This is a genomic window from Streptomyces sp. NPDC087844 (assembly GCF_044742785.1).
In the GTDB taxonomy this organism is placed as follows: Bacteria; Actinomycetota; Actinomycetes; order Streptomycetales; family Streptomycetaceae; genus Streptomyces.
Window position 1 is genome coordinate 1 of record NZ_JBIUVD010000015.1, and the last position, 56,417, is coordinate 56,417.

The 56,417-nt window shown below is 69.0% G+C and carries 49 protein-coding genes, 2 tRNA genes and 2 pseudogenes (1 of these 53 running past the window's edge); 28 read left to right on the forward strand and 25 right to left on the reverse strand.

The features are described from left to right. Positions 1-133: 133 nt before the first annotated feature. Entirely contained in the window at positions 134-2,701 is a 2,568-nt protein-coding gene (locus ACIOKD_RS26405; RefSeq protein WP_402088761.1) for a transglycosylase domain-containing protein, read from the reverse strand. A gap of 198 nt (positions 2,702-2,899) precedes the next feature. On the opposite strand from ACIOKD_RS26405, the gene ACIOKD_RS26410 reads away from it, so the two are divergent. The 4 genes from ACIOKD_RS26410 to ACIOKD_RS26425 are packed head-to-tail and all read left to right on the forward strand — an operon-like array spanning position 2,900 to position 6,342. Continuing rightward, positions 2,900-3,709 carry an ABC transporter permease gene (locus tag ACIOKD_RS26410; protein WP_402088764.1) on the forward strand — a complete coding sequence of 270 codons (810 nt, stop codon included), beginning with the start codon at positions 2,900-2,902 and terminating at the stop codon, positions 3,707-3,709. Next, positions 3,702-4,616, forward strand: a complete 915-nt coding sequence (locus tag ACIOKD_RS26415) for an ABC transporter permease (RefSeq protein ID WP_402088767.1) — start codon at positions 3,702-3,704, stop codon at positions 4,614-4,616. Before ACIOKD_RS26410 ends, ACIOKD_RS26415 begins: the two co-directional genes overlap by 8 nt. Positions 4,617-4,622: 6 nt before the next feature. After that, on the forward strand, positions 4,623-5,624 hold the full coding sequence (locus ACIOKD_RS26420) for an ATP-binding cassette domain-containing protein (RefSeq protein ID WP_402088770.1): 1,002 nt from the start codon (positions 4,623-4,625) through the stop codon (positions 5,622-5,624). Positions 5,625-5,634: 10 nt separating this feature from the next. Next, entirely contained in the window at positions 5,635-6,342 is a 708-nt protein-coding gene (locus ACIOKD_RS26425) for a DUF1707 domain-containing protein (RefSeq protein WP_402088772.1), read from the forward strand. 171 nt (positions 6,343-6,513) lie between these two features. On the opposite strand, the gene ACIOKD_RS26430 is transcribed toward ACIOKD_RS26425, so the two are convergent. Further along, entirely contained in the window at positions 6,514-7,836 is a 1,323-nt protein-coding gene (locus ACIOKD_RS26430) for an SGNH/GDSL hydrolase family protein (RefSeq protein ID WP_402088775.1), read from the reverse strand. A gap of 207 nt (positions 7,837-8,043) precedes the next feature. On the opposite strand from ACIOKD_RS26430, the gene ACIOKD_RS26435 reads away from it, so the two are divergent. The 3 genes from ACIOKD_RS26435 to ACIOKD_RS26445 all read left to right on the forward strand — a co-directional run bounded on the left by ACIOKD_RS26435 (position 8,044) and on the right by ACIOKD_RS26445 (position 11,830). Next, positions 8,044-9,459 (forward strand): DUF445 domain-containing protein, encoded by a 1,416-nt coding sequence (locus ACIOKD_RS26435; protein ID WP_402088778.1) that lies wholly within the window; start codon positions 8,044-8,046, stop codon positions 9,457-9,459. 195 nt (positions 9,460-9,654) lie between these two features. Then, a complete protein-coding gene (locus ACIOKD_RS26440) occupies positions 9,655-11,121 on the forward strand; it encodes an MFS transporter (protein ID WP_402088781.1) in 1,467 nt (488 codons plus the stop codon). 139 nt (positions 11,122-11,260) lie between these two features. Then, positions 11,261-11,830, forward strand: coding sequence for a hypothetical protein (locus ACIOKD_RS26445; protein ID WP_402088787.1), 570 nt, complete (start codon positions 11,261-11,263; stop codon positions 11,828-11,830). Positions 11,831-11,833: 3 nt separating this feature from the next. Here the strand turns inward: ACIOKD_RS26445 and ACIOKD_RS26450 are convergent, their stop codons facing one another. Next, positions 11,834-12,352: a protease gene (locus tag ACIOKD_RS26450; protein ID WP_402088792.1), complete on the reverse strand. Its 519-nt coding sequence runs from the start codon at positions 12,350-12,352 to the stop codon at positions 11,834-11,836. A gap of 166 nt (positions 12,353-12,518) precedes the next feature. Here ACIOKD_RS26450 and ACIOKD_RS26455 point away from each other — a divergent pair, with 166 nt between their 5' ends. Together ACIOKD_RS26455 and ACIOKD_RS26460 are read left to right on the forward strand one after the other, a co-directional pair. Further along, positions 12,519-13,517, forward strand: coding sequence for a GlxA family transcriptional regulator (locus tag ACIOKD_RS26455; RefSeq protein ID WP_402088795.1), 999 nt, complete (start codon positions 12,519-12,521; stop codon positions 13,515-13,517). A 170-nt stretch (positions 13,518-13,687) separates the two neighbouring features. Then, positions 13,688-15,262 (forward strand): FG-GAP repeat protein, encoded by a 1,575-nt coding sequence (locus tag ACIOKD_RS26460; RefSeq protein WP_402088798.1) that lies wholly within the window; start codon positions 13,688-13,690, stop codon positions 15,260-15,262. Between the two features lie 209 nt (positions 15,263-15,471). Here ACIOKD_RS26460 and ACIOKD_RS26465 read toward each other — a convergent pair whose 3' ends face one another. The 7 genes and pseudogenes from ACIOKD_RS26465 to ACIOKD_RS26495 form a co-directional block, all read right to left on the reverse strand. Continuing rightward, positions 15,472-15,774 carry a hypothetical protein gene (locus ACIOKD_RS26465; RefSeq protein WP_402088801.1) on the reverse strand — a complete coding sequence of 101 codons (303 nt, stop codon included), beginning with the start codon at positions 15,772-15,774 and terminating at the stop codon, positions 15,472-15,474. Positions 15,775-15,892: 118 nt separating this feature from the next. Continuing rightward, on the reverse strand, positions 15,893-16,729 hold the full coding sequence (locus ACIOKD_RS26470) for a rhamnogalacturonan acetylesterase (protein WP_402088803.1): 837 nt from the start codon (positions 16,727-16,729) through the stop codon (positions 15,893-15,895). 88 nt (positions 16,730-16,817) lie between these two features. Next, positions 16,818-17,534: a hypothetical protein gene (locus ACIOKD_RS26475; protein ID WP_402088805.1), complete on the reverse strand. Its 717-nt coding sequence runs from the start codon at positions 17,532-17,534 to the stop codon at positions 16,818-16,820. A gap of 416 nt (positions 17,535-17,950) precedes the next feature. Continuing rightward, positions 17,951-18,157: pseudogene (locus tag ACIOKD_RS26480) on the reverse strand (sigma factor); the annotation flags it as partial. A 549-nt stretch (positions 18,158-18,706) separates the two neighbouring features. Beyond that, entirely contained in the window at positions 18,707-19,243 is a 537-nt protein-coding gene (locus ACIOKD_RS26485; RefSeq protein ID WP_402088808.1) for a hypothetical protein, read from the reverse strand. 219 nt (positions 19,244-19,462) lie between these two features. Continuing rightward, positions 19,463-19,642, reverse strand: a complete 180-nt coding sequence (locus ACIOKD_RS26490) for a DUF397 domain-containing protein (protein WP_402088810.1) — start codon at positions 19,640-19,642, stop codon at positions 19,463-19,465. After that, the gene (locus ACIOKD_RS26495; protein ID WP_402089278.1) at positions 19,642-20,487 is read right to left on the reverse strand and encodes a helix-turn-helix domain-containing protein; all 846 of its coding nucleotides are present in this window, start codon (positions 20,485-20,487) and stop codon (positions 19,642-19,644) included. The genes ACIOKD_RS26490 and ACIOKD_RS26495 overlap by 1 nt, the downstream gene beginning before the upstream one ends. Positions 20,488-20,690: 203 nt before the next feature. Between ACIOKD_RS26495 and ACIOKD_RS26500 the strand changes: the two genes are divergently transcribed. Then, a complete protein-coding gene (locus ACIOKD_RS26500; RefSeq protein ID WP_402088813.1) occupies positions 20,691-21,368 on the forward strand; it encodes an ATP-binding protein in 678 nt (225 codons plus the stop codon). Positions 21,369-21,411: 43 nt separating this feature from the next. On the opposite strand, the gene ACIOKD_RS26505 is transcribed toward ACIOKD_RS26500, so the two are convergent. From ACIOKD_RS26505 to ACIOKD_RS26520, 4 genes are read right to left on the reverse strand one after another with little or no spacing between them, the layout of a single operon-like run. Continuing rightward, complete coding sequence (locus ACIOKD_RS26505) at positions 21,412-22,356, reverse strand: hypothetical protein (RefSeq protein ID WP_402088815.1); 945 nt, start codon at positions 22,354-22,356, stop codon at positions 21,412-21,414. A gap of 1 nt (position 22,357) precedes the next feature. Next, the gene (locus ACIOKD_RS26510) at positions 22,358-23,344 is read right to left on the reverse strand and encodes a hypothetical protein (RefSeq protein ID WP_402088817.1); all 987 of its coding nucleotides are present in this window, start codon (positions 23,342-23,344) and stop codon (positions 22,358-22,360) included. Between the two features lie 52 nt (positions 23,345-23,396). After that, on the reverse strand, positions 23,397-26,537 hold the full coding sequence (locus ACIOKD_RS26515) for a DUF3427 domain-containing protein (protein WP_402089281.1): 3,141 nt from the start codon (positions 26,535-26,537) through the stop codon (positions 23,397-23,399). A 46-nt stretch (positions 26,538-26,583) separates the two neighbouring features. Further along, on the reverse strand, positions 26,584-27,600 hold the full coding sequence (locus tag ACIOKD_RS26520; RefSeq protein ID WP_402088820.1) for an SEC-C domain-containing protein: 1,017 nt from the start codon (positions 27,598-27,600) through the stop codon (positions 26,584-26,586). Positions 27,601-27,780: 180 nt separating this feature from the next. Here ACIOKD_RS26520 and ACIOKD_RS26525 point away from each other — a divergent pair, with 180 nt between their 5' ends. From ACIOKD_RS26525 to ACIOKD_RS26550, 6 genes and pseudogenes are all read left to right on the forward strand, one after another. Continuing rightward, positions 27,781-28,590: a class E sortase gene (locus ACIOKD_RS26525; RefSeq protein WP_402088822.1), complete on the forward strand. Its 810-nt coding sequence runs from the start codon at positions 27,781-27,783 to the stop codon at positions 28,588-28,590. A 121-nt stretch (positions 28,591-28,711) separates the two neighbouring features. Then, positions 28,712-29,026, forward strand: coding sequence for a DUF6412 domain-containing protein (locus ACIOKD_RS26530; protein WP_402088824.1), 315 nt, complete (start codon positions 28,712-28,714; stop codon positions 29,024-29,026). Positions 29,027-29,260: 234 nt separating this feature from the next. After that, positions 29,261-30,046, forward strand: coding sequence for a YidC/Oxa1 family membrane protein insertase (locus ACIOKD_RS26535; protein WP_402089284.1), 786 nt, complete (start codon positions 29,261-29,263; stop codon positions 30,044-30,046). A 138-nt stretch (positions 30,047-30,184) separates the two neighbouring features. Further along, positions 30,185-31,042 carry a fumarylacetoacetate hydrolase family protein gene (locus ACIOKD_RS26540; protein ID WP_402088827.1) on the forward strand — a complete coding sequence of 286 codons (858 nt, stop codon included), beginning with the start codon at positions 30,185-30,187 and terminating at the stop codon, positions 31,040-31,042. Between the two features lie 367 nt (positions 31,043-31,409). Then, positions 31,410-33,143, forward strand: a complete 1,734-nt coding sequence (locus ACIOKD_RS26545) for a SpoIIE family protein phosphatase (RefSeq protein ID WP_402088830.1) — start codon at positions 31,410-31,412, stop codon at positions 33,141-33,143. A 186-nt stretch (positions 33,144-33,329) separates the two neighbouring features. After that, positions 33,330-33,503: pseudogene (locus ACIOKD_RS26550) on the forward strand (transposase); the annotation flags it as partial. 104 nt (positions 33,504-33,607) lie between these two features. Here the strand turns inward: ACIOKD_RS26550 and ACIOKD_RS26555 are convergent. Together ACIOKD_RS26555 and ACIOKD_RS26560 are read right to left on the reverse strand one after the other, a co-directional pair. After that, a complete protein-coding gene (locus tag ACIOKD_RS26555; protein ID WP_402088833.1) occupies positions 33,608-34,096 on the reverse strand; it encodes a heme-degrading domain-containing protein in 489 nt (162 codons plus the stop codon). Continuing rightward, a complete protein-coding gene (locus ACIOKD_RS26560) occupies positions 34,093-35,214 on the reverse strand; it encodes a Gfo/Idh/MocA family oxidoreductase (RefSeq protein WP_402088836.1) in 1,122 nt (373 codons plus the stop codon). Before ACIOKD_RS26560 ends, ACIOKD_RS26555 begins: the two co-directional genes overlap by 4 nt. A 152-nt stretch (positions 35,215-35,366) precedes the next feature. Here ACIOKD_RS26560 and ACIOKD_RS26565 point away from each other — a divergent pair, with 152 nt between their 5' ends. The 7 genes from ACIOKD_RS26565 to ACIOKD_RS26595 all read left to right on the forward strand — a co-directional run bounded on the left by ACIOKD_RS26565 (position 35,367) and on the right by ACIOKD_RS26595 (position 41,656). Beyond that, a complete protein-coding gene (locus tag ACIOKD_RS26565; RefSeq protein ID WP_402088838.1) occupies positions 35,367-36,599 on the forward strand; it encodes an ROK family protein in 1,233 nt (410 codons plus the stop codon). Between the two features lie 243 nt (positions 36,600-36,842). Further along, positions 36,843-37,721 (forward strand): hypothetical protein, encoded by an 879-nt coding sequence (locus ACIOKD_RS26570; RefSeq protein ID WP_402088841.1) that lies wholly within the window; start codon positions 36,843-36,845, stop codon positions 37,719-37,721. Positions 37,722-37,909: 188 nt separating this feature from the next. Beyond that, a complete protein-coding gene (locus tag ACIOKD_RS26575; protein WP_402088843.1) occupies positions 37,910-38,689 on the forward strand; it encodes an HAD-IIA family hydrolase in 780 nt (259 codons plus the stop codon). Positions 38,690-38,821: 132 nt separating this feature from the next. Further along, the gene (locus ACIOKD_RS26580; RefSeq protein WP_402088846.1) at positions 38,822-39,469 is read left to right on the forward strand and encodes a hypothetical protein; all 648 of its coding nucleotides are present in this window, start codon (positions 38,822-38,824) and stop codon (positions 39,467-39,469) included. A gap of 6 nt (positions 39,470-39,475) precedes the next feature. Beyond that, the gene (locus ACIOKD_RS26585; RefSeq protein ID WP_402088848.1) at positions 39,476-40,171 is read left to right on the forward strand and encodes a class F sortase; all 696 of its coding nucleotides are present in this window, start codon (positions 39,476-39,478) and stop codon (positions 40,169-40,171) included. A 30-nt stretch (positions 40,172-40,201) separates the two neighbouring features. Then, a complete protein-coding gene (locus ACIOKD_RS26590; RefSeq protein ID WP_402088850.1) occupies positions 40,202-40,393 on the forward strand; it encodes a hypothetical protein in 192 nt (63 codons plus the stop codon). Positions 40,394-40,636: 243 nt separating this feature from the next. Further along, positions 40,637-41,656 carry a glycoside hydrolase family 6 protein gene (locus ACIOKD_RS26595; protein ID WP_402088853.1) on the forward strand — a complete coding sequence of 340 codons (1,020 nt, stop codon included), beginning with the start codon at positions 40,637-40,639 and terminating at the stop codon, positions 41,654-41,656. Positions 41,657-41,792: 136 nt separating this feature from the next. Here the strand turns inward: ACIOKD_RS26595 and ACIOKD_RS26600 are convergent, their stop codons facing one another. The 4 genes from ACIOKD_RS26600 to ACIOKD_RS26615 all read right to left on the reverse strand — a co-directional run bounded on the left by ACIOKD_RS26600 (position 41,793) and on the right by ACIOKD_RS26615 (position 47,077). Continuing rightward, positions 41,793-43,730 carry a galactose oxidase-like domain-containing protein gene (locus ACIOKD_RS26600; protein ID WP_402088855.1) on the reverse strand — a complete coding sequence of 646 codons (1,938 nt, stop codon included), beginning with the start codon at positions 43,728-43,730 and terminating at the stop codon, positions 41,793-41,795. A gap of 100 nt (positions 43,731-43,830) precedes the next feature. Continuing rightward, complete coding sequence (locus ACIOKD_RS26605; RefSeq protein WP_402088858.1) at positions 43,831-45,846, reverse strand: glycosyltransferase family 2 protein; 2,016 nt, start codon at positions 45,844-45,846, stop codon at positions 43,831-43,833. 312 nt (positions 45,847-46,158) lie between these two features. After that, positions 46,159-46,869: a FadR/GntR family transcriptional regulator gene (locus tag ACIOKD_RS26610; RefSeq protein WP_402088861.1), complete on the reverse strand. Its 711-nt coding sequence runs from the start codon at positions 46,867-46,869 to the stop codon at positions 46,159-46,161. Positions 46,870-47,003: 134 nt separating this feature from the next. Next, positions 47,004-47,077: transfer RNA gene (locus ACIOKD_RS26615), tRNA-Lys, on the reverse strand. Between the two features lie 179 nt (positions 47,078-47,256). Here ACIOKD_RS26615 and ACIOKD_RS26620 point away from each other — a divergent pair. From ACIOKD_RS26620 to ACIOKD_RS26640, 5 genes are all read left to right on the forward strand, one after another. Further along, positions 47,257-48,642, forward strand: coding sequence for a peptidoglycan-binding protein (locus ACIOKD_RS26620; RefSeq protein ID WP_402089287.1), 1,386 nt, complete (start codon positions 47,257-47,259; stop codon positions 48,640-48,642). Between the two features lie 64 nt (positions 48,643-48,706). Further along, on the forward strand, positions 48,707-49,915 hold the full coding sequence (locus ACIOKD_RS26625; RefSeq protein WP_402088863.1) for an SPFH domain-containing protein: 1,209 nt from the start codon (positions 48,707-48,709) through the stop codon (positions 49,913-49,915). Next, positions 49,902-50,555 carry a nucleoside/nucleotide kinase family protein gene (locus tag ACIOKD_RS26630; RefSeq protein WP_402088866.1) on the forward strand — a complete coding sequence of 218 codons (654 nt, stop codon included), beginning with the start codon at positions 49,902-49,904 and terminating at the stop codon, positions 50,553-50,555. The genes ACIOKD_RS26625 and ACIOKD_RS26630 overlap by 14 nt, the downstream gene beginning before the upstream one ends. Before the next feature lie 147 nt (positions 50,556-50,702). Further along, positions 50,703-51,323, forward strand: a complete 621-nt coding sequence (locus ACIOKD_RS26635; protein ID WP_402088868.1) for a lytic polysaccharide monooxygenase — start codon at positions 50,703-50,705, stop codon at positions 51,321-51,323. A gap of 125 nt (positions 51,324-51,448) precedes the next feature. Continuing rightward, positions 51,449-53,125, forward strand: a complete 1,677-nt coding sequence (locus tag ACIOKD_RS26640) for an AMP-binding protein (protein ID WP_402088870.1) — start codon at positions 51,449-51,451, stop codon at positions 53,123-53,125. 56 nt (positions 53,126-53,181) lie between these two features. Here the strand turns inward: ACIOKD_RS26640 and ACIOKD_RS26645 are convergent. The 5 genes from ACIOKD_RS26645 to ehuC all read right to left on the reverse strand — a co-directional run. Beyond that, positions 53,182-53,255 (reverse strand) — tRNA-Lys (locus tag ACIOKD_RS26645). A 98-nt stretch (positions 53,256-53,353) separates the two neighbouring features. Further along, positions 53,354-54,112 carry an IclR family transcriptional regulator gene (locus ACIOKD_RS26650; protein WP_402088872.1) on the reverse strand — a complete coding sequence of 253 codons (759 nt, stop codon included), beginning with the start codon at positions 54,110-54,112 and terminating at the stop codon, positions 53,354-53,356. Between the two features lie 253 nt (positions 54,113-54,365). Beyond that, positions 54,366-55,136, reverse strand: a complete 771-nt coding sequence (ehuA, locus tag ACIOKD_RS26655) for an ectoine/hydroxyectoine ABC transporter ATP-binding protein EhuA (RefSeq protein WP_402089290.1) — start codon at positions 55,134-55,136, stop codon at positions 54,366-54,368. Between the two features lie 49 nt (positions 55,137-55,185). Further along, a complete protein-coding gene (ehuD, locus tag ACIOKD_RS26660; RefSeq protein WP_402088875.1) occupies positions 55,186-55,836 on the reverse strand; it encodes an ectoine/hydroxyectoine ABC transporter permease subunit EhuD in 651 nt (216 codons plus the stop codon). Further along, positions 55,833-56,417 carry the 3' portion of an ectoine/hydroxyectoine ABC transporter permease subunit EhuC gene (gene ehuC / locus ACIOKD_RS26665; RefSeq protein ID WP_402088878.1) on the reverse strand. It continues 135 nt past the right edge of the window, so 585 of the gene's 720 nt are visible here — the last part of the coding sequence; the start codon falls outside the window, past its right edge; the stop codon is at positions 55,833-55,835. The genes ehuD and ehuC overlap by 4 nt, the downstream gene beginning before the upstream one ends.

Consider the following 56,417-nt stretch of genomic DNA (forward strand, 5'->3'; position numbering starts at 1 on the left):
CTGCGGACGTTGAACTCGCCGCATGACCCCAGCAAGCCTGAATCACCCCAAACCCGACAGGGGTGCCTTGACGAAGGACATAGAGGCACCCCCCCATGGGGCGCCCCGACGCCGGGGCGCCGGGGCGTCGGGGCTACGGGAAGGCTCCGAACGTCGTCCCCGTGCTTCCGTCCGTGCCGCCGTCCGTGGTCGTCCCGCCGTCCGTCGTGGTGCCGCCGTCCCCGGTGGTGCCGTCCGTGCCGCCGTCCGTGGTCGTGCCACCGTCGGTCGTCGTGCCGCCGGTGTCGGTGGTGCCGCCGTCCGTGGTCGTGGCGCCGCCGTCGGTCGTCGTGCCGCCGGTGTCGGTGGTGCCCCCGTCGGTGGTGGTGCCGCCGTTGTCCTGGCCCTGGGTGTCCGGGGTCTCCTCGCCTCCGGTGGTCGTGCCGCCGTCGGTGGTGGTGCCGCCCGTGGCGGTCGCGTCCTCGTCGGGGTCGGCCGACGGGAGTTCCTGCTCCTCGGCGCCGTCCTGGAGGTTCAGGTCGAAGTCCTGGACCTTGACGCCCTTCAGCGCGGCCTTCGTGTACTGGGCCCAGATCTGCGCCGGGTACCCGCCGCCGTTGATACGTGCCTGTCCGAGAGCCCCGTACAGCGGCTTGTGTGCGCCGGTGTCGGGGTCCTGGCCCATGACGGCCACCACCGTGGCGAGGTTCGGGGTGTAGCCCGCGAACCAGGCCGCCTTGTCGTCCTCCGCGGTGCCCGTCTTGCCCGCCACCGGACGCCCGGCGGCCTGCGCGGCCGTACCGGTGCCGCCCTCGACGACGCTCTGCAGGATCGAGGTCGTCGTGTCGGCGGACTCCCGGCTGACGGCCTGCTCGGTCTTCTCGTCCGGCAGCTTCACGTCCTGCGAGCCGCCCTTGGTGACCTTCTCGATCATCGTGTACGTGCCGTGCTTGCCGTGGTTGGCGAGTGTCGCGTACGCCTCCGCCATGTCGAGGACACTCGCGGTGGCGGTGCCGAGCGCGATGGACGGGGACGCGTTCAGGTCGGGGGTGTCGGCCGGGATCCCGAGGTCGATCGCGGTCTGCTCGACCTTCGCGGAGCCGACGTCCACGGCCAGCTGCGCGTACACGGAGTTCACGGACTTGTCGGTGGCGGTGCGGACCGGGATCTGGCCGTACGAGACCTGGTCCTCGTTCTCCGGGGCGTACGTGCCGCCGTCCCAGCCCTGCACCGGGCGCTTGTTCGTGCCGTCGTAGACGGTGTTCGGGGTGATCGTGCGGCCGTCCTGGGTGACCGAGTCGTTCTGCACGGCCGAGGTGAACACGAACGGCTTGAAGATGGAGCCGACCTGGTAGTCCCGGCGCGTGGCGTTGTTGTAGTACTGCTTCGTGTAGTCGATGCCGCCGTACATCGCCAGGACCTTGCCGGTCTTCGGGTCGATGGAGGCGCCGCCCGCGCGCACGTAGTTGTCGACCTTGCGGTTCTTCTTGTCGAGTTCGTCCATCACCTGGTCGTCGACGGCCTTCACGAAGGCGTCCTGCTTGGGCTTCTGCAGGGTGGTCGTGATGCGGTAGCCGCCCGCGTTCAGCGCGTCCTCGTCGAGGATCTTGTTGTCGGCGAGGTAGTCGTTGACGGCCTTCACGATGTAGCCGCGCTGGCCCGACATCCCGGCCGCGACCACCGTCTCCTTGGGCGCCGGGAACTCGACGCCGGCCCGCGCCGACTCGCTGATCCACTTCTTCTTGACCATGCCGTCGAGAACGTAGTTCCAGCGGGCCAGCGCGGCCGGCTTGTTCTCGGGGTGCGCGACCACGTCGTACTCGCTCGGCGCGTTCAGGAGCGCCGCCAGGTAGGCGCCCTGGCCTGCCGTCAGGTCCTTGGCGTCGACGCCGTAGTAGGCCTGGGCGGCGGCCTGGAACCCGTACGCGTTGCGGCCGAAGTAGCTGGTGTTGAGGTAGCCCTCAAGGATGTCGTCCTTGCTCTTCTCACGGTCCAGCTTGATCGAGATGAAGAACTCCTTCACCTTCCGCGTGACCGTCTGCTCCTGAGCCAGGTAGTAGTTCTTCACGTACTGCTGGGTGATCGTCGAGCCGGACTGCTTGCCCTTGCCGGTGGCGGTGTTCCAGCCGGCGCGGATCATCGCCTTGGGGTCGACCGCCGACTCGGTGTAGAAGTCGCGGTCCTCGGCGGCGAGCACCGCGTGCTGGGCGTCCTTGGAGATCAGGGACAGGTCCACGTTCTCGCGGTTCACCTCGCCGTCGCGGGCGAGCTGGCTGCCGTCCGCGTACAGGTAGACGTTGCTCTGCTTGATCGCGGTCGCGTTCGCCGACGGGATCTTCACCAGGTAGTAGCCGAGCGCGAACGCGCCGACGAGCAGCAGGATCACGCCGACGAACGTGCCGAGCACCATCCGCCAGGTCGGGATCAGCCGCTTCCAGCCGGTGCGCCTGGGCCGCTTGGCCTTCTCGGGCTTCTCGGGTTTCTCGGGTTTCTCACCGGGTGCGGCTTCCGCGTCGACGGACGCGGCCGTCAACGCGACGGTCGCGTCGTCCCGCGCGTCCGGACCGTCCGGACCGTCCGGCGCCCTGCCCGGCACCTCCGGTGCGTCCGGTGCCGTACCCGATGCCTTGCCGGGTGTGCCCGACGCGCCCGCCGGGGCGGAGTCGGGGTCTCTCGGTGCCCAGCCCTCGCTCGGCTGCTGCGGCTGCGGCTGGTCGTTCATCTTCTGCCGTGCTCCCGTTTCACGTCGTACGTCTGGTACGCCCTCGTACGCCTGCTGCGCCCTCCCTTGAAGACTGTCCCACCCGGCGAATCGTTCCCAGCGCGTGGCACGCGTCGCAGGAGAAAATGCCTGGCACGCGGTACCGCCCGGGGACTAGGCTCCAGCGCTTTGGCTCCGAACGGCTGGAGAGGGTTCCTGGTGCGGGCTTGGAGGTTGTACGCGGCCGTCGCGGCGGGCGGGTTCCGGCGGTACGCGACCTATCGGGTGGCCACCGCCGCGGGCGTGTTCACCAACACCGTCTTCGGGCTGATCCTGGCGTACACGTACATCGCGCTGTGGGACGAGCGGCCGGGGCTCGGCGGGTACGACCAGGCGCAGGCGGTGACGTACGTGTGGGTGGGGCAGGGGCTGCTGTCGGTGGTCGCGGTGATGGGCGGCGGCTTCGAGGACGAGATGATCGAGAGGATCCGTACGGGTGACATCGCCATCGACCTCTACCGGCCCGTGGACCTCCAGGCGTGGTGGCTGGCGGCGGACGCGGGGCGGGCCGCGTTCCAGTTGCTGGGGCGCGGTGTGGTGCCGATGGTGTTCGGCGGGCTCGTCTTCCACCTCGCGCTGCCGGCGGACGCCGGGACCTGGCTGGCGTTCCTCGTCGCCGTGGTGCTGGGGGTCCTGGTGAGTTTCGCGATCCGCTATCTCGTGGCGCTGGCGGCGTTCTGGTTCATGGACGGGGCGGGCGTGCAGCAACTGGCCGTCCTCGCGGGACTGTTCTTCTCCGGGATGACCCTGCCGCTGAACGTCTTCCCGGGCGCGCTCGGCGAGCTGGCCCGCGTACTGCCCTGGTCGGCGCTGATGCAGGCCCCGGCGGACGTGCTGCTGGGGGAGCGCACGGGCTTCGCACTGCTGCGTACGTACGCCTTCCAGGCCGCCTGGGCCGTCGGGCTGCTGGCGGTGGGCCGTCTGGTCCAGTCGGCGGCGACGCGCAGGGTGGTGGTCCAGGGTGGCTGACCTGCGGGAGAAACCCGGCCCCGGCCCTGACAGCGGCCCCGGCAGCGGCTTCGATACCGGCTCCGACACCAGCTCCGGTTTCGCTCCGGTGGGCGGATCGCGGCTGGTGGACGGGCTGAGGGCCTACCGGCTGATCGCCTGGATGTGGATCCGCTCGACGATGGCGTACCGCGCGTCCTTCGCGATGACCCTCTTCGGCAACTTCGCGGGGACCGTGCTCGACTTCGTCGCGATCCTGCTGATGTTCTCGCGGGTCGACGAGCTCGGCGGCTACTCGCTCGGTGAGGTGGCGTTCCTGTACGGGCTGTCCAGCGCTGCGTTCGGCGTCGCCGATCTGACACTCGGTTCGATGGACCGGCTCGGGCAGCGGGTGCGGGACGGCACGCTCGACACCCTGCTCGTACGCCCCGCGCCGGTGCTCGCGCAGGTCGCCGCGGACCGGTTCGCGCTGCGGCGCCTCGGCCGGATCACCCAGGGGCTGCTGGTCCTCGGATACGCGCTCGTCGTGGTCGACATCGACTGGACTCCGGTGAAGGTGCTGCTGATGCCGGTGATGGTGGTCAGCGGGGCCGCCATCTTCGCGTCGGTGTTCGTGGCGGGCGGGGCCTTCCAGTTCGTGGCGCAGGACGCGTCCCAGGTGCAGAACTCGTTCACGTACGGCGGCACCACCATGCTGCAGTATCCGCCGACCGTCTTCGCGAAGGACCTGGTGCGCGGGGTGACCTTCGTACTGCCGCTGGCCTTCGTCAACTGGCTGCCCGCGCTGTACGTGCTCGGGCTGCCGTATCCGCTCGACCTGCCGGAGTGGGTCGCGTTCCTGTCGCCACTCGTGGCCGTCGTCTGCTGCGGGCTCTCGGGTCTCGCGTGGCGGGCGGGCCTTCGTTCCTACCGCAGCACGGGGAGCTAGCCGCACATGGATCACACGCACGCGCACACGCACCACACCGACGTGGACACCGGCTTCATCCGCCTCGACGGCGTGGAGAAGGTCTTCGACGTACGCAAGAAGACCGGCTTCCTGCGCAGTGAGCGGCGGGAGGTGCGGGCGGTCGACTCGATCTCCTTCACCGTGTCGCGCGGCGAGATGGTCGGCTACATCGGGCCGAACGGCGCGGGGAAGTCCACCACCATCAAGATGCTCACCGGCATCCTCACGCCCAGCGGCGGGCGCCTGCGCGTCGCGGGCATCGACCCCTCCCGTGAACGCACCCGGCTCGCGCGGCGCATCGGCGTGGTGTTCGGACAGCGGACCACCCTGTGGTGGGATCTCCCGCTCATCGACTCGTACCGGCTGATGCACCGCATGTACCGGATCCCGGACGCGCGGTACGCGGAGAACCTCGACCGGTGTGTCGAACTCCTCGAACTGGGCGAGCTGCTGGACGTGCCCGTACGGCAGCTCTCGCTCGGGCAGCGGATGCGCGGGGACATCGCGGCGGCGCTGCTGCACGACCCCGAGGTGCTGTATCTGGACGAGCCGACGATCGGGCTCGATGTGATCAGCAAGGCGAGGGTGCGGGAGTTCCTGCGGGACCTCAACGCGGAGCGCGGCACGACCGTGCTCCTGACGACCCACGACCTCTCCGACATCGAGCAGCTGTGCCGGCGGGTGATGGTCATCGACCACGGGCGCCTGATGTACGACGGTCCGCTGACCGGGCTGCACGAGATCGGGGAGAGCGAGCGGACGCTGATCGTGGACCTGGAGCGCGAACTTCCGCCCATCGAGGTGGAGTCGGCGCGAGTGGTGAAGGTCGAGGGACCCAGGCAGTGGCTCGCCTTTCCGGCGGCGCGGTCGGCGGCGCCGCTTGTGGCGCGGATCGCGGCGGAGTATCCGCTGGTCGACCTGTCGGTACGGGAACCCGACATCGAGGCGGTCATCAGCCGCATGTACGCGGAGAAGGCGACCTCGTAGGCTTCTGCCCATGACGGACGAACACCCGGCCGAACGCTCAGGCGAACTTCCCGGCGGACTCCCCGAGTTGCGCGCCTCCGATGCCGACCGCGAACAGGTCGCCGAAGTGCTGAGGGACGCCCTCGCCGAGGGCCGCCTGGACATGGCGGAGTTCGAGGAGCGGCTGGAGGACACGTACAAGGCGCGTACGTACGGGGAGTTGGAGCCGATCACGCGGGATCTGCCCGCGGCGGGTGCCCTGGCCCCCGCCCCAGCCGTGTCGATGGTCAAGCGGCCCGCGGGCGCCGCCGGCGCGGGGGGTTGGGCCGGCCGGATCGTCGGCGGTGAGGGTTCGTCCCGGTGGGGCGTCGCGGTCATGTCGGGGTTCGAGCGCAGGGGGCACTGGACCGTGCCGAAGCGGTTCAACTGCTTCGCGTTCTGGGGCGGTGGTGTCGTGGACCTGCGCGAGGCGAACTTCGCGGACGGCGAGGTCGTGGTCAACTGCTTCGCCGTGATGGGCGGGTTGAACGTGGTGGTGCCGCCGGGGGTCGAGGTCGTCGTCCGCGGGGTCGGGATCATGGGTGGGTTCGACCACGGTCAGGAGGGTGTGCCGCGGGAGCCGGGTGCTCCGCGCGTCGTCGTGACGGGGTTCGCCTTCTGGGGCGGGGTCGGGGTGGAGCGGAAGATCTCGAAGGGGGAGCGGCTCCGCCTGCGGAAGGAGCTGGAGGGGCTCGACTGAGGGGTGCCCCCTGGGGGTTGCGTTCCCGCGAGAGACCCGCGAGAGACCCGCGAGAGAAAAAAGACAAAAGACTGCGCCGTTCCCCGCGCCCCTAGGGTTCAGGGGCGCGGGGAACTGCGCGACCAGCCCTCACCGGGCCGCGGCCGAAGGAGAAGCCCCCGCCCGGCAGGGCTACAGCTGGGCCGGGGCCGAGCCCTTCAGGGTGTTGACGTCGAAGATCTCCGCCATGCGCTGGTAGCCCTTGTCGCTCGGGTGGAGATGGTCCCCCGAGTCGTAGTCGGACCGCAGGCGCCGCGGGTCGTACGGATCGCGGAGCGCCTTGTCGAAGTCGGCGTAGTCGTCGAAGACCTTGCCGGCCCGGATCCGCGCGTTGACGGCCTGGCGGGTGTCCTCCAGGTGGGGCAGGTAGCCGCGGTGACCCTTGAAGGGCATCAGTGTGGCGCCGACGACCCGCAGCCCACGGGCGTGGGCCAGCCGCTTCAGCTCGCGCAGCCCGGCGGTGATCCGGTTCGCGTCCGTCTGGTGGGGCGTCCGCAGGATGTCGTTGACGCCGAGGGCGATCACGACCGCCTTGACGTTGGTGCGGCCGAGCACGTCACGGTCGAAGCGGATCAGCCCGCTCGGGTTCTCGGCGGGCCGGCCGAGCCCGCTGGCCAGGACGCGGTTGCCGCTGATGCCCTGGTTGACCACGCTGTACCGGGGCCCGTCCGAGCCGGCCGCGTGCAGCCGCTCGCCGAGGACGTCCGTCCAGCGCCGGTTCTCGCCCACGGTCGAGGTCACGCCGTCGGTGAGCGAGTCGCCGATGACGACGACCGTGCCCTGCGACTCGTTGCTCAATACGTCCAGCGCGGTCAGATACCGCCAGTAGGGCGTCTGCCCGGTGTAAGCGACACCGCTGACGTCCTCCGTGCGGTCGCCCTCCGCGGTGTACGAGATCTGCCGCGCCTGCGGGTGGTAGGTGACGGGCCCCGACGGGGTCGGCGAGTACGTCGTCACCAGCACGTCGCTGTCGTGCGGGACCAGCAGTCGTACGGCGTCGCTGACGACCTGCTGTCCGGCGGGCACCACCACCGAGGGACGGCCGCCGAAGGTGAGGCGCCGCATCGTGTCGGTGGCCGCGGCGGCGTCGTTCGCGGTGGCCGCGACGGCGACCGAGGCGTGCGTGATGCTGAGCGGCTGCTGCCCGTACAGGTTGGACAGGGTGATCCGGGCCGCGGTGCCGCCGACGCCGACGTGCACCACGTTGCGTACCGAACGGCCCGCCATGCCGTTCGTCTCGGTGCCCGGCTCCGAGCCGGCGGGGGACGCCGACCAGGCGCCCACCCAGGTGCCGACGGACGCGGGGGCCGCCGAGTTGTGCGGGGTCCGGCCGCCGACCACGGCCGTGGTCTCTCCGCCGTCGTCGGCGGCGACTCCGACGTATATGGCGGTCGAAATGGCGACGATCACTGCGACGATCGCGGCCAGCAAGGCATAACCGTGACGCTTGGTCATGCGGTGCGTATCTCCTCGGAAAAATGGGAGCCCGGAGCTCCGGTGTGATGACCCCATGATGAGGCATGGCGCGGGAAGAACCCCACAAGACCCCTGGGCCCCGGTGAAATCCCCCGCCCGGACAGACGCGGGGAACTCCTGTTCCGTTCCAGGAGTCGGTCAGGTTGGAACAATGCGTTATTGGGGGACCGGGAACGGATGGAGCGGATGGAACGAACGAAAGAGGACGAAGCAGGGGAAACGGGCCCGGAAGGGCAGTCTTCCCGCCTCGGCGGTGTGGCGAACCCCACGAGCGCCGTCAGGGCCGAGGGGGCGGCCACGGGAGCCACGGGGACCGACCGCCCCGCGCCGAACCGGGCCATGAACTCGTTCAGCCCCGCCGACGAGGAGAAGTTCCGCGGTGTCCGCCGCATGAAGCTCATGGCGACCGGACTGCTGCTGTTCGTCGCCGTCGTCTACGTACTCGCCAAATGGGCCGGGAACTCCGGCGCGGGCGCCTGGACGGGTTACGTGGCCGCCGCCGCCGAGGCCGGCATGGTCGGCGCGCTGGCCGACTGGTTCGCCGTCACCGCCCTGTTCCGGCGGCCGATGGGCCTGCCCATCCCGCACACCGCGATCATCCCGACGAAGAAGGACCAGCTCGGTGTGTCGCTGGGCGAGTTCGTCGGCGAGAACTTCCTGTCGCAGGACGTCGTACGGCAGCGGCTGCGCGCGGTCGGCATCGGCAGTCGTCTCGGCACCTGGCTGGCCCTGCCCGAGCACGCCGACCGGGTGACCGACGAACTGGCCACCGCGCTCAGGGGAGCCCTCGCGGTGCTCCGCGACTCCGACGTGCAGGCCGTCGTCGGCGAGGCCATCAACCGGCGGGCCGACGCCCAGGAGATCGCCCCCGGCATAGGGAAGACGCTGGAGAAGGTCGTCGCGGACGGCGGCCACCGGCGGGTCGTCGACCTGATCTGCGTACGCGCCCACGACTGGCTCGTCCTCCACAACGAGCAGGTGATGGACGCCGTACAGGGCGGCGCCCCCGGCTGGACCCCGCGGTTCGTCGACAAGCGGGTCGGCGAGCGCGTCTACAAGGAGCTGCTGCGCTTCGTCACCGAGATGCGCGACATGCCCGCCCACCCGGCCCGTGGCGCCCTCGACCGTTTCCTCACCGACTTCGCCTCCGACCTGCAGTCCGACACCGACACCCGGGCGCGGGTGGAGAACCTCAAGCGCGAGGTCCTCGGCCGCGGCGAGGTCCAGGACCTGATCGCGTCCGCCTGGTCCTCCGTACGGCAGATGATCGTGTCCGCCGCGGAGGACGAGCGCAGCGAGCTGCGGCTGCGCGTGCGGGCGTCGCTGCTGTCCCTCGGGACGCGGATGGCCACCGACGCGCGGCTGCAGGGCAAGGTCGACGGGTGGGTCGAGGGGGCCGCGGTGTACGTCGTGACGACCTACCGGGACGAGATCACCTCGCTCATCACCGAGACCGTCGCGGGGTGGGACGCGGAGCATACGTCTCGGAAGATCGAGGCGCATATCGGGCGTGATCTGCAGTTCATCCGGATCAACGGCACGGTTGTCGGTTCGCTGGCGGGCCTTCTCATCTATGCGGTGTCCAAGGCGTTGGGGGCGTAGCCCCTGGCCGGGGTTCGCGGGTGTCCGCGGGTGCGTCGTGGCTGGTCGCGCCGTTCCCCGCGCCCCTTGAGGGCTGCGCCCCCTAAAAGCGACTGTGCCGTTCCCCGTGTCTCTTTGGCGCAGCGAAAGCGGCAGGTGAGAGCCAGGGTTATCGGGGAACTCGGGGGTGTGTTCACCGAGCCGCAGGAGGGTGCCATGGCCGTCACCGATGCCGGGTCCGCAGGGACCGGAGCCGTCACCACCGCCGTGCCCGCCCGACTGGACCGGCTGCCCTGGTCGCGCTGGCACTGGACCATCGTCGTCGGGCTCGGCACGGTCTGGATCCTGGACGGTCTCGAAGTCACCGTCGTCGGCAACATCGCCGGCCGGCTCTCCGAGTCCGGCAGCGGACTGCCCATCTCGGCCGCGCAGGTCACCGGTATCGCCGCCGCCCTGTACGTGGCCGGAGCCTGCTCGGGCGCCCTGTTCTTCGGTCGGCTGACCGACATCTTCGGCCGCCGCAAGCTGTTCATGGTCACGCTGGCCGTCTATCTCGCGGCCACCGCCATGACGGCCCTCTCCTTCTCCACCTGGTGGTTCTTCCTCTTCCGCTTCCTCACCGGCTTCGGCATCGGCGGCGAGTACGCGGCCATCAACTCGGCGATCGACGAACTGATCCCCTCGAAGTACCGCGGGCGCGTCGACCTGATCATCAACGGCAGCTTCTGGCTGGGCGCGATCGCCGGTTCGCTCCTGTCGGTCGTCGCGCTGAACACGGACCTGTTCGCGATGAACGTCGGCTGGCGCCTCACCTTCGTCCTCGGTGTCGTCCTCGGCCTGGTGATCCTGCTCGTACGCCGCAACGTCCCCGAGAGCCCGAGGTGGCTGTTCATCCACGGCAAGGGGGAGGAGGCGGAACGCCTGGTCACCGAGGCGGAACAACAGATCGAGGAGGAGACCGGCCGCGAACTCCCCCCACCCGCCGGGGAGATCACCATCCACCAGCGCAAGAGCATCGGCTTCGGCATGATCGCCCGCACGGTCTTCACGACGTACCGCAAGCGCGCCGTCCTCGGCCTCTCCCTCTTCATCGGGCAGGCGTTCCTCTACAACGCGATCACCTTCGGCTTCGGCGCGATCCTCACCAAGTTCTTCGACGTACCGACCGGCAGCACCGGTTACTACTTCGCCGTCATCGCGGTCGGCAACTTCCTCGGCCCGCTGTTCCTCGGCAAGTTCTTCGACACCGTGGGCCGCCGGATCATGATCTCGTCCACCTATCTGCTCTCCGGCATCCTGCTCTTCGGCACGGCCTGGCTCTTCGACCGGGGCTCGCTGAACGCGACCACCCTGACCGCCTGCTGGTGCGTGGTCCTGTTCTTCGCCTCGGCGGGCGCGAGCAGCGCGTATCTGACGGTCTCCGAGATCTTCCCGATGGAGACCCGCGCGATGGCCATCGCCTTCTTCTACGCCGTCGGCACGGCGGCCGGCGGCATCAGCGGCCCGCTGATCTTCTCGAAGCTGACCAGCACGGGTGTCGTCGGCGACACGGTCCTCGCCTTCCAGATCGGCGCCGCCCTGATGTGCGCGGCGGGACTCGTCGCGGCGGCGCTCGCGGTACGGGCGGAGGGGCGTTCCCTGGAGGACATCGCCAGCCCTCTGTCAACGGCGGAAACCTCCTAGCCGCCGGGGGCGGCCGCTCCAGGGGCGGTAGTACGCCTCAAAGGAACGGCACGCAAAGGAACGGCGCTCGGAGGAACCGGCGGGAACTGAGTACGCGTACTCTGTCGGCCTTGCGTACGGCAGAGGGACCTTTGTTCCCATGACCGAGAAGCTGCTGGGCCCGCTGTCGAAGCGCCCCTGGACGGAACGCTGGCCGACCCGCCTGCTGGGTGCCGCCCTCTCCTCGGCGGCGTACCTCCTCTGCCTCCCCCGGGACCTGCACGACCACCCCGCGTCACCCGGTTCGACCACGGAGGCGACGCCGGTGACCGTCCTCGGAGTCACGGCCCTGGCCGTGCTGCTGCTCCTGCTGGCCGTCTACTTCGGCCACCGTGACGCCCTCGCCTGGCCCCTGCTGCTGGTGGCGGCGCCCCCGGCCGCGCTGATGTATCTCTCGTTCCACACGCACCGCGAGCCGTCCGGGGCGCCCGGGGTGCCCGGGTGGCCCTGGCAGCTGATCTGGGCGTCCTCCACACTCGTCATCGCCGCGGGCGTCCTCGTCGCGACGTCCGTGGGCCGGCGGTTCAGAGAGGACGCGGAGGATTCGCTGGACGGATTGGTGTTCGCTCATCAGCCCCAGCCCCAGCCCCAGCCCCAGTCCCAGCCCCGGGCCCGGCAACAGCCCCTGTCCCAGTCTCAGCCCCAGCCCCTGCGTCAGCAGCGGGTGTGAGTTTCAGGCGCCCGTCGTGGAACCGGGCCGCACGATCATCAGGATCGTGACGGTGGCCCAGAGCAGGTTGAAGATGCCGGTGAACATGGCGAGTTGAACGGTCACCCGGGGATTCACGGCGACTGTGGCGGACTCGGGTGTGCCCGCCGCCGCAGGGGCCTCCGGTGCCTTCGCCGTCCCCGCCTCCACCGCTTCGATGATCTCCTCCTGGCGCGGCAGCACCAGCGCCAGCAGGACGGCCGCCGCGATCCCGGTCAGGACCATCGAGACGATCAGCCAGGTGTCGTTGAGCACACCCATGCTGAGAGCCGTGGCCATGCCGAGTACGGGAACGGCGATGCCCAGGGCCGCGTACACCCGGCAGATCCGGTGCAGCAGACGCACGGTCTCCGTGGCCCGCGGGTTGTCCGGATCGGCGAGGGCCCGCCGGGCGCTGGGCGGGAACATGCTGGCCGCGACGGTGACGGGACCGACGGCGACGATCGCGACGAGGACGTGGAGAACGAGAAGGAACTTGGTCACGAGGGGGACGGTAGGCGGCGTACCGGATCTTCCGGAAGTGGCGCTATCGCCAGCCTTCAACGGATTCTCGCCAGCCGCGACAGAGCGCCGGGTGCTCTATGAAAGAGGCTCAGAACCAGATGGGGACCCGCTTGGCCGGAACCCGTGGCCTGCCTATGCTTTTGCCATGCACACCGTGGCCGTACTGGCGCTCGACCAGGTCATCCCGTTCGATCTCGCCGCCCCGATCGACACCTTCAACTGGGCCCGGCTGCCCGACGGCCGCGCGCCCTACCGGATCAAGGTCTGCTCGCCGACCGAGGAGGTGAGCGCGGGGGCGTTCACCGTGCGGGCGCCGTACGGACTTGAGGCGCTGGCCGAGGCGGACACGATCATCGTGCCCGGCACCACGGACCCGACCGTCCCGCTGCCGCCCGGGGTGGCCGAGGCCCTGCGCGCGGCGGCCGCGAACGGAACGCGTATCGCCTCGATCTGCGTCGGCGCGTTCATCTTCGCCGCCACCGGACTGCTGGACGGACAGCGGGCGACCACGCACTGGATCGCCGCCGCGGACCTGGCGGTCATGCACCCAGCGGTGACGGTCGACCCGAACGTCCTCTACGTCGACAACGGCCAGTTCCTCACCTCGGCGGGCGCCGCCGCGGCGATGGACATGTGCCTGCACATGATCCGCAAGGACTACGGCTCGGCCGTCGCGGCCCACACCGCCCGGATGTCCGTCATGCCGCTCGAACGGGAGGGCGGACAGGCCCAGTTCATCGTCCACACCCAGCCCCCGGCCCCGGCGGGTACGACGATGGAACCCCTGCTGGACTGGCTGGAGGAGAACGCCGGCCGCGACCTGACGCTGGAGGACATCGCCGCCCGCGCCGGCACCAGCGCCCGTACGCTCAACCGGCGTTTTCGCGAGCAGACCGGTACGACACCCCTGCAGTGGCTGCACCGGGCGCGGGTGCGCAGGGCCCAGCACCTCCTGGAGAACACGTCCCACCCCGTCGAACGGATCGCCGTACAGGCGGGGTTCGGCTCGCCGACCGCCTTCCGGGACCGGTTCAAGAGGGTGGTGGGGACGAGCCCGCAGGCCTACCGGAGGGCGTTCAGGGGAGCGCCGGAGGGCGCGGACTTCGACGCCGACCGCGAAGTCCGCGTACCGCAACAGACGTAACCGCCGCGTCACGACCCCCTCCAGTGCCACAACTCTTCCGGCACGACTCGTGTCGAAGGGGGCGTGAGTGAAAGCAACTTGGCTTAACCGGCGTAATCCGCCCATGCGGCGCGTTCTCGCACAAGCCAGGCTCGACCTCACATGACACTTCATCAACGGGGGAACAGATTATGACCAGCAAGCAGCGCAGCGCCGCTACCGCTATCGCCACAAGCACCACAGCCGTCACCACCAGACGTTCCCGTGGCAAGGCCGCCTCGGCAGCCGTTGCCGCGACTTCCTTCCTGCTGCTGGCCGGCCTCGGTATCGCCGCCGCACCCGCCGCCTTCGCGGGCACCCCCGGAGGGACCGCCGCGCACGACCGCAACTCCGACTTCGACGGCGACGGTTACGACGACGTCCTGATCGGAGCACCCAGCGGCAAGGTGGACGGCAAGGCGGGCGCCGGATTCGTCACCGTCCAGTACGGGGCCGCCAACGGCATCGGCAAGAACGACAGCGTTCCCGGGGCTCGTACCGCGGTCTTCAGCCAGTCCACCGCCGATGTCCCGGGCACCTCGCAGACGTACGACGCCTTCGGCTCGGCCGTCGCCACGGGTGACATCGACGCCGACGGATACGACGACGCGGTGATCGGGGCGCCCGGCGAGGAGGTCGGTTCGCTGGAGAACGCCGGGCAGGTGACCGTCCTGTACGGCTCCAAGAAGGGGCTGGGTGCCGCCCGCAGCGTCACCGTCGCGTCCGCGAACCCGGTCGCCGGTGACCGCTTCGGCTCCACGGCCACCGCGGCACGGCTGACCGGGGCGACCCCGGGCGACGTCGTCGCCGTGGCCGACCGACGCGGCGTGCAGCTGTTCACGTACAGCGCGGGAGCCCTGCGGCACACGGGCACGCTCGACACGACCGCGCACCCCGTCGGGCGTGCCATCGCACCGGCCTATCTGACCACCGGGAACTACGACGCGGACGGCTACGCGGATCTGGTGATCTCGGGATACAGCCCCGACGACGACTACGAGCAGGGCTGGTCGTCGGTCTACACGGGCGGCGAGAGCGGTGTGACCCACCAGCGTGACCTGCGCGGCGGCATCTCCACCGCGTCGGGCGACATCAACCACGACGGGTACGACGACCTCGTCACCGGCCAGAACAGCAGCCCCGACCACGAGGCGGAGGGCATGACCGGGGGTCTGATCGGCGTCTACTACGGCGGCGACGACGGCCTCGATGCGCAGGAGGAGCAGGAGGGTCCCGGCGGCGCGGCCCAGTGGTGGACGCAGAACACCCCGGGCGTGCCCGGATCCGGCGAGCCCGGTGACGCCTGGGGCACCGAGCTGTCCGTCGGAGACGTCGACGGGGACGGTTACGCGGACGTCGCGGTGGGCGCTCCCAGCGAGGACATCGGAACCGTCGCGGACGCCGGTGCGGTGTGGCAGCTGCGGGGTTCGGCGGAGGGCCTGACGGCCACGGGCGCGCTGTCCTTCGACCAGAACAGCACCGATGTCCCCGGCACCGCGGAGGCCGGCGACCTGTGGGGCGCGCAGGTGCGACTCGCCGACACGGACCACGACGGCCGCTCCGAACTGCTGGCCGCCGCACCGGACGAGGACAACCACGACGGAGTGGTCTGGCACCTGTCCGCGAGCACGAAGGGACTCGTCGCGACCGGCTCGTGGCTCTACGGCGCGACCTCGCTCGGCGCCCCGGGCGACGACGCGGCGTTCGGCACGACCGTCGACGAGTGATCCGCGAGTGATCCGCAAGTAATTCGCGAGTGATCCGCGAGTGACCCAAGTGTGGGTGTCGACCTGACCTGACCCGACCCGACCGGCGGGGCCGAGCTTCGGCCCCGCCGGTTTTCGGCCTTGCCGAATCGCGGCCCCGCCGGTCGCGGGCCTGTCGGTCTTCAGCCCTGCCGGTCTTCAGCCCTGCCGGTCTTCAGTTTCTCCGGTCTTCAGTCTCGCCGGTCGGCCACGGCCCACGACGCCAGGGCGACGGCCCCGGCCGCCCCGAACACCGCGGGCCACGCCCCGACCTTCTTGGCGAGCGGATGGGATCCGGCGAAGGCGGCGACGTAGGCGGCGGTCAGTGCCCCGGCGGCTCTCCCGCCGGCCTGCTGCCGCCACTGCTGGGCGGCGGCTGCCCCGGCGGCGGCGAGCACGACCCCGCCGAGCTGCCGCTTCCTGGTCCAGCGGGCGACCCCGTACCCGCCGACGAGCCCACCGGCGGCCACCACCGCGGCCGGTACCTTCGCCATCACTGCCTCCTGCTGCTGTCGCGTCCGACGGCCACGTCCGACGACCACGTCCGACGACCACGTTCCGGCGGTCAGCCGAGACTAACTCGCCGATCCGCCGATCCGCCGATCCGCCCTGTCAGGTGCCCGGCACCACCTCGCCCGACAGCGGCAGCCCCAGCCCCGCCACCGCGCGGGCGACCAGGCGGGCCATCTCGACGGCGCCGCGCTCCTGGAAGTGGGTGTTGTCCTGCACTCCGTTCGGGAAGTTCGGGTACTGCCCCGCGTTCAGCCACAGGAAGATCCCCTTGGACGCCTCGACGCCGATCCCGTCGAGGTAGGCGCGGCTGGCCGCCGAGAGGTCGATCAGCGGAGCGCCCTCCTCCTGCGCGACCGCCTTCGCGGCATCCACGTACGCGGGGAAGGAGACGTTGAACTTTCCCGTGGTCGCGTTGTAGGAGCGCCGCGAGACGGGCGTCACGACGACCGGTGTGGCGCCCCGCGCCCGGGTACCCCGGATGTAGTCGTTGCGCAGGTACTCCTTGTAGTCGGCGGGGGAGGTGTACCGCTCGGCGTTGCCCACGGTGGCGTCGTTGTGCCCGAACTGCACGAAGAGGTAGTCGCCGGCCTTGATCACCTGATGGATCGTCGCCAACCGCCCCTGTTCGATGAAGGAACGCGAACTGCGCCCGCCGATGGCACGGTTGGCGACGGTGATGTTCGAGGTGAGGTACGTGGACAGCTTCTGGCCCCAGCCGGCCTGGGGGTAGTAGCCGGAACTGTAGGTCTGCGCGGTGGAGTCACTGGCGATGTAGAGGGTGCCGGTCGCCGCCGCGGCGGCACTGGCGGTACCGGGCAGGCCCAGCACACCGAGAGCCCCGGCGCCGACCGCACCGACGGAACCGGCCAGAAACCGTCTGCGGCTGCTCACCTGGCGGCTGCTCACCTGGCTGTTGCTGTTGCTGTTGCGACTCATCTGACCTTCCCTTTACGGGAGTTGGGGGTGTCAGAAGAGGGGTGGCAGCAGTGGAGGGAAAGGTTGCCGCAGCTCTCTGCGCCAACACTCACTGCCGCGTGTCCGCCAGCCAGGTCCGCCAGACAAGACGGCTGTTGGGTACCTCGGGCCGGTCGAGAAGCCACAGCACGTACCCGGCGTGCAACTGGGCCCAGGGATTCTCCGAGCGCCGGGCCGCCTCCAGCCGCACGCGCAGCGGAGGCCCGTCGACGACCCGGGCGACGCGCACGTACTCGCGGTCCTTGCAGCGATAGGCCCGCCGCACGACGATCTCCACCAGGTCGATCAGCTTGGTCCGGGCCACCGGATCGCGCCCGACGGAGTCCACGGCCAGTTCCCGGATGAGCTTCTCCTTCGTCCCCCACTCCTTGGCGGCGAGGGTCCACTCATCCGGATACCTGGCCTCCCACTCCAGGAAGAGCAGGGCGTAGGGCAGCCCCGGCCACTCGACGATGTCCTCGTGATCCAGGCTGTTCCACACACCGTCGGGCAGCGAACGGGCCCCGGTCCGCAGGCGCTCCTCCCAGGCCGACCGCAGAGCCGGAACCTCGTACGGTTCCTCCACCCCCTCTTCCTGCAGCGACATCAACGTCGTGTTGAAGCGCGCCACAGCCTCCGCCGTCGCCTTGCGGGCGGAGGCCAGGTGATCGAGTGCGACGGCCCGCTCGGCCGGATTCTTCGAAATCAGTCCGTACGCCCAGGCCAGCCGCTCGTCCCACGCCTGGGCGTCGTCCATGTCCGCCCCGCGCCCTTTCTCATGCCCCATGTGCCCCATGGGACAGATCATCCCCGAGCGGACCGGGCACCACCCCTCCGGGCACCGGTACCGGGAGGAAACGCAAGGCGAAGGCGGCGGAACAGGGGCAGATCAGGGGCCGATGAGGGGCGGGTCAGGGATGGATCAGAGATGGATGAGAGGGCGCTCCGGACCCTCAGCCGGCGCAGAGCGTCACATTGACGGTGTCGCCCTTGGCCACGGTCTCCGGGCTGTGCGGGTCGACCTGGATGACGGCGCCCGGCTTTCCGTACTCGCCGCAGTCCACCTCGCTGACCGTGCCCAGCTCGGTCTGGGTCTGGGTCTGGGTCCGGGTCTTCAGGATCTGCGCTGTCGATACGCCCGTACTCGTCGCCCGGAGCCGCCAGCTCGTCGCCGACCTGCTGCGCAGCCGTCCGACGGAACCGCCGCCACCGGTCGTTGGCCAGGTTCACCATGATCCGCCGTACGTACGCGTCCGGCGCGTCCTTGGCCACGATCACCCGCCACTTGCGGCAGACCCGCTCCAGAGTCTCCTGAACCAGATCCTCCGCGGCCTCACGGTTCCCGGTCAGCACGAGGGCGCCGCGGAACAAGGAGGCCGACCGGGCATCGACGAACCCACGGAAGTCCATCTCCGCCGCGCCGACCTCACCACGCCCGCCGAGCCGATGCCGTTCTTCAGCCAGTTCCACCCGCTCCTCCCTTCCTGTCACCCCCTCGACGGCGCAGCCCACGATTCTGCTGCACGACAGAAAAGAGACCTGGGTCACACGGCCGTGTGACGTGAACCGGGGCGCGGGGCGAGGGCCACGGCGGGACCAGGCAAGTTCCTGCACCCACAAGCCCGCTCTGCCCCAAGCGCCCAAGCGGCGCCGATTACCCACCCAAACCCGCTGAGCCAACCCGGCGTCCCGGCGAGACGCGACCGCGCCCGCAAACCCCGCCCCACAGCCCAACCGACCCGCCCGCGTGCCCACCCAGCGGGCCCTCACTTTTCCGGGCCGCACGCTCGCTTCTCACCCGTGCTGGAGCGGGCCGAGTCAAGGGTGAAGCGCAGCGCAATCGCCGCAGGCGACGGCCGCAGGCCGCCCTTTACACGGCCCGCGGAGGCACGACACTGCGAAGAAGCGTGCGGCCCCAAGGGCACTGTGGAAGCGGGGCCCACCATCCCCACCCGGTTGTTAATCCGCACTGGCACGAGTAGGCGGCACCACATCACGCCGAGCGGCTTCTCCAGAGATCCCCAGATTCTGCCGAGCATGGGCGTGGAAGTTGTTGAGCGCTACCAACCACGCATTGGCACGCTCGCGCCACACGTCCTCGGTGATCTCTTCCACGCCCCGAGCCGGCCGCTCCAGCTGCCACAACCGCTCATTGAGATCGTGAGCAGCCTGTACGGTCCCGGCGTCACCGAGCAGGATCACCTGCTCGAAGGCGTGCGATCGATCGCCCTCGGCGGCCCTCATCTCGGCTAGTAGAGGCTCGCGAGCCGCCGGATCGCCACCGTCCCACTGCAGACCGAATATCTGCTGGGTGCATCGATTGACGTGCTTCACGGCGGCCACGTAGGCGACATACGAGTCGAGGCGGTGCGCATCCCACCGAACGCGGAGGTCCCGCGCAAACCGATCACGCTCGGTCAGCCGAGTAGTGAAGTAGGACCCCGCGGCACCGGCCAGAACGGCCCCCACCGTAACCAGTTGCTCAGCAAGCGCCACGTCGTCCCCTGGTACCTTTCGGTTCGGCCGTCAACCGTTCACGGTCCGAGGCGCCCGACGCCGAAGCCGGTAGGCCATGGACCCATGGCGTATCCGCCTGGCCTCTGGAATTTCGTGCGCCAGGATATCTCTCGTCCCGAACACAGATCTCATACAGCGCAGATCAATTGGGATAGCTATGGGAGTCCAGCGCAGGCCATCCAGCCCTCTGAGGCAGCCCTACAGCGCCCGTATGAATGCCCGCCAAGCATCAGCGCGGACAGCCACAACCGGCCCGTCTGCGCTCTTGGAGTCGCGCACCTTCAAGTGGTCGTCATCGCGGAGACACTCGACGCACTCAGTACCACTTCCACCGCTGTATGAGGACTTGAACCAGCGGGACTTGGGCTGTATGTCCATCAGGACTCCTCGCTTATACGTTGGATCAGCGCCATGGAAGCCTCCAGGTCGAGGGCCTGTGCGCGAAGGTATTGGAACGCCAACCTATAGCGCTCCAGTTCCTCCGGCTTCTCCATGAAGAGTCCACCGCCGAGGATGTCCACGTACACCACGTCAAGCTCGGGAGTCTGGCCTCCCAGGACTACAAAGCTCCCAACCGCCGCTGCGTGAGCGCCTGTTGAGAACGGCAACACTTGGATGGTGACGTGGGGGAGCTCGGTTGTGATGAGTAGGTGTCGCAACTGTTCGTGCATCACTGTCCGTCCACCAACGCTTCGCCGGATAGCGGCCTCGTCGATGATGCACCAAACGTGCGGTGGGTCCTCCCGCTGTAGAAGCTCCTGTCGCTTCATGCGGATGTCCACCATGTGTTGCACTTCCCGCTCAGCGCACCGCATTTCCGAGGCGCGGTGAACGGCTTCGGCGTAACCGCGGGTCTGCAAGAGCCCTGGGATGTACATGCAGGCGTAGTGGTCCTCGCGCACCACCTCGTCCTCAAGCGTGAGCATGAGGTTCATTGACTCAGGGATGGGGTCGGCGAGGGACCGCCACCAGCCCTGAATCTTGGCGCCCTTCGCCAGATCGACCAGAGCGAGACGCTCCGCGTCCGAAGCGGCGTACTCGCGGCAAAGGGCATCCACGGCAGGCCATTTAACCGATCCCTCTTTGGTCTCGTAGCGACTCAGTGTCGCCTTCGAGATGCCGACGCGCGCGCCCGCTTCCTCAAGCGTCAAGCCTCTGCGCTCACGGAGGCGACGTAGGTCGGCGCCCAACTGGCGCCTGCGGGTGGTAGGTCCGACTGGCATGTTCACGGCCTCTCATGGCGGTCTGTCAGATGGTCGAGGTTGCTCAACTGCGACGGCAAGGTGGCACGCGCCGGGGGCGTGCGAACCGCGGTCGCGCTCCCACAAGCTCAGGATGAGAGTTCCATTTTGAGAGTTCCAATGCAACTCTCAGTATGTAGTCGATTGCACAACGCAACGCGACACTTCGTCATGGGAGTTCAACGATGGACTGCACCGCCGGTTTGCTGCGGAAGCCGTGGGACCTGCTGTTCGTGGCCGAACCTGAAGAGGTCTCAGGGCTTCGGCACACCCTCAGGTCGCACCTCGAACTGTGGGATCTGGGCGAGGTCACAGACGCTGCTCAGCTGTGTGTCAGCGAGCTCGTGTCCAACGTGATCACACACGTCGGCCCGGGCACACCCGCGAAGCTCGCCGTCTCGATGAACGGCGCATACCTACGCATCGAAGTTCATGACCCCGACACGCGTGCCCTGCCCACCCTTCTCGACGCCAGCTCCGAGGCCGAAGCCGGACGAGGCGTAGCCATCATCGACGCCGTGGCCGACCGATGGGGCGTCCAACTCTGCCTCGACCAGAAAGTGACTTGGTGCGAGTTGCAGACCGGACTGAGCTCCACGCACGGATTTTGCGCAGGGATGGCCGATCGCGTTACTCGGGCGCAGGTGCCTATGTGCCTATCTGGCGACAACCCCGGAGAGCCCCCGCCCGCGCCGAGCTCCCGCATCTTGAGCACGGCCATCGCAGAGGAAGCAGCGATCGGCATGATCACCGACCTGCTTCGCTGGCTCGGCGCGCACGGTTGCGATGTCGATGGCGCACTCGATCGTGCACAGACTCGCTACGAGGCGAAGGCTGCCGAAGGTGTCGGCCTATCAACCTGACTTGAGTAGAAGCCGGAGAGGGTGCTGCTGAGCGGAGTAGTTGTTAGCCGCTCGGCAGCGCGAAGTACGGTTCCGGCCACTCAACCGACTCGTCCATATCAGCCTGGGCTACGTGCTGCATGAGAAGTGCGGTCGGATTCTGCAGCTCTGCCTGCGTGATGGTATTTGCTACCTCAGAGGGTATTGATGAGTAGTCGATTCCGAGTAGCCGACATATGTGTTCGAGCTCTTTGTTCTCGTTGCCCTCTCCGAGATTTCCATGAAGGTAGTCGCGCAGGCGGGAGCAAATGTCGAGCATGGCGTTCCCGCTGTCACTCACCCGATATATACCACCCTGGAGGCTGTCGCTCTCAAGAAAACCTATGACGAAAAGTCGTTGGACCTCTTCCTTGAGGATTTGTGTGCTGAATCCCAAGGCTTTTGCGGTATTCGAGAGGCTTCGATAATCTTGGGTTTTTGCGTAGGACAGGATTGTGAGAGGGTAGCCGGGGCGTCCCGAAGCTGCGAAGCGAGATACATCTTGTGCAGTTAGTCCGCCAAGGGCTACTTGCATCAACAAGTCCTTGGTCATCTCGTCCCGCAGGGTCTCGTAGGCCGAATCTCGGGCGTTTGCGTTCTTCGCGTCGAAGTCCGCTGGAACCCAGAAGACTCTAAGCCGAGACAATCGCTCTCGCATCGGAGTGTCACGGTACGAGCCAGTCACTTCGGCTAGTCGTCTCTTGTTCTGGGTTGAATGACGAGCTATATATACCGCGGCTGCTACGTCTCGCTGGGTGAGCAGCGTCCGTATGTCTTTATCTATGCCATCTCTGTCATGCTTCCATAAAGTCTGCCCTGAGACTATCTTGGACCAGTCCTTTTTGAGGTCACATGAGAAATCGAAGAGCTTGCGGCCTCCTTCCTGGTAGCTAAAAAGGCCCGACTTTGCGGCGTTTTCCATTATTTGCAGTGCGGATTCCGACAGGAAGTCGTGCTCTAATGACGGCATGCTAGCTCCCTGAGGTGTGTGTCACATATTTCTCGCCATCCTGGTAGACCAGGCTGATGCCCTCTCTGTTCAGAAGGTCTTGAAGGTCTTCGTGCGGGTTCTCGGGGAGTAGTACAGCCAGCTTCGGGTTGGCAGGATCGATGTGCCGGACGTAGTCCTTGAGTTGCCCGATAGCCATGCGTATTTCCTCACGACTGCTCTCACCCTTCACGCAGTACAGCACGTGATCGGTGGCGTCGTATAGATCAGTTTTTAGAGTAGACCGCGTTCCTGCGATCTTTATCTGGTAGGCGAATACTTTGTGTTGCTGCTCATTGAGACGCCTGTGATAGTCGCCCAGAAGCTGCATCTTGCGATGTTCCGCTATGGTGCTTGGCTGGGCTGAACGCCTGCTCACCGACGCTCGCTTGCCTGGCGGCTCGACCATCGAACTTGCGGTCACCGCTGCTGACACCTGTTGGACTTGCGTTGTCTCCGCTGGAGTAATCGCGTCCTCGGGAATGTGTTGCACTTTCCCCTTCGGCCGCAGCCGAAAGACAATGATCAGTCGTCGATTTCCTTCGGGATCATCGGCTTCACGAATCGTGTAGGGTTGCTTAGCGTCAAGTTCAAATTCGCCGAGATAACGTTGCAGCTTTGCGGAGGAGCTGGAGCTCGGGTCTTTACCTGCTGCCATGAAGAGGCGCAGAGCGTTACCATCGTCAACATGGCGGAGAATGGCCTTGTTGCGGGAGCCGGCTAATCCTTCAAAGGTTTGATGCCCAATGCGACCTTTGCCTGTGTACTCGAAGATAGGGCCCAGGTCGTCTTCTTCTTCGAGCCAGCCATCCTCGTAGCCGTACTCTTTGCCGCTTGCGTGGTCTGTGTAGATTAATATATTTGGCGTCGCTTTGGATAGGATTATCCCTTCCTGATCTCCTCCGCCGAAGAGCTTCTTCATCTTGGCTCGCGTCGTGAGCTGCCCAGGTTCAATGGGAGATGTGTCCATACTCCGACGCTAGCGGACGGCACTGACTTTGAGTCTGGGATTTGGCCCGCTGCTAGCCCGCTGCGATAGCCGAGTACGTCCACACATCGGCTGGAAGATCATGCTTTAGGCGCCAAGTGATCGCCATTGGCTTGCTGCCGGTGTGCTCCACGTACGTTGCCGGTCCCAGGAGCATCCAGGGCTGGGACTTGCCCATGTCGTTGCTCTTGTAGCGGCGCATGAACAGCAAGACGTGACTTCCCTGCTGTTCATGCTGCTGGTAGCGCAGACCAGTACGCGAATGACCCGCGATTGCGTTCTGCGATTCCCAGTGGAAAAGGTTGGGGCTGAGTGCGTAGTCCTTGTAGCGAATGGTGGGGGAGAAGTCCTTTTCGTTCTTCTCCAGCGTGATCAACAGGGCGTCGGTCTGTATCTGGTCGACCCACTGGACGCCCTGTGCGAAGGACCTTGGCATCTGGCCACCGAAACGGGCCACGCCGAGAGCAGCCAGAATTTCCGATCGGTTGTACGCGCTGTGAACTTTCAAAGGGACGTGGCGATGCGGGCCCGATAGCGGGATCGGAAAATGGTCTGATCGTTCGATGACGTAAGACAGCACTTGTCGAAGCTCATCGCGGAACACGTGCTGGGAGCGCAGTGAGTCGAGCCCCTGTTGGAAACTGGTGAAGCCTCCGGCGTTGTCCCACAGGTTGAAGAAGAGCATGTGGGCGTACGTCTGGTCGGTGGGAGCCAGATCTTCGTACGCAGGCGCATCGTCCGAGAGTAGGCGAAGGTAAGCGTGGGCACGCTCGGGGTCGTCAACATGCAGAAAAGAGTGAACGCGCTTAAGGAGTGCCGCTTCCTCTGGGGACGCGAGATCTTCAATAAGGTCAGCCTTGCGGAGGATGGCTGTCCATGAGTTGTCGCTCTTGTAGATCTCCCTGATCTCCCGGCGGCTCTCGCGGAGATAGTCTGCTATCCGCGGTGTGCTATAGGCCTTGGCTTCGGTCGCCAACGTCTTGATGGTGGCGCTCAGTTGGGTGCGAATATTGTCGAGGACGAGGTCTTTCGACTTGCCCTCCAGGATGATCTGGCATCCGGATGGAAGCTGAGGGAAATCTCGCTCGATATGGTCCACGAGTCGGTTCCGAGTGAGGTTCGTCAGGGCCCGGAACTGCTCCTCAAAGCGGAACTCCGCTCGATGCTGCCCGATGAAGTCCAGAACGGTGAGTACCGGCTTCGTCTCCGTGCGGCGCAGGCCGCGTCCCAGTTGTTGGAGGAAGACTGTGGCGCTGTTCGTCGGACGTAGGAGCAGGAGGGTGTCGACGTCGGGGATGTCGAGCCCCTCGTTGAACAAATCGACGGAGAAGATCACTTGCAGCTTGCCGTCGCGCAGATCGTCCAGAGCTTGGGCTCGCACCGCAGCGGGTGATTCGCTGTCGAGTGCCGCGGCCTCGAAGCCGGCCTTGCGAAAGAAGTCGGCCATGAAGTGGGCATGGACCTTGGAGACGCAGAAACCCAAGGCGCGCATGGCTCCTGGGCGGGAGACTTTGTCGCGGATCTGCTTGACCACGATGCGAGCGCGCGCGTGGTTTCCTGTATAGAGGTTGTCGAGCCCGCGGTCCGCGTATGTGCCCTTATGCCAACCGAGGTTGGTCAGGTCTGTGCCATCCGGGATGCCGAAGTAGTGAAATGGGCACAGTAGGTCGTTCTCAAGTGCTTCCCACAGCCGCATCTCCGCTGCGATGTGTCCATCGAAGAACTCATCTTGGACGTTTCGTCCGTCCATGCGCTCAGGCGTAGCAGTGAGGCCGAGTAGTTCCTTCGGCTTGAAGTGGTCGAGAACCCGGCGGTACGTGGCCGCTGTGGCGTGGTGGAACTCGTCAATGACGATGATGTCGAAGTGGTCCGGGGCGAGTTGTTCCAGTCGCTGAACCCGCAGCGACTGAACGCTGGCGAAGACGTGGTTCCAGTCTCGGGGGTCCTCGCCTCCATGAAGCAACTCCCCAAAGGATGCGTCATCGAGTACTTCGCGGTACGTACGCAACGACTGCCGGAGTATCTCCTTGCGGTGGGCCACAAAAAGCAACCTCGGTTTCCCGCCGCCGAGCTTTTTGCGGAGAGATCGGTAGTCCAGGGCAGCCATCACGGTCTTACCCGTACCGGTGGCTGCGACAAGAAGGTTGCGGTTTCGACCGCGAATTTCGCGCTCAACGGTGAGGCGTTCCAGCATGTCCCGTTGGTGGGGAAATGCCCGTACCTCAAGGCCAGAGAGATTGATCTTCAAGTCGGTTGCAGACCCGGTGCCGCCAGCCTGCGCGAGGGCTCGATCGAGGCGCTCACCATCACCGTCAGGGTCGTAAGACTCGAAGGCGATGTCGTTCCAGTACGCGTCAAAGGTCGCCTCGAACTTGTCCAGGACCGCGGGGGTCGCCACCGACGACAGACGTACGTTCCACTCCAAGCCGTCGAGCAACGCAGCTTTAGACAGGTTCGAGCTGCCGACATACGCGGTGTCGAAACCACTGTTGCGTCGGAACAACCATGCCTTCGCGTGCAGTCGCGTAGACCGGATCTCGTAGTTGATCTTTACCTCGGCACCGAAGTCGCGGACGAGGCGGTCAAGCGCATGCCGGTCGGTGGCGCCGATGTAAGTCGTCGTGATGACGCGAATCCGTACGTTCCGCTCCTTGGCGGCCCGGAGTGAGTCTTCCAGTACGCGAATGCCGTACCACTTTACGAAGGCACAAAGCAGGTCAACACTGTCCGCGGTAGCCAATTCGGCTCGCAGCTCCGCACCCAGACTCGGGTCATCGGAAGCGTTAGTGATGAGCGCCGTCTCAGACAGAGGCGTGAGCGGGCGGAGCGCGTAAACGCCCGGCGCCTCCTGCTCTGCGAGAGACAGTAGCTGCCGGGGGCCGTCCATGATGGCGCCGACGGACTCGTCAGGCTCTGGCGCACTTTCATCGAGCGACGACAGGATCTGGTTGGCGGCGGCGACCCGCTTGTCGTGCGGTAGTCGGCTCAGCCTGCGCCCGACAGCTTCAGCGATGTGGCGAGCGAGCACGTGCGGAGCCGATTCCGCACTGACTTCCTCGTGGATCGCCTTCCAACCTGACGCTTCGAGCTGCTCTATCTGACCGTGCAGGGTTTCGGTGATGAGCTGCTCATAAACACCGGCGTCCGGCTGGGCCAGATCCCCCGACTCCGCCACCCAATACTCCTTCGATTTCACACGCTACGTAGTGGGGAAAATTAGGTCACGCGTCGCCGCCGTGGCAGTCCCCATACCCCCGACCCGACCCGCACCAACAAGCAGCCCCCCGCTCCGGCGGCCAAGCCACAGCCCTCCCCCTCGCCGCCAAGGTCGTCGCATATTGCGGGAGCAGTGACGCGTCGCCCGGGGAAGCCAGTTCCGAGGCTGCGAAGGCCTCGTAAGAAGGGACCGTGCCCGTCACGATGCCCAGGTTCGGGGTGCCCGACGCGGCCAGTTCTCGTAGCGAGGCCTCTATCGTCGACAGGTGTTCCTCGTGGGACGGGTACTCCATGGACAGGGACGGGTACGCCGTCAGGAGTTCGGTCAGTTCGGGGGCCGGCCAGTGGAGGACCGCCACCGGGAACGGGCGTGACAACGCCTCGCGGAACGTGCCCAGTTCGGCGCGCAGGCGGGAGATCTCCGCCTGCAGTTCCGCCGGGTTGTCGGAGCCCAGCGACCACACGCGCTTCGGGTCGTGCAGCTCGTCCAGGGAGACCGGAGAAGAGTTGAGGGTGTCCGCGCGGCCGTCCCACTCGTCGTGGGGCAGGCCCAGCATCCGGCGTACGCGGTGGCGGCCGAAGAGGACCGGGAGGGTCGCGTACGGGGGCTCGGCGACGCCGGTCAGGAGGTGGACCGCCGCCTCCGTGAACGTCTCCTGCGCCGCCTCCAGCTCGTCGTGGGACTCCAGGGACTCGGCGACGATCACCCAGGGGGCCGGGTCGCGGGGTGCCGACGCGCGGACACCCTCGATGATCGCCCTGGCCTCCGCCTCGTGGCCGTACTCCCAGAGGTTGGCCGCCTTCAGGGCCCGTACCAGGAACGGGTTCTCCAGCGGGGCGGTGCTGGAGAGCAGGCGGTCGTAGAGAGAGGTGGCTCGCGGGCGGTCGTCGGCCAGTTCGAGGTGGGCCGCTGCCTGCACGAGCAGGTGTTCGGCATCCTCGGGATACAGGCCGGCTGTCCGCTCCAGGCGTGCTGCTTCGGCGTTGTGGTCGACGTACTCGGCAGGCGTGTCGGGGCGCATGAGTGACACCGTACTGCCGACCGCCGACAGAGGTGAGGTATGTGCAGGCCAGGGGTCGGATTGCCGCGGAGTGTTCAGCGCGGCGTCCATGGGGATGGTGACTTGGCGCCTCAGCCCCTATCGTGCGGCCCTCGGCACCAGCAGCCCGGTCCCGGCCCTGGTCCGGGAGAGGAGGCGCGCGTGCGGGTTCCCGTCATCCATCAGCGGGGTCGGCGGCGGCGTGCGCGTACCGCCCGGCTCCTCTGGAACAGCGCCGAAGTCCTTGTGACCCTCGGTCTCGTCCTTCTCCTGCTCGTTGCCCATCAGCTGTGGTGGACCAACCGGCAGGCCAAGGAAGGCGCCGAGCGCAAGGTCCAGGCCCTGGAACGGGAGTGGGAAGGGGAGAGAGGGGTGGGCAAGAGCGGCGGGGAGGGGGAGGGTGAGGAGGGGGAGGGGAGCGATTCAGCTGACGGGGAGGAGGTGGGTGTCGGGGGTCGGCTTGCGTCGGATGACGGGTCCGGGTTCGCGTCCGGGTCCGGGTCCGGGGCACGCCCTCGATGGGACCAGGCCTACGCCGTCCTCGCCATTCCCCGGCTCGGGCTCCGTGTGCCCGTCGCGGAAGGTGTCGGCAAGTCCGGTGTGCTCGACAAGGGATACGTCGGGCACTACCCGGACACCGCCCAGCCCGGCCGCGTCGGGAACTTCGCCCTCGCCGGGCATCGGAACACCCATGGCGAGCCCTTCCGGCATCTCGACCGGCTGCGGCGGGGGGACCGGGTCGAGGTGGAGACCCGGGCCGCCGTCCACACGTACGTCGTCGACCGGACGCTGCCGCGGACCTCGCCCGGGGACGGCGGAACGATCCGCGCGATTCCTCGCAGCACGGTCAGGCCCACGTACGGGTACACCGAGCCCGCGCGGTATCTGACGCTCACCACCTGCACACCCCAGTACACCTCCAAGTATCGACTGGTCGTCTGGGGGAAGCTGCGCTCCGTACGGCCTCGGTAGCCCCGGATCCGGTGATTCGGGGGGACGGAGTCCGTGTGGCGGCCTCCGGCAGCCGATCCTGTATAACGGCAGGAGGCCGCAGCGTTCGAAGTAGCCGAGGGACAGAGGGGAGGGGCAGTCGATGACACGGACCTGGGCGCAGGTGAAGCCCGCCGTTCTGCTGCTCGTTCTCGTTCTCCAGGTGGCGTTCCTCGACACCGGCAGCCTCTCCGGAGCCGTCGCCGTCGCGTTCGCGGCCACCGCCGCGGCCGGGTCCGCGCTCGCCGCCTGTTCCCTGATCTCCTCGCGTCTCGCGCCCGCCGTGCCCCGGACCCGGGTGCGTACGGCCATGCGCGACCGTGCGCGGCGCACGGCGTTCCTGCCGCAGCGCGATCCCGACGCCCGGGGGCGCACGCGTCCCCGAGCCCCCGGCCGGGCCCTCCCGACGGCCGCGTAGGGACTTCGCAGCAGCGTTCTTCCCGCTCCTGCTCCCGCTCCTGCTCCCGCTCCTCCTCCTGCTTGCGCAGTGCCCTTCGCGGGTCGTCATGCCGACGCACGTCACGTCTCACCTGGACGCGCGTCACGTCTCACATCTCCTCGGCATCGACGCATCACGAGACCCACGAGACCCACGGAGGGCTCACCCATGTCCGGCTTCTCTTCCTTGTTCTCCACCCTGTTCTCCACCTTCATGTCCGCTTTCGCGAGCCTCGTCGAAGGGCTCGCCGATCTCCTCGGCCCGCTCTTCCACGACTCGGCGACGGCCGCCGCGATCGTCCTGTTCACCGCGTTCGTACGGCTCCTCGTGCATCCCCTGTCGCGGGCCTCTGCGCGCGGGCAGCGGGCGCGGGCGGCGCTGCAGCCGCGGATCGCCGAGCTGCGCAAGAAGCACGGGAAGAACCCCGAAAAGCTGCAGAAGGCCGTGCTGGAACTGCACGCCGCGGAGAAGGTGTCCCCGCTGTCCGGGTGCCTGCCGAGCCTCTTCCAGCTGCCGGCCTTCTTCCTCCTCTACCACCTGTTCTCGAACTCCCGGATCGGCGACGAGGCGAACTCCCTGCTCGCCCACAAGCTCTTCGCGGCGCCGCTGGGGGACCGGTGGGCGGACGCGCTGGGCGACGGCGGGGTCTTCGGGGCGCAGGGGCTGGTGTACGTGGGGTTGTTCGTGATCGTCACCGTCGTCGCGACCTTCAACTATCGGCGTACGAAGCGGATGATGGCGGCCGGTGCGGCGCGCACGGCGGCCGGTACCGCCGGGACGGCCGGTGGGTTCCAGGACGGGCAGCAGCAGGTGCCCGGGCTCGGCGCGATCACCAAGGTCATGCCGTTGATGTCCTTCTTCACGTTGCTCACCGTGGCGTTCGTGCCGCTGGCCGCCGCGCTGTACGTGGTCACCAGCACGACGTGGAGCGCGGTCGAGCGGGCCGCACTGTACCGGGACATGCCGGGTACGGTGCCGGCCGCCGCCGTGCTGGGCTGATCAAGGGCTGGCTCCCAGGGTTACGGTCCACTACATGAACCAGGTATTGCGGAGTGGACGTCGACCTTGGAGGATCGACCAGTCCTCCGATGGCTGCACCCGTCGGTGGGCCGCCCGCGATCAAGGGAGACACTGCTCATGAAGCTGCTGCGAGTCGGTACGGCGGGGTCCGAGCGTCCCGCGCTGCTCGATGCCGACGGAGTCCTGCGGGACCTGTCGGGCGTCGTGCCGGACATCGACGGGGCGCTGCTCGCCGACGACGCGGCGCTCGGCCGGATCCGTACCGCCGCCGAGGCCGGGGAACTGCCCGCGCTCGACGCGGACGGGCTGCGGGTCGGGCCGCCGGTTGCCCGGATAGGCAAGGTCGTCTGCATCGGCCTCAACTACCACGACCACGCCAGGGAGACGGGGGCCGAGCCGCCTGCCGAGCCGGTCATCTTCTTCAAGGCCGCGGACACGGTGGTCGGGCCGCACGACACGGTGCTTGTGCCGCGTGGCTCGGTCAAGACCGACTGGGAGGTCGAGCTGGCCGTCGTCATCGGGCGTACGGCGCGGTACCTCGGCTCGCGCGAGGAGGCGCTCGCGCATGTCGCCGGGTACGCGGTGGCGCACGACGTGTCCGAACGGGAGTTCCAGATCGAGCGCGGTGGGACCTGGGACAAGGGGAAGAACTGCGAGACGTTCAATCCGCTGGGGCCGTGGCTGGTGACGGCGGACGAGGTGCCTGACCCGCAGGCGCTCGGGCTGAAGCTGTGGGTGAACGGGGAGTTGCGGCAGGACGGGAGTACGGGCGACCAGATCTTCTCCGTGGCGGAAGTGGTGCGGTACGTGAGTCAGTTCATGACTCTCTATCCCGGGGATGTCATCAATACCGGGACGCCCGCGGGGGTCGCGCTGGGGATGCCTGAGCCCAAGCCGTTCCTGCGGGCGGGGGATGTCGTGGAGTTGGAGATCACGGGGTTGGGGCGGCAGCGGCAGGTTTTCGCCCCTGCGTAGTCGTTCCACTGGGGCTCCGGCGGGTGTGTACGCCGACAGGTGGTCACCGGAGCACCGGCCATGAGGCGAGGGCCCGGGATCGAGAGATGGGGAGCCGGGCCCTCGGAGACCGCGTAACCGTCGCGCAGGGGATGGCAGGTGCGCGTTGCCTGGTCAACGGCCGGCCCGTCCGGCGGACACGGAGCCCCTTCCAACCTGAAGGACGGTTTCCTCCTGCACCGGGCTGTGCTCAGGCAGGCTGTGCTCAGGCAGGCTGTGCTCAAGCAGGCTGTGCTCAAGCAGTCGACGCAGGGCAGACGAATCCGCGATGCATGCCGGGAACCGGTTGGGGTACTCGACGCGATTCGGGCTTGACCAGAGGAGAGACATGGACGACGCCGCCGCTCCCGGGAGGGACAGTGCTCCCCTCCCCGGGCACCAGGCGCGTTCTGGCGCCCCGCTCGACGGAACCTTGGAGAACCTACGGGCATCCGCCATCGCGGTCGATGACGACGGCCTCATCGTCGCGGTCAACAGCGCGGCGCGGAACCTGCTGGGCAGGGAAGCCTCAGAACTCGTCGGTCAGGACTTCCATGACCTGCTGCACCGGGACAGATACGGGCATTCGGTGCCGCGCACACGCTGCCGGGTGAGGAAGGCACTCCTCACGGGCGACACCAGGCATGGCGACGCCGAGTGGTTCGCCCGCGGGGACGGCACTCTGGTCCGGTTGTCCTGGCTGGTCACGCCCTACACACTCGATCCGAGCCGGACAGGTGCGCTGGTACTGCTGTACGAGCCGCCGAAGCAGTCGGACGTCGACCACAGCGATGGCGAGCACTCCGCGGCGCTGACGGATCTGGACCGACTGGCCCTGCTGGCGGAGACGACCACGCAGCTCACGTCCACCCTGGACGTGGACGAGGCGTTGAACCGACTGGCCGCCCTGACCGTGCCCCGGCTCGCGGACTGGGCCGTGTTCGACCTGCTCACCGAACGTGACGAAGTGCGACGGGTGCTCGTGATGGAGCACAAGGACGGCATTCTCGTCGAGCGGGACGACCTGCAAGGCCCGATGCCTCCGGTGCCGGCGGAGTCGCCGATGCCCCTGTCACGGGCCCTGCGCGGAGCCGCCTCCTCCCTCGCCGGCCCCGCCACCTACCAAGGTCCGCCCGACTCCGGCATCGCGGTCGAGCAGCAGCGCCTGTTCACCGCAACAGGCATGCACTCCGCCGCCATCGCACCCATCCGCGGGCTGCGCGACGTACTCGGCGCCCTGACCCTGGGCCGCGCCCAGCGTCGTGACGCCTTCACCCCTGCCGACCTGCCGCTACTGGAGGACCTCACCCGCCGGGCGGGCCTGGCGCTGGACAACGCGCGCCTGTACCAGCGCCAGCGGAAAGTCGCCGAGACCATGCAACGCCACCTGTTGCCGCAACTGCCCGTCCTGCCCGGACTGGAGATGACCGCGCGCTACGTGCCCGCTCCGGACGCCTCATCCGTGGGCGGCGACTGGTACGACGCCTTCGCCCTGGCCGCCCATGCCCACGCACTGGCCATCGGCGACGTCGTCGGACACGATCTCGACGCCGCGGCCGGCATGGCGCAGGTCCGTAACATGCTGCGTGCCTTCGCCTGGTCCCACCCCGGGGCCGCACCCAGCGCCGTCGTCACACGGCTCGACGAGGCAGTGATGCACATAGCCGAGGCACCCATGGCCACCATGATCCTGGCCAAGCTCACACTCGGCGACGACACACTGTGGCGCCTGCGCTGGACGAACGCCGGCCATCCGCCGCCCCTGCTCATCACCCACGACGGTCAGGCCCGCTACCTCGACGGCGCTCACGGCATACTCCTCGGCACCGGAGTCACCAGACCTCGCCCCGACGCCGTCACCGTTCTGCCACCCCGGGCCACGCTCCTGCTCTACACCGACGGACTGGTCGAATCTCCGCACTACTCCATCGATCACGGGCTTGACCGGTTGCGCCGACACGCGGCCTCTCTCGCCCACCGCCCTCTCGATTCCTTCTGCGACCTGCTGCTGGACCAGGTCCGCCCCGAGGACAACGACGACGACGTCGCCATGATCGCGCTGCGAACACCCCCTGCCGTATGACTGTGCGGGCCCTGCGCAGCCCCGCCGGTGAACGAGGTCAGAACTCCGTGTCCGCGTGCTTGTCGGCCGAGGAGGACGGGCGCCACGGGCACGTACACCGTCTTGAGCGCGACCGTTGGCCGGTCCCGTCGGGCGGTGGAACCCGGCTGATGGCGACCGTTTTCGAGGCAGCACGCGGCGGACGGGCTGTGGGAGATCGCGAGGCCTCTTGTCCCGCCGTCGAAAGCACGGCGGCACGGCGGCAGGGCGGCACGGCGGCAGGGCGGTGGGGCGCAGGACACGCCTGACGAGACGCTGTTTGCGGCGATCATCTACGTGCTGGTCAGCGGATGTTCCTGGCGGGCCTTGCCGCCGTGCTACAACGGCTTCTGATCCCATGGCCCGTGAGCCCATTGCCCCGTGAGCCCATGGCCCGTGAGCCCGTTGCCCGTGAACCCGTTGCCCGTGAACCAGAGGCCCTTGTGCTAAAGAGCCTTGAAGTGGGTCAGAGCCCTCACCACCAAGGCGTGGTCCTCCAGTTGGGGGAGGCCCGAGACCACCACCGTGCCGATCACGCCCGCCCCCTCGACCGTGATCGGGAAGGCTCCGCCGTGGGCCGCGTACGTGTCGGAGTCCAGGCGGGACGAGGCCTCGAACGTGGTGTTCTTGGCCCGGAAGCGGGTGCCGACCAGGAGGGACGAGGCGGCGTAGCGCTCGACCACCCGGCGCTTGCGGTCGATCCAGGCGTCGTTGTCCTGGGTCGAACCGGGGAGCGCGGCGTGGAAGAGCTGCTGACCGCCGCGGCGGATGTCGACGGCGACGGGCGCGTCGCGCTCGCGGGCCAGGTCGACGAGGAGCGAGCCGAGGACCCACGCGTCCTCGTGGGTGAAGCGGGGCAGCGTCAGCCGGCGCTCCTGCTCCTCCAGTTCGGCGACCGTCGGTGCGGTGGGGGCCGGGTCGGTGGGAGTACTCACAGGGTCACCGTCACGTTCTCGTGGGCCGAGCGGTACGCGGCCTCCAGGACGTCCAGCGCGGCGGCGGCCTCCAGCGCGGTGACCGGGTTCTCCCCGGTGCCGCGCAGGGCCTCGGCCACAGCGGCGTAGTACGCGGGGTACGCGCCCGGCACGGTCGGGACCGGGGTGCCGCCGCCGGTCGGCGGGGACTCGCCCGAGCCGACACGGCCCCACAGCTCCTCCGGCTCGACACCCCACTCCTTCTCGCCGCCCGCGACCGGGCGTCCGCCGTCGCGCAGGGTGGCCTCCTGGGGGTCGAGGCCGTACTTCACGTACCCGGCCTTCGAGCCCAGCACGCGGAAGCGCGGGCCGAGCTGGGCCGTCGTCGCGGAGGCGTAGAGGTGGGAACGGACGCCGTTCGTGTGCGTGATCGCGATGAACGTGTCGTCGTCGGCCTCGGCGCCGGCCCGGCGGACGACCGACTCCGCGTACACCGTGGCCGCCGGGCCGAAGAGGACCAACGCCTGGTCGACCACGTGGCTGCCGAGGTCGTACAGCAGACCTCCGATCTCTGCGGGATCGCCGGACTCGCGCCAGCCGCCCTTGAGTTCGGGCCGCCAGCGCTCGAAGCGGGACTCGAAGCGGTAGACGTCACCGAGTCCGCCCTCGGTGATCAGCTTCTGGAGCGTCAGGAAGTCGTTGTCCCAGCGGCGGTTCTGGAAGACGGAGAGCAGCAGACCGCGTTCGTCGGCCAGGGCGGCCAGCTCGCGGGCCTCCGCCGCCGCGCCCGCGATCGGCTTGTCGACGACCACCGGCAGACCCGCTTCGAGGGCGGCCCTGGCGATCGGGACGTGGGTCTTGTTCGGGGACGCGATGACGATCAGGTCCAGCTCGTCCGCACGCTGCCAGAGCTCGTCGGGGGTCGCCGCGAAGCGCACGTCGGGGAACTCGTCCCGCGCCTGCCGCTGCCGGTCCGGGTTCGCCGTGACGACCGTGTCGAGGACGAGGCCCTCGGTGGCGGTGATCAGCGGGGCGTGGAAGACGGAGCCCGCGAGGCCGTAGCCGACGAGACCCACGCGGAAGGGGCCTTCCCGGCGGGAGCCCGGGCGGAGGGGGGTGTCAGAACCTGTGCCAGTCATGCCCTCCACTTAAACAACGCTGTTGCCAAAGTGCAAGCGCGGGGGACAATGGGGTGTGGACGCGCGGAGCGCCAGAGCGTAGGACCGCGGGAGCGCGGGACCGCAGGAGCGCGGGGAGCGGTAGGGCTAGCAGCGTGGAGGAGGAGTGCCGAGTGGCTGGGATCAGGGCCGCAGGACCGGGCGGCGGCGTGGTCAGCGGGGTGAACCTGCTCTCGCTGCGCAGCCACAACGCCGCGCTGCTGCTCGACCTGCTGCGCAGGGCCGGGCGGGCCGGGGTGAGCCGTCCCGAACTCGCCGAGCGCACGGGGCTGACCCCTCAGGCCGTCAGCAAGATCACCGCTCGGTTGCGCGAGGACGGCCTGATCGCCGAGGCGGGCCGGCGGGCCTCCACCGGAGGCAAGCCCCGGACCGCGCTGCGGCTGGTGCCGGAGGCCGGCCACGCGGTGGGGCTCCAGGTGGACCGCGACGAACTGCGCGCCGTCCTCGTCGACCTCACGGGCGAGGTCGTGGGGGAGCGCGGGGCCGCGCTCGACCTGGGAGCCGGGGCGGAGGCGGTGCTGGACGTGGTCGTGAACGAGGCCCAGGTGCTGATGGAGGGGCTGCACCGCGCCGGTGCCGACGAGCCCTCCAGGACCCCTCCGTTCTCCGAGCCCTCCGGGACCCCCGAGCCCTACGGAACCCCCGAGCCCTACGGAACCCCCGAGCCCTACGGAACCCCCGGGGCCGCCGTCCTCGGTGTCGGTGTCGCCATGCCGGGGCCGCTCGACCACACGCACGGCGTGCTGCACCGGGTGACCGGGTTCCCCGAGTGGGACGGGTTTCCGCTGCGGGACGCCGTGGCGCGGCGGCTCGGGGTGCCCGTGGTGCTGGACAAGGACACGAACGCCGCGGCGCTCGGACTGGCCGTCGGGGGCGAGGTCGGAGCGTTCGCGTACCTGCATCTCGGTACGGGACTGGGGGCCGGGCTCGTACTGGGCGGGGCCGTGCACCGCGGGGCCCGTACCGGGGCGGGGGAGTTCGGGCATCAGGTCGTTCAGCTGGACGGGCCGCCGTGCCCGTGCGGCAACCGGGGCTGTGTCGAGGCGCTGTGCCTCGCGGCGGTGGCCCGGGGGGACATCGACGAGGCGGCCCGTGTCCTCGGCGAAGGCGCCGCGAACCTCGTTGGGCTGCTTGACATCGACCTCGTCCTGCTGGGCGGACGTACGGTCACCGCGGAACCCGACCGCTTCGTACGCGGTGTCGGTGCCGTCCTGGACACCCGTGCCCGGCGCGAGGGCGCGAGCAGCCCCGTACCGGTGCGGATCGCGCCCGGCGGCGCGCGGGCGGTGGCGGAGGGAGCGGCCCAACTGCTGCTGGCCCCGCTGTTCGGCCGGACACAGGCCTGACCGGCGCTGGGGGAGCCCTCGGGCATCTGGCCGGAGACTGGCTTGACCGGCGGTGGGGAGGCCCCCGGGCATCTGGCCGGAAACCGGTCTGGCCCGCGGTGGGGAGCCCCAGGTTCGCCGGTCGGGTACTGGCCCGTCCAGGCGCGTCCCCGTCCCCGTCCGGACGAACCCCTGTCCCCGAACGGCCCCCGCCCCGCGCGCCGGAGCCGGCGCCCCGTACCCCCGTGGCAGGCTCCCGTGTCCATGCGACTGAGCAAGCCCCTGTCTCTCGCCGTGACCGCTGCAGCCGCCCTCACCTCCGTGCCCGCCGCGCAGGTCTCCGCCCAGGCCCTGCCCGAGGCCGGGCCCACCTGTGCCGCGTCCGGGAAGCGGGAGTTCCCCGTCCGTACCCGGATCCACGGCGGGCCCAACGCCTACGAGGCCGGCGGCGGATTCCGGATCTGGTACATCGACCTCACCAACACCACCGACGCCACCTGCGAGAACGTCCACCCGGTCGTCGTCCTGGTGGACAGGAAGCGGGCGTTGCGGCCGGAGCAGCCGCGCCTGGAGTTCTACGACGGGGACCGGCCCCGCCCCGTGACCTTCGAGCGGACCGACGAGGACGAGCACATCGGCGTGCTCGGTTCCGCCGGGCCCGGTTCCCCCTCCCTCGGCTCCTCGGCGCCCGGCTCCTCGGCGCCCGGCTCCTCCGCGCCCGACTCCTCCGAGGACGACGACTTCCCGGGGTTCACCGTCGCGCCCGGCAAAACCCTCTCCGTCAAGGTGCGGCTCGCGGTCACCTCGGACGCGGTGGCCAACGACATCGTCGCCAACGCGGCCGTCGTGCAGCGGCACCAGGACGACGGCGCCTGGGTGGGCCAGTCGAACGACTACCGGTTCCGCATCGTCGGGGGCGCGGCCGGGAGCAGGGAGACGGGCGAACCGCGCGGTGACACGGGTGTCCGGGACCCGGACCGGCAGGGCGCCGCCGACGGCGTACCGGACGGGCTGCCGTTCGCCGACGAACTGGCCGGTACGGGGCTTTCCTCGCCCCGCGCCCTCCTCGCCGCGGCCGGCGGCGCGCTGCTGCTCCTGGCCGCCGGGACCATCGCACTGCTCATGGCCCGCCGCAGACGCTGAGCACGCGCGACCCCTCCCCACGCCCCCCACGCCCCCCACGTCCCACCCCACGTCCCTTCCCTCCCCGTCCTCCCCCTCCGCCAAGATCCAGCGGATGGCTAGGCTGGGGGCGTCGGCACACGGTGGTGACCGGCGACGCCGGCGCACCCGCACGGCTCACGCAGAACGCGTACGGCAGGAGACGGCACATGGCAGAGCGCAAGCCCATCGAATCGTGGCTCACCGACATGGACGGGGTGCTCATCCACGAGGGCGTGCCCATCCCCGGCGCCGACGCCTTCATAAGGAAGCTCAGGGATTCCGGGAAGCCTTTCCTGGTCCTCACCAACAACTCCATCTACACGGCCCGGGACCTGCACGCCCGCCTGCGGCGGATGGGCCTGGACGTGCCCGTCGAGAACATCTGGACGTCCGCCCTCGCCACCGCCCAGTTCCTGGAGGACCAGCGCCCCGAGGGCTCCGCGTACGTTATCGGCGAGGCCGGTCTGACCACCGCGCTGCACGACATCGGGTACGTGCTGACCGACCACGACCCCGACTACGTAGTCCTCGGCGAGACCCGTACCTACTCCTTCGAGGCGATGACCAAGGCGGTGCGGCTGATCAACGACGGCGCCCGTTTCATCGCCACGAACCCCGACGAGACCGGCCCGTCCGCCGAGGGCGCGCTGCCCGCCACCGGCGCGGTCGCCGCGCTGATCACCAAGGCGACCGGCAAGCAGCCGTACTTCGCGGGCAAGCCGAACCCGCTGATGATGCGCACGGGGCTCAACACCATCGGCGCGCACTCCGAGACCAGCGCGATGATCGGCGACCGCATGGACACCGACGTCCTGGCCGGTCTGGAGGCGGGCATGGAGACCTTCCTCGTCCTCACCGGCCTCACCACGAAGGCGGAGATCGAGAAGTACCCGTACCGCCCGTCCACGATCGTCGACTCCATCGCGGACCTCGTCGAGCGCGTCTGAGCCGACCGCACGGGCAGCCGACCGCACGGGCCGTCACCCGCACGGGCCGCCACCCGTACGGCGCAGTGGGCCCCCTCCCCGGATGCGCCCGCCCGGCCCGCGGAGCACGCTCCAGATGTCTGGAGGTTCACGATGGGTTCACTGCGACTCGCTCTCTGTGCCGGTGCGGCGGCAACCGCCGCACTCGCCCCCATGGCGTACGCCCCCTCTGTGTTCGCGGCCGACGGAGGTGTCCGGGTGTCTCCGGGGTCCCCGGCTCCCGGCAGCGACATCCGGCTGCGGGTCCGGGGGTGCACCGGGATGACCGGGACCGCCGCGTCCGCGGCGTTCGTCGCCGACGCGCAGCTCACCGGGGCCCAGGGGGACCTCACCGGCGAGACCCGCGTCCGCTCGACGCTCGACCCGGGCACGTACGACATCAAGGTCACCTGTGACGGCTTCGAGCAGACGCTCAAGGGCACCGTCACCGTCGCCGACAAGAAGCAGCGCGAGAAGCGGGAGCGGGAGGAGAGGGAGAAGCGGGAGCGGGAGGAGAAGCAGGGGCAGGGGCAGAGGCAGGAGCAGCCGGACGGCTCGGCCGCCGCTTCGCCCGCCGCGCCCGCGTCCCCCGTCGCCCCCGTGCACGCGGGCGGTGGCGGTACCTCCCGGCTCGCCGCCGCCGAGGCCAGGTCGGACGGGCCCGGTACCCGGCACGCGGTCGTCGGTCTCGTCCTGGCCGGGGTCGCCGCCGTCGCCGTGGCCGTCAGCAGCGCCCGGCGGGGCCGCCGCCGTACGGACTGAGCGGCCATGTCACCACGCACGCACCCGGACCACCGGGAACACGTGGCGGGCGGTGGCCGGCTCCTGATGGGAGTCGCCTGGGCGCTGCTGCTGCTCGGACTGTGGCTGTGGGGCCGTGAGGTCACCGACGTGCGGCAGGGCATATCCTCGCCGACCACCGGTGACGTGGCGGCGGTCGGACGCCCGCTCGGCGTCCAACTGCCGCCCGCGGTCCGGCCGCTGGGCAACGCGCGGCCCCAGCGCGTGGACGTGCCCGCCCTGGGCGTACGGGCCCCCGTGGTGAGCCGCGGCCTCGACCCGGGCGGGGCGATCGATCCGCCGCCGTACGGGCAGCCGGGTACGGTCGGCTGGTACGGGGACGGGGTGCGGCCGGGGGCGGCCGGGACCGCGCTGCTCGTCGGGCACGTGGACACCGAGACCCGGCCCGCGGTCTTCTACCACCTCAGCGAGGTACGGCCGGGTGCGGCGGTCCGGGTGGTCCGGGACGACGGCACGGTCGCCGAGTTCACCGTCGAGGACGTACAGGTCTTCGCCCGCGACCGCTTCGACGCCCGGCAGGTGTACGGGGTACGGCAGACCGGGCGCGCCGAGCTGCGGCTCATCACGTGCGGCGGCTCCTTCGACCGAGGCAGCCGCACCTACACGGCGAACGTGGTCGTCTCCGCGTACCTCAGCGGCACCGGTCACGACAGCGGCCGTTGAGCGGTGGCAGGCGTGGCAGGCGTGGCAGGCGTGGCAAGCGTGGCAAGCGGTGGCGACACCGGCCCGGTCGACGACCCGCTCCCCCGGGAGCCGTCGACCGGGCTGGTCCTCGACCGTGCTCGCACGGGCTGCGGGAGTAACCCGGCGACCGGCACGGGAGGCTCAGGGTCCCCGTCCGAGGACGAGCGGATGGCCGGACAGCCGGGGTCCCGGGCCGTCTGAGACGACTTTAGAACGGATGAGCGTTCCGGCCTAGGGTCTGAATGACGCCAAGTCTCATGGCGGTGGCACTGTGTTATCCGCGCAGGTGGCCGCAGCGTCCGGACCGGTGCACGGGACTCCGCGACCGCCCGGTCGTCCGGCGCTGTAACAGCTGGCAGACAAGGCGTGACTGCGCTCGTGGGCGGCCCGACACGTATGTCAGGATTGCTACTTCGGACGGTGCACCCGAGGGGGAGTTTTTCGATGTACGGGAGCAGGGGGGCCGGGGCAAGGGCGTCCGTGGCGGTGGCAGGAGCTGTGCTGCTGCTCGGGGCGTGTTCGTCCTCGGGCGACGGCGGCGACAAGGACAAGTCGGGCGCCAAGGTGAGCCAGCAGCCCAAGGAGAAGGACCCGTTCTGGGTCAACCCGGACGGGAACGCGGCCGAACAGGTCGCCACCTATGTGAAGGACGGCAAGGACGAGGACGCCGAACTGATCCGCACGATCGCCGAGCAGCCCACCGGTCAGTGGCTCACTCCGGAGAACGCCGAGCGGGAGGCGCGCGGTTTCACCGAGGCCGCCGCGAAGGCCGACCGGGACGCGCTGCTCGTCGTCTACAACATCCCGCACCGCGACTGCGGCCAGTTCTCCGGTGGCGGCGCCGCCGACGGCAACGCGTACCGGACCTTCATCGACCAGGTCGCCAAGGGGATCGGCGACCGGGCGACCACGGTGATCCTGGAGCCGGACGCCGTGCTGCACATGGTGGACGGCTGCACCCCGCAAGAGTTCCACGAGGAGCGCTACGACCTGCTCCGGGGCGCGGTGGAGAAGTTCAAGTCGCTGAAGAACACGAAGGTCTACCTGGACGCGGGCAACGCGGGCTGGGGCAAGTCCGACGACATCGCCGAGCCCCTGAAACTGGCGGGCGTCGAGAACGCCGACGGATTCGCGGTCAACGTGTCCAACTTCTACAAGACGCCCGACAGCACGAAGTACGGCAAGGAGCTGTCGTCGAAGGTCGGCGGCAAACCGTTCGTGATCGACACCAGCCGCAACGGCAACGGCCCTTACACGGGCGGCGACCCGGAGGAGAACTGGTGCAACCCGCCCGGACGCGCCCTGGGCGAGACACCCACCACGGACACCGGTGACGACCTCGTCGACGCCTATGTGTGGGTCAAGCGGCCCGGCGAGTCCGACGGCACGTGCAAGGACGGACCGAAGGCGGGCCAGTGGTGGCCGGAGTACGCGCTGAAGCTCGCGAAGGCCAGCAAGCAGTGACCGCTCGCATGTGAGTCGCATGTGAGTCGCATGTGAGTCGCATGTGGCTTGTACGTGGCTGGTACGTGACTGGTACGTGACTGGGGGCGCCCTCCGTATGAGGAGGGCGCCCCCAGTCACGTACCAGCCACGTCCGTCAGGGGATCTTCACCCACTGGGCCTTGCTCGGGGTGCCCTGGTCGTCCGTCACGAACAGCATGTACCAGCCGGACTCGACCAGGTTGCGGCTCTTCGGGACGGTGACCTCGATGCCGTCCTTCGTCTTCTCGAAGTCCAGAGCGATCGACCGCTGGTCTACGTCGGTGACGTGCGTCGAGGCGCTCGGCCGGATCAGCCGGGCCGACTTGACCGCCGAGGAGTGCTTCGACGTGAACGTCGCCGACTCGCCGCGCTCGATGGTCTTCGGGCCGCCGGAGAGCGTCGGCCGCGAACCCTGGAAGAGGTACGGCGGCGTGTAGATCTCCACCCGCTGCTCGAACTTGCCCGGCTTGGTGTTGCCCTTGTCGGCGTAGAGCGAGTCCGAGCCGAAGAACATCACCCGGCCGTCGGGCAGGAGGATCGAGCCCGAGTGGTAGTTGCGGCCCACCAGCGGGTCGGCGACCCGCGTGAACTCGTTGGTCTTCGAGTCGTACATCCGGGCCTGCAGGATGTTGGTGTCGCCGCGTCCGCGGTAGTCCTCGGAGCCGCCCGACACGAGCACGTCGTCGTCCGGGAGGATCGAGTACTGCGGGTAGCGCGTGCCCTTCTCCATCTCGGGACCGTCGACGAACTTCGGGTTGTCGGCCAGCAGGTCGATGATGCGGGTCTTCTTGCTGGACAGCTTGGACTCGCCGACCCCGCCGCCGCCGATCACCATGTACTTCTCGTCCTGCGCGGGCGGCAGCAGCACCGTGCCCGCCGTCTCCAGGCGCTTCGGGTCGGACATGCCCTTGAGCTTCTTGAACTTGTTCGTCTCCAGGTCCCAGACGCCCGGGTCACGGCCGACGTCGTCGGGTCCGTAGCCGGCGTTCGCACCCGAGTAGAACAGCTTGCCGTTCTGCATCAGGGAGATCGCCGGGTAGGTCGGGAACTGCCTGACGCCGTCGGTGTACGTCCACTTCTTGGTCTTCGGGTCGTACACCTCGTTCTTGCCCGGCACCAGCTGGCCGATCTCGTCCAGGCCGGAGAGGCTGAGGATCTTGCCGTCGGAGAGCGTGGTGAGCGTCGGGTACCAGCGCGCCTCGTTCATCGGGTCGACCTTGATGTACTTCTCGGCGACCGGGTCGAACTCGTAGGCATCCTTGATGCCCTGGAAGTCCTTCTTGTCGAGCGCGAGCTTCTCGGCGATGCCGTACGTGTTGCGGGTGTCGGCGCCGGAGAGGCCCTGCACGCGGTAGTTGTCCTGCGTGCCCGTCTCGTACTTGGCGCCGCTCTTCTGCGCCTCGACGTAGATCCGGCCCAGGCCCGGTTCGTTGCGCAGGAACGCGCCGGTCGCCTTGTCGAAGACCTTCTTGGCCCGCTCGACGACGATCGGGTCCTTCGAAACGAACGTCTTGCCGCCCTCCTTGCCCGTGAACCGGGTTCCGGAGGGCAGGGTGATCGGCTTGTCCGGATTCTCGTTGTGGACGACCATCAGACCGCCGGCCTTGGTGGTGTCGCCCTTGAGCTTCTCGTAGCGCTTGGTGCCGCCGGCGATCAGCAGATTGCCGTTGGGCAGCTGCGTATGGCCCGTGCAGAACAGGTCGGCCGGCGTCGGAACCTTTTTGATCGTCTTCTTGACCGGGTCCCATATGCGGGTGTCGAACTTCTTCGCGTCGAAGTTGTCCTGGTTGTTTCCCGAACCGGCGATCAGCAGGATCTTTCCGGTGTGCAGAAGCGCGGCGTGAATGGTGTTCAGCCGGTACTTCTCGGGAAACTCGACAATGTCCCACTTGCCGTTCTCTGCCTTGTACTCAGGTCTGTTGATCTTGTACTCGTGGTACTGCTCCGACCCGAAGCGGTAGAGCGCGGGTCCGTTCATCCCGGCCAGCGCAAGCACCACCGCCGCACCTATCGCGATGCGGCGGGCACGGCGGCGGCTGGAACCGTCTTTCACTTCATTTCCTGTCTGACTCGACTGACTTGGCCGGCTCGGACCAGGCCTCGTCCCTGGTCCGGCCCCTGGGGTGGATTACGCGGCGCGGCAGCCGCGTACCTCAGTTCCCGGGCGAACGGTGCTGTCCCCCGAGGGAGATCTGCACGGTCTGGTCGTTGCCCCCGCCCGACGCCCAGCTCGGCTTGTGCTGGGGCGCGTGCTGCTGCCCGTGCGGGGGTGTGTGCTGAGGCGCGGGGGACTGCTGCGGCTGGAGGGGGATCCGGCTGTCGTACACGGCCGCCGGAGCCGCCGGGGGCTCCTGGGGGGAGCCGTGGCGGTGCTTTCTCCCCTTCTTGTCCTGTCGCATCATCCAGCGCCAGGCGAACATCGGCGAGGCCGTGATGAGCAGCGCGAACGTCGCCCAGATGATCATCGCCGGGTGGGCGTGACCGTAGACGAAGCCCGCGGTGATCGAACCGCTGAAGATCGCTATGAAGTACCAGTGGTACCGGAACGTCCCGAACCAGGTGTCCGGGCTCGCGGAGTCGCCCTTCGGGGTCACCACGAACTTGCTCTTGCGGCGCAGCATCGAGTCGATGAGGGCCTTCGCGTACAGCGGCGCCGACAGCGCGGACATGATCATGCCCGCCACGCCGCCGGAGCCCTCGGGCTCGTGCGGTGAGACGTTGTGGCGGCGGTTCCAGACGTAGAGGCCGATCTGCAGCGCCGAGGCGTTGCCGTAGAGCATCAGCCAGATCGCCGGGTCGATGTTCACACCCGAGGCGCCGAGGCCCAGGAACAGGGCGCAGCTCAGTGCGGCCAGGATCCAGTTGAGCGCCGACATCGGGTAGAAGATGATCATCATCGTGTAGTTGAAGAACTTACTCGGCGGCAGCGAGTAGGCGCCCTTCCAGTACTGCTTGAGGATCGTCTCGTACGTACCCCGCGACCAGCGCATCTGCTGGGTGAAGAAGTCCGTCCAGGCGTTCGGCCCCTCGCCGACCGCGAGGACGTCCGGGGTGTAGACCGAGCGCCACTTCCTGCCCGTCACCGGGTTCTTGTGGCGGTGGATCTCGAAACCGGTCGCCATGTCCTCGGTGATCGAGTCGTACAGGCCGCCGATCTGCTTCAGCGTCCTGATGCGCACGGCGTTCGAGGTGCCGACGAACATCGGCGAGCCGTACGCGTTGCCCGCGCGCTGGATCAGCGCGTGGAACAGGAACTGCTGCGACTCGGCGGCCTTGGTGATCGGGTTGTCGTAGTTGCCGTAGACCTGCGGGCCGATCACGAAGCCGACGTCCGGGTCGCGGAAGAAGCCCAGCATCCGCTCCAGGTAGTTCGGCAGCGGCACGTGGTCGGTGTCGACCGAGGCGAAGAAGTCGTAGTTGTCGCCCTGCGCGTCCAGCCAGGCGTTGTAGTTGCCGTGCTTGGTCTTGGCCCGGTGCGGGCCCTTCTTCTGGTTCCACTTCGCGATGCCCTTGCGGGAGAAGTGGTGCACACCGAGGCGCTCGCAGACCGCCTTCACCTCGGGGTCGTCGCCCTCGTCGAGCAGCCAGACGTGCATGAGGCCGCGGTGGCGGATCCGCACCGCGGCTTCCAGGGTCTTCGTCACCATCTCCAGCGGCTCCTTGCCGGGCACGAAGGAGGTGAGGAAGGCCACTTTCGTGCCGGACTCGGGCACCACCGGGATCGGGTCGCGGGCGACCAGTGTGGCGTGCGCGTTCGACAGCACGTTCATGCAGCGGAACAGCTCGATCAGACCGATCGAGACGAGCATCACTATGTCGAGCGCGGGCAGGAAGTCGTAGGCGGGATAGTCCCGGTCGGTCCAGTGCGCCGGCTGGAGCAGCCAGCCGAGCAGCACGAGGGACAGGAGCGGGGCCGCGCCCAGCATCAGCGCGGCGCGCAGCCGGTGCGGCTCCTGCGAGAGCAGCGTGCGGTACTGCACCTTGTACGGCTTGGTCGGATCCGGCTGCGTGAGAGGACCCGCGAGCCGGCTGTAGTGCTCGTAGTCGTATCTCGGCAGGTTCTTCTTGATTCTGCGGAAAGTGCCGGTCCGCGTCTGTGACGGCACCCTCAGCTGGGTGGTCTCGGACGGGTCGGAGTTCTGCCGGGCGCCCGTCGGCGTCGACGTCATGAGTCATCCCCCCACACGCGAAATTCCACGTGCTCGTTGTTCCCTTCGCCGGCCGGTCCCCCTGAACCCGCACCGGCGTATCAACAGCAGGCCCCCGTCACCACATCGTCCACACACCTTATAGACATGGCGGAGCGGCCTTCCGGTTGCATGATGCCCCCCTCGGCATCCGTTCATTGACAGGGCCCCATTCCCCGCCTTCGCACGCAACCGCTTTCATGCCCCCAACCGCTCTGTAACCGCAGCCTCTTGCCGCCCAGGGTTCTATGCCGTTCGTCATGATCGCAAGACGCGAAACACGGTGTTTACCGGTCATACACGCTCATTGGGGAGCCTGTTGATCTCGTTCGGTACCGTTGCTGTCAATCGCATACGAATGTTGCCGAAGTGTTCTCTTATTGCTTCCTCGGCCCGCCCCGAGTCGCCGGAGCGCACCGCGTCGAGGATCTCCCGGTGCTGCCGGCAGGTGACCTTCGGGTCCTGCGGGAGTTCCACGAGATCCGTGCGTACGCGGTGGAAGGCGTCCCAGAACGCCTCCAGGAGCTCACTCAGCAAGAGGTTGCCCAGACCACGGTAGAGGGTGGCGTGGAACGCGCGGTCGGTCTCGGTGAGACCCGCGCCGGCGGTGGCCTCGGCCTCCATGCGCTCGACCAGTGCGTCCAGGACGGCCAGGTCGTCCTGCGGGACGTTGCCCGCGACGCGGGAGACCAGGCCGGTCTCCACGGCCTCGCGCAGCTGCAGGAGCTGCAGGAGGCTGTCCTCGCCGCGGTAGTGCCCGGCGACCGTGCGGAAGGCCAGGCCCTCGATCATCGGCGCCATGGACATCGGCCCGACGTAGGTACCGAAGCCGTGCCGGATCTCGACGATGCCCATCGCCTGCAGGGCCTTGAGGGCCTCGCGCACGGAGTTCCGGCTGGCGCCGAGCAGCTCCATGAGGTCGGGCTCGGTCGGCAGTACGGCGCCCGAGGGCAGCCGACGGTCGATGATGAGCTTCTTGATCTGCTCCTGGAGGTCGCGCGCCATGGCGAGAGGGTAGCGGGCCGTAAGGGTTCGGCCATACGCGAAGAGGCTCCCCGCCTGTGCGGGGAGCCTCTTCGTTACTTCTCTCGCTCTTCTTGAGAGCCTCTGCTTGAGCCTCTTCATTGAGCATCTGCCTGTGCGCCGCCAGGGACTCGAACCCCGGACCCGCTGATTAAGAGTCAGCTGCTCTAACCAACTGAGCTAGCGGCGCGTGCGGCTCTCGCCGAAGAGAACTCTACCGGACCTTCGCGGGGCGTTTGGCCGGGGTGAGCCGCAGCCGACAACCGGTACATCATTCGGACCGTCAACATGCGGCACGAGCGACAAGTTGCGAAACTGACGAACGTGCAGAAGCGCGGAGAACTCCAGCAGGACGACGACGGGAAAAGCATGACCGCTCCGGCATTCGAGGAATTCGATCCCGAGAGCGACTGCGACTGTCCCGGATGTACGCACTGGCGGCGCGTGCTGCCACATTCCAGGACCGGCGGATTCGGCGGGCATCCGGCCGCCCTCGCCCCGGCCCACGCCCTGGCCCGGGCAGGGCGGACCCCCATGGCGTTCGCCCTCGCCGCGGCCACCGGCACGGTGCTCGGCGCCGCGGGTGCCACCCCCGCCGTCGCCGCCGCGCACGCCCCGCAGCGGCCCGGTGCCCCCGCGGCCGACGACCCCGGCACCCCGCAGGGCGGCACGGCCCCGCTGCACGGCCCCGGCGGTGTGCCGGCCAAGGTGAAGGCGCCTCGGACCACCCGGGCCGAGATCATCAACCGGGCCAGGGAGTGGGTTGTCGCGCAGGTGCCCTACGACATGGACGCGTACTGGTCCGACGGCTACCGCCAGGACTGTTCCGGCTTCGTCTCGATGGCCTGGAACCTCGGCGGGAACGAATGGACGGGCAGCCTCGACAAGTACGGCGTCAGAGTCACCCAGGGCGATCTCCAGCCGGGGGACATGCTGCTCTTCCACAATCCGGCCGACCCCGAGAAAGGGTCCCACGTCGTGATTTTCGGCGGCTGGACGGATTACACGCAGAGCCATTACATCGCGTACGAGCTGACGCGCCCGCACGCCCGCAGGCAGGCCACTCCGTACGCCTACTGGAGCAATTCGGACCGCTATCTCGGCTATCGCCACAAGGGCCTCAAGCCGGAGCCGGGCAAGGGCGGCACGGGCACCGGTACCGGCACGCCCGTCACCTCTCCGGCCACGGCCGGCCATCCCGGCGCGACCGCCTTCGGGCCCGGCGCGAACAACGCGTACGTCACCCGGCTGGGACGGATGCTCGTCGCGCGGGGCGCGGGGAGGTACTACGTCTCGGGGCCGGGGCCGCGCTGGTCGGACGCGGACCGGCGGGCGACCCGGGCGTTCCAGCAGGCACAGGGCTGGACCGGGGCCGACGCCGACGGACTGCCGGGGCCGGCGACCTGGTCGTACCTGGTGAACGGGAAGGGCCGGGACGTGAGGGCCGCGAGCGGCGGCCCCGGCACTCCCACGAAGCCCCCGCCCGGCGGTGTCGCCTCGCACGGCGTCCCCGGCTATCCCGGACGGGCGATGTTCCGGCCCGGTGCCGACAACGACCACGTCACCCGGCTGGGGAGGCAACTGGTGAGGAAGGGATTCGGCAAGTACTACACGCGGGGCCCGGGACCGCGCTGGGGCGAGGGCGACCGGCGCAACGTCGAGGCGTTCCAGCGCGCGCAGGGATGGCGCGGCGGCGCGGCCGACGGCTACCCCGGCCCGGAGACCTGGCGACGGCTCTTCGCCGAAGCACCCTAGGGCGGGTTTTCCACCGGTACGGCGGTTCTTCCTGGCGCGGAGGCGCGGAGGCACGGAGGCACGTATGAGTACGACGACCACTTCACACTCCCCGGAGTCCGAGGGGCCGCCCGAGGCGGGCGGCCGGGACACCGGCGGCCGGGAGGCGGGTGGCCGCGGGGCGCGGGTCATCCACAACGAGGCGACCACCGAGATCCCGGTCCACCTGCTGTTCCGCGACGAGGGCGAACCGGTGTCCGTGGCGCTGGCGCCCGCCGTGGTGAGCCGCCGGCGCGGTACGGGCGAGCAGCCGCGGATCGCGCGGCGCGCCCCCGCCCCGCTGCGGCCGAGGCCCACGCCGGAGGTCGACCCCGATCTCGTCGAGCGGCCCGCACGGGTGCTGCCGGGCATGGCCGGAGTGCTGGCCGGCGCCGTCGGTACGACCGGTTGCGTCCTGGCGTCGTGGTGGGCGGGTGTCCTGCCGCCGCTCGCCGTGGACGCGCTGGGACTGCCGACGCACACCGGTGCCGGGCTCGGCGGACCGCAGTGGGCGGCGCTCGCGGGGTGCGGGGCGCTCGCTCTGTTCGGGTTCGGCGGGCTGGCGCGCGGCCGCACCGGGCGCGCCTGGGTGCTGGGGCTCTTCGGCCGCTACCGGGGCACGGTCCGGCGCACCGGGCTCATGTGGGTGAACCCGCTGGTGCTGCGCCGCCGTATCGACGTGCGGCTGCGGCACTGGCGGAGCGAGGCGATGCCCGCGGTCGACGCGAACGGGGTCGCGCTGCGGGTCGTCGTGCTCGTCGTCTGGCGGGTGCGCGACACCGCCCGCGCCGCGCTCGGCGTCGAGGACCACCAGCTGTATCTGCGCGAGTGCGTGGAGGCGGCGCTCGCCCGGGTGCTCGCACAGCTGCCGGCCGATCTCTCACCGAACGCGTCCTACGGGCCGAACCCGTCGGGCGCGGCGGACTCCGCGACCCTGCGCAACACGGAGGCCGTCAGCGACTCGCTGACCCGGCTGGTGGCGGCGGAGGCGGCGGCGGTCGGCCTGCAGGTGTACTCGGCGCAGCCGCTCGGGGTGGAGTACGCGCCCGAGATCGCCGCCGTGATGCAGCGCCGCCGGATCGCGGCCCTGGACGCCCAGCACCGCGACAAGGTCCTCACCTCCGTCGTCGACTCCGTCGAGGACACGGTGACCCGGCTGACCGTGCGCGGTCTCGTCGAGCTGGACGACTACGAGCGCAAGGCCCTGGTGAAGGACCTGACGGTGGCGTTCTATACGGGGCATGGAGATCGATGACCCCCGCACCCTCGCCGGCCTCGCCTCGGACGCCTGGAGCCTGACCGAGGAGACCCCGCGTGCCGTGCTCGGCCTGGCGGGACCGCCCGGTGCCGGCAAGTCCACCCTCGCCCGCGCCCTGGTCGCGCACCTCGGTGAGGGCGCCGCCTATCTGCCGCTCGACGGCTTCCACCTCTCCAACGCCCAGCTGGAACGCCTCGGCCTGACCGCCCGCAAGGGCTCCGAGCCGAGCTTCGACGTGTGGGGGTACGTCGATCTGCTGCGCCGGGTCCTCGACGAGACCGCCCGCGACATCTACGTACCGGACTACGACCGCACGCTCCACGAGCCCGTCGCCGCACGGCATCTGGTGCCTCCGGCCGCCCGGCTCGTCGTCACGGAGGGGAACTATCTCGCCTGTGATCTGCCGGGGTGGCGGGACGCGTACGTACTCATGGGGGAGTGCTGGTACGTGCAGGCGCCCGGGGGCGTGCGGCAGGAGAGGCTGGTGGAGCGGCAGTTGGCGGGTGGGAGGGACGAGGCGCAGGCGCGGGAGTGGGTCGCCACCAACGACGACCCGAACGGACGGCTGGTGGAGAAGTCGCGGGACCGGTGCCAGCGGGTCCTCTCCACGATTGGTATGGACCCATCCCGCTTTTGACGTGGACTTGATATGGACACAGCCAAGTCGTGGCAATAATCTGGTACTTGGTCTAGACCTAAATCATCGCCTCAACCTCACCTTCACGCATCGCGATGCGCGCGCACGGCTCACGGAACTTCCCCCACGTTCTCCAGGAGCGGCAGCATGCGAGAAATCCCCCAACCCCGAAAGCGGCTGAAGTGGTACGCCGCCGCCGTCGGACTCGCCACCACCGGAGCGATCGTCCTCTCCAGCGGCGGGGCCACCGGCCACGGCTACACCGATCTCCCCGTCAGCCGGCAGAAGCTCTGCCAGAACGGCGCCGTGGCCAACTGCGGTGGCATCCAGTGGGAGCCCCAGAGCGTCGAGGGCCCCAAGGGCTTCCCGGCCTCCGGCCCCGCGGACGGCCGGATCTGCTCAGGGAACCACACCGAGTTCGGCCAACTGGACAAGGCGACGACGCCCTCGGGCGGCGCCTGGCCCACGACCAAGGTCAGCAGCGGGCAGAGTTACACCTTCCGCTGGCAGTTCACGGCACGGCACTCCACGACCGACTTCAAGTACTACCTCACCAAGAACGGCTGGAACCAGAACGCTCCGCTGACCCGGTCCGCGCTGGACACCACCCCGTTCCTGACCGTCCCCTACAGCGGTCAGCCCCCGGCGACGCTCTCGCACAGCGGCACCCTGCCGTCCGGCCGGAGCGGACACCACGTCGTCCTCGCGGTGTGGACCGTCGCCGACACCGGTAACGCGTTCTACGCCTGCTCGGACGTCACCTTCTGAGCGACCGCAGGGCCACCCCCCACGGGTAGGTTCCACGCACGTCGGCATGGCCGTGACGGCGTGCGTGGAGCTGTACCGCCCTCACCCCTCGTCATCTGACGTGCCGTCAATTATGGTGCGCCCCCATGGGAGCCAGCAGCGTGGGGGCCACCGGCGCCGGGGCGGACAGGCGTACCGTCGCCGAACTCGTACAGGAGCGGTGGGGTGACCACCGGCCGGGGCTGTGGTTCGAGGAACGGACCCTGACTCACCACGAGATGGCCGCGGGCGCGGCGGCGCGGGCCGCGTTGTTCGCCGAACTGCTGCCGTCCCGAGTGGAACCGCATGTGGGCGTGCTGCTCGACAACACCCCCGAGTTCCCGCTCTGGTTGGGCGCCGCGGCCCTCGCGGGCGCGGCCGTCGCGGGGATCAACCCCACCCGCCGCGGCCCCGAACTCGCCCGTGACATCCTCCACACCGAATGCCGTGTCCTGGTCACCGAGCGGACCCACCTCCCCCTCCTCGACGGCCTCGAACTCCCGGGCGTACGCGTCCTGGTGACCGACACCGAGGCGTACGAGGACCTGCTCGCGCCCTACGCGGACGCGCGCCCGGAGCCGGGACCGGCGACCCCGCGCAGCCACTTCCTCCTCTACTTCACCTCCGGCTCGACCGGTGCGCCCAAGGCGGCGATCTGCTCGCAGGGGCGGCTCGCGGCGGCCGGGCGGTCGCTGGTCGGTCATTTCGGCGTGCGCGTGGACGACGTGCACTACATCTGTATGCCGATGTTCCACGGCAACGCCGTGATCGCCGACTGGGCACCCGCCCTCGCGGCCGGCGCGGGAGTGGCCCTGCGGCGCCGCTTCTCCGCCTCGGCCTTCCTGCCGGACGTACGGGCCTACGGGGCCACGTACTTCACCTACGTGGGACGCGCCGTCCAGTACATCCTGCAGACCCCGGCCCGTGCCGACGACCGCGACAACCCGCTGCGCACGGGCTTCGGGACGGAGGCGGGGGCGGTGGACGCCGCCGCCTTCGAGGAGCGGTTCGGGGTGCGCCTGGTGGAGGGTTACGGATCGTCGGAGGGCGGGGCGGCGATCCAGTGGTCACCCGGGACGCCGAAGGGCGCCACCGGACGGGCGGCACCCGGCGACGACCTCGCGGTGCTGGATCCGCGGACCCGCGCCGAGTGCCCCGCGGCCACTTTCGGCCCCGACGGTCTGCTGCTCAACGGGCACGAGGCCATCGGCGAGCTGGTGAACCGCGGTCCCAGTCCCTTCGAGGGCTACTGGCGCAACCCGGCGGCGGACGCGGCGCGGGGCAGGGGCGGCTGGTACTGGACCGGCGACCTCTTCTATCGGGACACCGACGGATTCCTCTACTTCGCCGGCCGAACGGACGACAGGCTCCGCGTCGACAGCGAGAACCTGGCCGCCGCCGTGATCGAGAACATCCTCGCCCGCTACGAGGGCGCGGACGCCGTGGCCGTGTACGCCGTCCCCGACCCGGTGGCCGGCGACCAGGTCATGGCCACCGTGGCAGGCACCTTCGACCCGCTCGCCTTCGAGGCCTTCCTGCGCGCCCAGCCGGATCTGGGTACCAAGATGGTCCCCCGTTTCGTACGGGTCGTCGACCGTATGCCGGTCACCGCCACCAACAAGATCCACCGGACCGGGCTGCGCCGCGAGGGCTTCCGGTGCGTGGACCCGGTGTGGTGGCGGCCTGCGGGGGAGGCGCGGTACCGCCGGCTGGGCGGGGCCGACGTCGAGGGGTTGGTGGCGCGGTACCGGGCGCGGGGGCGCGAGGAACTGCTGCTGAGGTGAGGCGGACAACGCGAGAAGCCCCCGCTCTCGCGGGGGCTTCTGCTGTGTTCCTCTTGTGCGCCGCCAGGGACTCGAACCCCGGACCCGCTGATTAAGAGTCAGCTGCTCTAACCAACTGAGCTAGCGGCGCGTGACCCTCGCCGACCGCTCTTCGCGGCTGGCGACAGGGAAAATACTACCCGGTCCTCAGGGGTGCTCCGGACCACCGGCGGGGCGGAGGGGTGCTGCTCAGATGGCCAGTGTGAGGAGTACCGGCGCCGCGCCCCGGTTGAGGGTGTCCGCGGCCTCGCGCAGCCGGTGGGCGTGCTGCACCGGGAGGGAGAGGGCGAGGCAGCCCACGGCCGAACCGGCCGTGATGGGGACTGCCGCGCAGACCGTGCCGATCGCGTACTCCTGGAGGTCGAGCACGGGCACGGTGGGGGCCTGGGCGTCGAGCCGGGACAGGAGCACCCGTTCGTTCGTGATGGTGCGCGAGGTGAGCCGGGCCATCCGGTGGCGGGAGAGGTGGTCGCGCCGGCCGTTGAGGTCGAGCTGGCCGAGCAGGCTCTTGCCGATGGCGCTGGCGTGGGCCGCGGAGCGGAAGGCCACCCATTCGTTGACCGCCGGGGTGGCGGGGCCCTCCGCGCACTGGGTGACGTGGATCTCACCGTCCACGTACCGGCTCATGTAGACGGCGGCGCCGACCGAGTCGCGCAGCCGGTCGAGGTTCTGCTGGAGCTGGACGCGCAGTGCCTCGTCCCGGTCGCGCACGGAGCCCAGCCGGCCGAAGGCCTCCCCGGTCACGTACGCCCCGTCCGCGAGCTGCTCCACGTACCCCTCGCGGCGCAGCATGCGCAGGAGGGCGGTGAGGCGCTCGGTGCCGAGGCCGGTGTGCCGGGCGAGCTCGACGTCGGTGATGCCGGTGGTGTGCCGTGCCACGGTCTCCAGGACGCGCAGGGCGTCCTGGGCCGAGTGGTACGGCGCGGTCGACTCGCGCTTCAGCGCCACGGTGATCCCCTTGCGCTTTTCGGCCCGGCGCGCGGGTCGACGTCACGCGCATCGACCCGCACAGCAACGCAGCCCGGACGGGCCGGGCCCCCTACACGATAGCCGTCGAGCCGGGGACGGGGAGGGGCTGTTGGCGGGATTGGTGGCGTGATCCGATCCCCTCAACAGTGGCGCATGCCCTTGGCGTATGCCAAGGGCATGCGTCGGCGCCCGGCTCGGGCGCGGTGCACAACCGTGTCACGGCGTCACGGCGTCACAGCACCGCGCCGAGGAACTCCCTGGTCCTGTCGTGCTCCGGGTCGCCGAAGATCTTCTCCGGCGGTCCCGACTCCAGGACCCGACCGGAGTCGAACATCAGCACCTGGTCGGAGATGTCCCGCGCGAAGCTCATCTCGTGGGTCACGCACAGCATCGTGATGTCGGTGCTGCGGGCGATGTCCCGCAGCACGTCCAGGACGCCCGCGACCAGCTCGGGGTCGAGCGCGGACGTCACCTCGTCGAGGAGCAGCACCTGCGGCCGCATGGCCAGCGCCCGCGCGATCGCGACGCGCTGCTGCTGCCCGCCGGAGAGCTGGCTCGGGTACTTGTCGATGTGCTCGGCGAGGCCCACCAGGTCGAGCAGCTCGCGGGCCCGCTCCTCGGCCGCGTCCTTGGACATGCCGAGCACGGTGACCGGCGCCTCGGTGATGTTGCGCAGCACCTTCATGTTGGGGAAGAGGTTGAACTGCTGGAAGACCATCCCGATGTTCTTGCGGACCTCGCGGATGTGCTTCTCGCCGGCCGGGACCAGCTTGCCGTTCCTCTCCTCGTGGGTGAGGTAGTCGCCGCCGACCTTGATCGTGCCCTCGTCGGGCTTGAGCAGGGTCATCAGCAGCCGCAGGATCGTCGTCTTGCCGGAGCCGGACGGGCCGATCAGCGTGACGTGCTTGCCGGACGCGACGGAGAAGTCGAGCTCGTCGAGGACCGTGTTGCCGCCGAAGCGCTTGGTGACCTTGTCGAACCGGATCAGCTCGCTGCCGTCCACCGCCGGGTTGACGGCGGAGTCGACGTCGGAGTCTTTGGTGAGGGGGGTGTCAGCGGACAAGACGTCGCTCCAGGGCTCGCATGAGGAGGGAAGCCGGATAGGAAATGAGGATGAAGGCCACGCCGATGACCGTCAGCGGCTCGGTGAACTGGAAGTTCTGCTGCGCGAAAAGACGCGCCTCACCGAGCATGTCGAGGACGGTGATCGCCATCAGCATCGGCGTGTCCTTGAGCATCGAGATGACGTAGTTGCCCAGTGCGGGCACCACCCGGCGGATCGCCTGCGGCAGGATCACCGCGGTCCACGTCCGGGTCAGGGGCAGGTTCAGTGCCGTGGCCGCTTCCCATTGGCCGGCCGGCACGCCCTCGATACCGGCCCGGTAGACCTGCATCGTGTACGTCGAGTAGTGCAGCCCGATGGCGACGACACCGGTGGTCATCGCGGAGAACGTGATGTTCCACTCGGGCAGCACGTAGAAGAGGAAGAACAGCTGCACCAGCAGCGGGGTGTTGCGGATGAACTCGGTGACGACCCCGACCGGCCAGCGCACCCAGCGGGTCGGCGCGCGCATCAGCAGCGCCCACACGAGCCCGAGGGCGAAGGAGATCAGCGAGCCGAGCACCAGGGCTTGCAGGGTGACCAGCAGGCCGTCCCAGAAGTGCGGCATGAAGTCGCCGACGGCACTCCAGTCCCATGTCATACGGCACCTCCGCCGACTCCGGTGGTCTCCGGGCGGTGCAGCTCGGCCTGGGACACACCCTTCTCAGGAACCTCTCCGACTCCGGCCTTCAACCGTTTCTCCAGTCCACGCATGAGCCGCGTGAGCAGAAAGGCGATCACGAAGTAGATCAGCAGGATGTACGTGTAGATCTCCGCGCTCTCCTGCAGCGCGAGCCGCACGAGGTTCCCGCTGAAGGCCAGGTCGCCCATGCCCATCACGGACACCAGGGCGGTGCCCTTGAGCAGCTCGATCAGCAGGTTGGAGAAGGGCGGGATCATCTCCGGCACCGCCTGCGGCAGTTGGATCAGCCGCAGCCGCTGCCAGGGTGTGAAGCTGAGCGCGATACCGCCCTCGACCTGTGCGGGGTCGACGGAGTTCAGGGCGCCGCGGACGATCTCGGAGCCGTACGCCCCGTAGGTCAGACCCAGCGCGAGCGTGCCCGCCCACATCGGGACCAGCTGCCAGCCGAAGGCGGGCGGCAGCACGAAGAACACCCAGAAGATCATGATCAGCGCCGAGGTGCCGCGGAACACCTCGGTGTAGAAGCCCGCGAGGAAGCG

Excerpts from the sequence above, each read along its gene's own strand:
- ACIOKD_RS26405 (WP_402088761.1), bottom strand. The coding sequence starts at position 2,701 with ATGAACGACCAGCCGCAGCCGCAGCAGCCGAGCGAGGGCTGGGCACCG.
- ACIOKD_RS26420 (WP_402088770.1), top strand. The coding sequence starts at position 4,623 with ATGGATCACACGCACGCGCACACGCACCACACCGACGTGGACACCGGC.
- ACIOKD_RS26425 (WP_402088772.1), top strand. The coding sequence starts at position 5,635 with ATGACGGACGAACACCCGGCCGAACGCTCAGGCGAACTTCCCGGCGGA.
- ACIOKD_RS26430 (WP_402088775.1), bottom strand. The coding sequence starts at position 7,836 with ATGACCAAGCGTCACGGTTATGCCTTGCTGGCCGCGATCGTCGCAGTG.
- ACIOKD_RS26435 (WP_402088778.1), top strand. The coding sequence starts at position 8,044 with ATGGAACGAACGAAAGAGGACGAAGCAGGGGAAACGGGCCCGGAAGGG.
- ACIOKD_RS26440 (WP_402088781.1), top strand. The coding sequence starts at position 9,655 with ATGGCCGTCACCGATGCCGGGTCCGCAGGGACCGGAGCCGTCACCACC.
- ACIOKD_RS26445 (WP_402088787.1), top strand. The coding sequence starts at position 11,261 with ATGACCGAGAAGCTGCTGGGCCCGCTGTCGAAGCGCCCCTGGACGGAA.
- ACIOKD_RS26455 (WP_402088795.1), top strand. The coding sequence starts at position 12,519 with ATGCACACCGTGGCCGTACTGGCGCTCGACCAGGTCATCCCGTTCGAT.
- ACIOKD_RS26460 (WP_402088798.1), top strand. The coding sequence starts at position 13,688 with ATGACCAGCAAGCAGCGCAGCGCCGCTACCGCTATCGCCACAAGCACC.
- ACIOKD_RS26465 (WP_402088801.1), bottom strand. The coding sequence starts at position 15,774 with ATGGCGAAGGTACCGGCCGCGGTGGTGGCCGCCGGTGGGCTCGTCGGC.
- ACIOKD_RS26470 (WP_402088803.1), bottom strand. The coding sequence starts at position 16,729 with ATGAGTCGCAACAGCAACAGCAACAGCCAGGTGAGCAGCCGCCAGGTG.
- ACIOKD_RS26475 (WP_402088805.1), bottom strand. The coding sequence starts at position 17,534 with ATGGGGCATGAGAAAGGGCGCGGGGCGGACATGGACGACGCCCAGGCG.
- ACIOKD_RS26490 (WP_402088810.1), bottom strand. The coding sequence starts at position 19,642 with ATGGACATACAGCCCAAGTCCCGCTGGTTCAAGTCCTCATACAGCGGT.
- ACIOKD_RS26495 (WP_402089278.1), bottom strand. The coding sequence starts at position 20,487 with ATGCCAGTCGGACCTACCACCCGCAGGCGCCAGTTGGGCGCCGACCTA.
- ACIOKD_RS26500 (WP_402088813.1), top strand. The coding sequence starts at position 20,691 with ATGGACTGCACCGCCGGTTTGCTGCGGAAGCCGTGGGACCTGCTGTTC.
- ACIOKD_RS26505 (WP_402088815.1), bottom strand. The coding sequence starts at position 22,356 with ATGCCGTCATTAGAGCACGACTTCCTGTCGGAATCCGCACTGCAAATA.
- ACIOKD_RS26510 (WP_402088817.1), bottom strand. The coding sequence starts at position 23,344 with ATGGACACATCTCCCATTGAACCTGGGCAGCTCACGACGCGAGCCAAG.
- ACIOKD_RS26520 (WP_402088820.1), bottom strand. The coding sequence starts at position 27,600 with ATGCGCCCCGACACGCCTGCCGAGTACGTCGACCACAACGCCGAAGCA.
- ACIOKD_RS26530 (WP_402088824.1), top strand. The coding sequence starts at position 28,712 with ATGACACGGACCTGGGCGCAGGTGAAGCCCGCCGTTCTGCTGCTCGTT.
- ACIOKD_RS26535 (WP_402089284.1), top strand. The coding sequence starts at position 29,261 with ATGTCCGCTTTCGCGAGCCTCGTCGAAGGGCTCGCCGATCTCCTCGGC.
- ACIOKD_RS26540 (WP_402088827.1), top strand. The coding sequence starts at position 30,185 with ATGAAGCTGCTGCGAGTCGGTACGGCGGGGTCCGAGCGTCCCGCGCTG.
- ACIOKD_RS26545 (WP_402088830.1), top strand. The coding sequence starts at position 31,410 with ATGGACGACGCCGCCGCTCCCGGGAGGGACAGTGCTCCCCTCCCCGGG.
- ACIOKD_RS26560 (WP_402088836.1), bottom strand. The coding sequence starts at position 35,214 with ATGACTGGCACAGGTTCTGACACCCCCCTCCGCCCGGGCTCCCGCCGG.
- ACIOKD_RS26570 (WP_402088841.1), top strand. The coding sequence starts at position 36,843 with ATGCGACTGAGCAAGCCCCTGTCTCTCGCCGTGACCGCTGCAGCCGCC.
- ACIOKD_RS26575 (WP_402088843.1), top strand. The coding sequence starts at position 37,910 with ATGGCAGAGCGCAAGCCCATCGAATCGTGGCTCACCGACATGGACGGG.
- ACIOKD_RS26580 (WP_402088846.1), top strand. The coding sequence starts at position 38,822 with ATGGGTTCACTGCGACTCGCTCTCTGTGCCGGTGCGGCGGCAACCGCC.
- ACIOKD_RS26585 (WP_402088848.1), top strand. The coding sequence starts at position 39,476 with ATGTCACCACGCACGCACCCGGACCACCGGGAACACGTGGCGGGCGGT.
- ACIOKD_RS26595 (WP_402088853.1), top strand. The coding sequence starts at position 40,637 with ATGTACGGGAGCAGGGGGGCCGGGGCAAGGGCGTCCGTGGCGGTGGCA.
- ACIOKD_RS26605 (WP_402088858.1), bottom strand. The coding sequence starts at position 45,846 with ATGACGTCGACGCCGACGGGCGCCCGGCAGAACTCCGACCCGTCCGAG.
- ACIOKD_RS26610 (WP_402088861.1), bottom strand. The coding sequence starts at position 46,869 with ATGGCGCGCGACCTCCAGGAGCAGATCAAGAAGCTCATCATCGACCGT.
- ACIOKD_RS26620 (WP_402089287.1), top strand. The coding sequence starts at position 47,257 with ATGACCGCTCCGGCATTCGAGGAATTCGATCCCGAGAGCGACTGCGAC.
- ACIOKD_RS26625 (WP_402088863.1), top strand. The coding sequence starts at position 48,707 with ATGAGTACGACGACCACTTCACACTCCCCGGAGTCCGAGGGGCCGCCC.
- ACIOKD_RS26630 (WP_402088866.1), top strand. The coding sequence starts at position 49,902 with ATGGAGATCGATGACCCCCGCACCCTCGCCGGCCTCGCCTCGGACGCC.
- ACIOKD_RS26635 (WP_402088868.1), top strand. The coding sequence starts at position 50,703 with ATGCGAGAAATCCCCCAACCCCGAAAGCGGCTGAAGTGGTACGCCGCC.
- ACIOKD_RS26640 (WP_402088870.1), top strand. The coding sequence starts at position 51,449 with ATGGGAGCCAGCAGCGTGGGGGCCACCGGCGCCGGGGCGGACAGGCGT.
- ehuD (WP_402088875.1), bottom strand. The coding sequence starts at position 55,836 with ATGACATGGGACTGGAGTGCCGTCGGCGACTTCATGCCGCACTTCTGG.